The following is a 56,442-nucleotide window of genomic DNA, read 5'->3' on the forward strand; positions in this document are numbered from 1 at the left end:
ATTCGTTCATAAGCACTTCGAACTCGAACGCCTCATTCTCTAAGTTAACACCGCCCCCCAACACGGACTTAGAATTTAAGTAAAACCATATGAACGTATGAGGTGTGGGGGTCGTTCGGAACATCCAAATCAAGCTCGACGTTCCAGAGGACGCCCACACCGTCCTCGATGAGACGTTTGAGCAGTTCCGCTACGCTGCCCAATACGTATCGGATTACGGATGGGCCGGCGACCCAACCGAAATCGTCACTAACCAAGGCGACCTCAACAGTGCCACCTACGACGACGTGCGTTCGAACACCGATCTTCACTCGAACCATGTCCAATCCGCTCGAAGTCTCGCCGCTGAAGCACTCGACAACTGTCAAGGCCGTATTTTCGACGGCAAGAAGGCAAGCAAGCCCACGTTCCGTGGTACGGTCGTCGTGTATGGTACCCGCACGATCACGTATAACGACGACCACTGCACGCTCGCTGCCGTCGATGGGCGCGTTCGAGCCGAATACGTCACCCCTGAAGACGACGAGGGCACGCCATCCGAGGAGTATTGGGATAGTGACGAGTGGGAGCGCAAAGAGGCAACCCTGCATAAGCGTGACGACGACTACTACCTCCACGTGGCCGTAGAGAAAGATCCGGACACGGATGCGTCAACAGTCGAGAACGGAGCGGTTCTCGGCGTTGACTTGAACGTAGATGGCTACCTCGCCGTCACCAGCACGGGAGCGTTCCTCGGTAACGCTGACTACCTCAACCACAAGCGTAACGAGTACGAACGCCGTCGTGGGAGCCTGCAACAGACAGGTACTCGGTCGGCACACCTCACCATCCAGAGCATCGGTGACACGTTCGCTCGGTGGAGCGACGACTACCTACACCGTGTCTCGAAAGCTATCGTGCAGGAAGCCCGTCGTAACGACTGTTCTGCTATCGCGTTTGAGGACTTGGAGAACATCCGTGAGCGTATCTCGAACGCCTCGAAGTTCCAGCAGTGGGCGTTCCGCACGATACAGGAGTACACCGAGTACAAAGCCGAAGAATACGGGATTCTCGTGGCCGATGTTGCCCCGAAGTACACGAGTCAGCGATGTAGTCACGGCGAGTGCGGATTCACGCACGAGGATAATCGGGCTGGTGACAAGTTCGAGTGTCTGAACTGCGGGACGGAACTCCACGCTGATTACAACGCTGCTCGGAATATCGGGTGGCGGCTCGTCCAGCACTGGCTCACGTCTGGTGCTGGACGGGCGAACTGTCAGGTCGCCCTGAAGTCAGGGATGCTGAATGCGAACGGCGAGTATTCGCCTGCCGAGAGTATCGGCCAGAGCGGGAGTCCACTGGCAAGCCCACCCCTTTAGGGGTGGGTGCCTGACACCGTCGCTTCGGTGGACCGCAGGATAAGGCCGATGGCCCGGTCCACGCTCCCGACGGGCTTAACCCGGAGCCGACGAACGGGGGAACCGATGCCCGGAACGCGGCTGGCCGCGCTGGCCGTCTGCGGCCTGCTCCTCGTGAGCGCCGTCGGGTCCGTCGGCGCCGTCCACGACACCGGACGCACGTTCACCGTGGCCCTCGACGCGGACGGCTCGGCGACGGTCACCGACGAGCGATCGTACAACCTCTCGGTGCCGGCCGAGCGCGACCGCTACGAGCGACTCGCGAACGACAGCGCCGCCCTGGAGGAGCGCCGTGCGGCCTTCGGCGACCGGCTCCGTGCCGCGGCCGCCAACGGTTCCGACCGGACCGCGCGCGACATGCGCATCGAGAACGTCACCGTCACGACCCGGGAGACCAACGGGACGGGAGTCATCGCGTACCGCGCGCGCTGGGTCGCGCTCGCGGGCGTCTACGGCGCGCAGGTCGTCGTCAACGAGCCGTTCTCGTCCGGCTTCGACCCTAACGGGACGCTCGTGGTGCGCGGGCCGGAGGGGTACGTCCGTGACGACACGGCCCCGCGGCCGGACCGGGCGCTCCGGAACAGCGCCTCCTGGGGTGACGGGACCGACCTCGACGGCTTCTCCTTCCGGGTCGTCGACCCGAACGCGACCACCTCGGCGGACGACACCGACGGCGGCGGGCCGGCGCCGGCGCCGTCGGAGCCGACGGGCGTGGGCCGGCTGGTCGGTGCCGCCGGCCTCGCGCTGGTGCCCGCGCTACTCGTCTTCCTGGGGGCCAAACGGCGGGAACTGCGGCTCGAGGGCACCGCGGACGCCGACGACGGGGCTCCCCAGGAGGGGGGCGGCGATGCGGGCGCCGACGGTGACGGCGCCGATGTCGGCCCCGATACGGGTCCCGACGGGGGTTGACCGCCGGACCGACGCGGCCATACCGTATTTATGGGGCCGGCGAGATAACATCACAAGAGATACAATATGGCCGATACCGGGACGTTTCAGCCGTTGCTGGCGGCATTGGTCGTCTGTTCGGCGGTCGGTGCCGGTGTGGCGCCGGCGGTGGCACAGTCGGACGGGCCGACGCCGACGTTCGAGGTCGCCCTGGCGGCGGACGGCTCGGCGGAGCTGACACTGACGCTCGTCTACGACCTCACGACCGGCTCCGAGCGGCAGGCGTTCGACGAACTGCGGAACAACGAGACCGCGCAGGCGGAGACCCGGGCCCGATTCCGGGACCGGATGCGGGCGGTCGCCGCGGACGCCGGGAACGAGACCGGCCGCGAGATGTCGGTCGAGGACGCCGCCATCTCGCTCGCCGAGACCGAGAGCGGGGACGTCGGCATCGTCACCCTCTCCGTGACGTACGTCGGCCTCGCCGCCGTCGCGGACGACACGTTGACTGTCACGGAGCCGTTCGCCTCCGGCTTCGAGCCGGATCGGCGGTTCGTGGTGACCGCGCCGGACGGCTACGCGGTCGCCGCGGCGACCCCGGCGGCCGACACGAGCGGCGACGCGCGGGTGGTCTACGACGCCGGGACGCACCTGAGCGGGTTCGAGTTGGTGCTCGAACCGACGGGGACGCCGTCGCCGACGGAGACGCCGGTCAAGACGATGGCGAACACCGACGAGCCGTCGGACGGCGGGACCGACACCGGCGGCCAGCCCGGCTTCGGCGCCGTCGCGGCCGCGCTCGCGCTGGTGGCGGCCGCGCTCGTCGCGGTTTGCCGACGGTAGACCAGTTCCGGCCCGCTCTCCGACCGCTTTTCCCCCCCGCCGACGCAGGAACCGTATGGCCAACTCGAACGCGAAGGGGGACCGCCGGGAGCGGGAACTGGTCAACCGGCTGGACGAGCGCGGCTTCGCGGTGATGCGGGCGCCCGCCTCCGGCAGCGCGACCGAGCGCGAACTCCCGGACGTGCTCGCGGGCGACGGCGAGGTCTTCTACGCCATCGAGGCGAAGTCCTCGGCCGGCGACCCCATCTACCTCGACGGCCAGGAGATCGAGAACCTGGTCTACTTCGCCCAGAACTTCGGTGCCGCCCCGAAGGTCGGCGTGCGCTTCGACCGCGAGGACTGGTACTTCTTCCACCCGGCCGACCTCCACGTCACGGACGGGGGGAACTACCGCGTGAAGCTGGAGACCGCGCTCGCCGACGGCGAGGACATGGCCGAGCTGACCGGCCACTCCGCCCGGACCGGACTGGACGACTACGCCGACGAGGAGGAGGAGGACGACGAGACGGGCGTCCGCGACGTGCTGCTGGCGTTCCAGCGGGGCGCCATCACGCTCGAGGACGCCGCCGCGATGCTGGAGTAGGCCCCGACTGCGGGACCGCGGCATCCATCCCGGGCCCGACGGCCGCCCCGGACGTGACCGACCCGTCGCAGCGTCGGGCTCGGCGACGCGGGGCGCTGCTGCTGCAGCCGGTCGTCGGGAACGGCCCCGGCCCGGACCCGCGTCCAGCGGGCCCCGGCCGGAGAACAGGCCGTCGGGGACACGGCGCAGTCGCCGGAGCCGGGCGCGCCCGACGTCGATGCACCCGGGCGGTCCCGCCGCCGGCGACCGCGGTCCCCACGCCCCGGCTCCGGAGTTCCTCCAGCCGGCGGCGTGCCCGCACCGGCGCCTCCGTCGTCGCGCCCGCCTCGTCGGGGGGCAGAGCGAGCAGCCGGGCGGTCGACAGCAGGCGAACCGAGGCTGCGAGCACCGACACCGTGCGCGCGACGCGGGAGGCCTCGAACGGCGACGAGACGGCCACGGCCGGCAAGTGGACCGGTCCGGACGGCCGACCGAGCCCGTCGCCCCCGGGTTCGCCGACCGTGTGATCACTCCGATAACGACTGCCGCAGTTACCGAACAGCGGGTGGAGTATCCGACCCGGTGACGACCTACGCCAGGTTCCGCCGCAGCTGGTCGCAGACGTGGTCCATCGCCTCGTGGGCCCGCTCTATGTCCACGGGCGGCGCCAGCATCGTGAAGAAGCCGTGGATGACGTCGTCGTAGTTGCGGTGTTCGACCGGGACCCCGGCGTCCTCCAGGGCCTCGGCGTAGGCGATGCCCTCGTCGCGCAGCGGGTCGAAGCCGGCCGTCACGACCGTCGCCGGCGGGAGGTCGTGGAGGTCGCCCGCCAGCGGGAACGCGTACGGGTTCCCTCGGTGGAGGTCGCTCCCGAGGTAGCAGTCGAAGAACCAGAGCATGTCCTCCTCGACGAGGTAGTAGCCCTCGCTGTTCTCCTCCCAGGAGGGGCGGTCCTGCCGGGCGTCGACCGCCGGGTAGACGAGCACCTGCCGGTCGATATCCGGCGTATGCATGGCGGGCTCGCGGCCGGTCTCGGCGGCCTCCTCGCGGCGGTCCCGGGCGATCTGCGTGACGGCCGCCGAGAGGTTGCCGCCGGCGCTGTCGCCCATCACGACCAGTTGGCCGTCGCCGGCGAACTCGTCGGGGGTCGCGCCGACGTGGCTGGCGACCGCGTAGGCGTCCTCGACGGCCGCGGGGAACGGCTCCTCCGGTGCGAGCCGGTAGTCGACGGAGACGACGTTGACCTCCGCCTGGTCGCAGACGTGTCGACAGACGACGTCGTGGCTGTCGATATCGCCGATGACGAAGCCGCCCCCGTGGTAGTAGATGACCGTCGGCGCGGTCTCGCCCGCCTCGCCGGGCCGGTAATGTCGGACCGGCACGGGGTCGCGCTGGTCGCCCTCCTGGGGCCGGTAGCCCGGGACGGTGGTGTCGTGGATCCGCCCGACCTCCGGCTCGTCGATGTCGGCGTTGAACTGCTCGAAGATGTCGCGGGCGCCCTGGGCTCCGTACTGGTTCAGCGGGACCGCCTCCAGCGCCGCGACCTGTTCGAGAACGAGTTGAACCTCGGGATGGGGTTGCTCGGCTCGCATACCACGGCCTCTCCCTCCGGCCGCATAAACACGATGCGACCCATCCGGGGGGCGTTTAATCCGGGCCGGACGGCGCCCACCACCGACGAGTCGCCCCGTCTCAGCCGGGCGCGTCCACGCCGTACACCTCGGTCCCGGGGTGGAACGAGGACCACGCGTGCCAGAACAGCGGTGCCAGGTCGTTCGCCCGGTCGAGTCGCTCGCCGGCGTACGGGCCGTCGGCCGCGCGGCCGTCCTCGCGGCGCCAGCGGCTCCCCCCGGCCCGGAGGTGCTCCCCGTCGGCGCCGTCGGCCGCGGCGAACCGGAGTGAGCTGTCGCCTACCCGTCGGTCGTAGGCCGCCAGCCCGCCACCGGGGGTCGTCGTCACGACCACGGGCCGCTCGCCCACGCGGTCGTTGACGGCGCCGCCGGCCTCACGGACCACGAAGTAGGGGTAGGCACGGGCCACCTCGCCCTCGCTGATGCCGACGACCAGCGTGGTGCTGCCGAGTCGCCCCGCGCCCCCGCCGGCGTCGTCGTAGCCGATCAACTGGCGCTGGGTGTCGTACGGGTATTTGCGGTCGTACTCGTACCGGGCGCTCCCGTCGATGGTGCCCGAGTGCGGCGGCGGCAGGAGGACCGCCGTGTCCGGGTGGCTCTCCCGCCAGGCGCCCCAGCTGGTCAGCCGCGTCGGGACGAGCGACAGCCGGTCGCCGGTCCGGGGCCCGCGGATGGCGGTCGCCAGCAGCTGGCTCCAGAGGCTCTCCGTCAGTTCGTCGTACAGCACGAGGTCCCGACGCCAGAGTATCCCGGAGACGCCGAACCGGGTCGACCGCCTGCCCACCCGCCGCTCGGCCGCGACCGCGCTCCCGCAGAGCGGGCAGTAGCTCACCAGCAGCGGCCCGCCGAACGCGTCGTTCACGACCTCGTGCCGGTCCAGCACGGCCAGCGGGTAGGCCCGTGTCTCGCCACCGCGCTCGACGCCGACGACCGCCGCGTCGTCGCCGAGACCGTCCCGACCGACCGCCCCCGGGTCGAGCCCGGACCAGTCGGCGGCGAAGGCGGGCTCCACGATGGCGGGGATGGCGTCCGGCGGCAGCGGCTGCTGGAGCTCCTCCCACGAGACGGGCAGGTCGACGGGCGCGGTGCCGGTCGGTGGCTGGACCGTCCCCGGAGCGCCGTCCCCACGATAGCCGGCGACACAACCCGCCAGCCCGGTCGCTACGGCCGCACCGAGCCCGCCGAGCAGTCGTCGCCGTCGCATGCCCGCCGGTACGCCGGGGAGCGACATGAGTGCCTGGCCCTGGGGCGCGACCGGCGCAAGGGCGGACCTCGCGGCGACGAGGTCGGGACCCCGGAGATCGACGGCGCCGTCGCGGGATGACGTACGGGTGATCGACCGTCGGTGCCGACAACGGCGTCGTCCACTGTTCGCGAATCAGGGTGGCCGCGCGCCCCTGGGAGAGGACTCGGCATCGAACTCGACCGCCTGCCCCCGGCGGGGTCCTCGCCGCCGACATCGTCCGTGTGGAGGCAGCCGTCCTCGCCGCCGTCGATCGGAACGAGGCCGCCGGCCTCGTCGAAGGGGGCCACGCTCGCGTCCACCGTTACATACGGACGAACACCGCTCGCGGGCGGACCCCCTCCACGGGTCCCGGTCCCACCACCCCCGACGGGGGGCAAGGCTTTCCGTGGCCGTCCCGTGGAGGAGTACGCATCGTCATGAAACCGTGCCAGAGCTGTCAGACGGTCATCGACGAGTACACCCTGGACAAACAACTCGAACCCCTGCGCGACCTGACTGTCGACGATTTCAACGTCTGCGCGGACTGCACGACGATCGTCGTCGACGCGTGCGTGGAGTGCAGCGGTGCGGTCTACGTCCCCCGGAACGTCGCTGTGACGCCCGACTACTGCCCGGCGTGTCGTGCCGACCGGATCGACCGCACGGGCACCGACCCCGGCTGGCACTGCGATACGGTCTCGAACTGAACGGTATCCGTGGCGACCCTTCTTTCGAACACGACCCGGGTAGCCGAAGCGACGGTCGGCGCGCGGCTACGGCCCGCGCCCGCGACGCCGTCTCCGGGAGCGTCGACACCGCTCGCGCCGGGATAAGTCGGTAATGATCACGGTAGCAGATGAATACTCCTCACGTAGCTAAAACGGACGCCTCTCTACGGGTATCGACCGGATTGATCAGTAGCTGTTCGTACATCGCGCGAGCGAAGCGAGCGCGGTTTCCACCGCTCCGAGCACCCGCAGGACGCGAGGAGCGGCATCGTTCCGAACGGTTCGTGTGCCGAGCGGGTCGCCGGTGGAGCCGGTCAGCCGGCCCCCGCGGGCGGCCGGAGATAGCCGAGGACACCCGAGGCGTCAGGACGCTCGTTAGAGGGCCTTCACCCAGCCCGGCACCGACGCCATCCCGTCCTTCTCGGTCCAGCCGTGCTCGCGGAGGTAGGTCTCGAGGCCGGTGAACTCGAAGCCGAACGTCTCCTCTACGGCGTCGATGTCGGCGTCGTAGCCGACGTCGTTGAACCACTCGCACATGACGGTGAACTCCTCGCCGAAGTCCTCGTACGAGTCCTCGATGGGGACGTGGTACGGCTCGACGTCGACACCGGTCACGTCGCTCAGGACGGCGGCCGTCTCGGCCAGCGTGGCCTCGTCGCCCGCGAGGTCGAACCGCTCGCCGACGAACTCGCCGGGGTTCGCGAACGCGACGGCGGCGGCGTGGCCCACGTCGTCGACGTCGACCATCTGGAGGGGGACGCCCGCCGCGAGCGGGAGCGCGAGCGTCCCCTCGAGGACGTCCTCGGCGAACGCCTCCAGGTTCTGGAAGAAGAACACGGGCTGGAGCGTCGTCAGCGGGAGGCCGAGGTCCTGCGCGTGCTGCTCGATCTCCCAGGCGGAGTCGAAGTGTGGGATGCCGGTGTCCTGCTCGTGGCTGCCGACGCCGCTGAGGACGAACTGGTCGACCCCCTCCGCGGCGGCCACGTCCGCGAGGTTGGTGCCCTGCTCGACCTGGGCGTCGTAGCCCGCGGTCCAGAAGTTGGTGACGGCGAAGACGGCGTCGGCGTCGGCGACGTGTGCCCGGACGCTCTCGGGCTCCCCGAGGTCGCCCTCCTGCACCGTCACGCCGCGGTCGGCGAGGGCCCCCGCGGCGTCGCTCGTCGCGTCGCGGGTCAGCCCCCGCACGTCGAACTCGGCTTCGTGGGCCAGCAGATGGTTGACGACGGCGCCGCCCTGGTTGCCGGTCGCTCCGGTCACGAGAACGCGTGTTTCTGTCATCGAAGACGGATACGGCCCCGTGGCGTATGACCGTTCGGCGGCGTCGACCGCACCGGGTGACGCCCGTGTCCCCGGCGGCGGGCGGCGGTCGGCAGCAGCTTTGTGTGCCCCCCGGCTGTCCGGCGTGCATGGACATCGTCAGCACCCCCGAGTCCGCGTTCGCCGACGTCCCGGACTACGACCACGAGCCCCGCTACCTGACGGTCGACGCGCCCGGCGACCCGGAGCTGGCCTACGTCGACACGGACCCGGACGGCGCCGAGGAGACGTTCCTCTGCCTCCACGGCGAGCCGACGTGGGGGTTCCTCTACCGGAAGATGGTCCCCACGCTCGCAGAGCACGGTCGCGTCGTCGTCCCCGACTTCCTCGGCTTCGGCCGCTCGGACAAGTACACCGACCCCGAGGACTACACGTTCGACCTGCACTACGACACCCTCGTCGAGTTCGTCGAGTCGCTCGACCTCACCGGGGTGACGCTGGTCTGCCAGGACTGGGGGAGCATCCTCGGGCTGCCGTACGCCGTCTCCGACGCGCCGGCGCGGTTCGACCGCATCGTGGCGATGAACGCGCTGCTGACCGACGGCGAGGTCGACCTCGTGGACACCTGGTACGCGTTCCGCGACATGGTCGTCGAGGCCGACGCCCTCGACGTGAGCCGCGTCATCGACGGCGCCTGCGTGTCCGACCTCTCCGACGCGGCGCGGGCCGGCTACGACGCGCCGTTCCCGGACGAGGCCTCGAAGGCCGGCGCATACGCCTGGCCGCCGATGGTCCCGCAGGACCCCTCGATGCCCGGGGCCGACCGCCACGCGCGGCTCCGCGAGGACCTGGCCGAGTGGGAGAAGCCGTTCCTCGCGCTGTTCTCCGACAGCGACCCCATCACCGAGCAGTACCGGGCGCTGTTCCGCGATCTCGTGCCGACCGCAGCCGACGAACCCGACGTCCGGGTCGAGGGGGCCGGCCACTTCCTCCAGGAGGACGCCGGTGGGGCCTGTGCCGAGCAGATCGTCGCGTTCGTCGACCGGAACTGAGGCCGGGGTGGTGCCACCGGGCGGTCAGTACGACGCGACCCCCTCGGCGATGCGGTCCAGGCCGGTCCGGAGTCGCTCCTCGGCGGCGGCAAAGGAGAGCCGGAGCCGCCCCTCGCCGGCGGCCCCGAAGCCGCTGCCCGGCGCGAGTACCACGCCGTGCTCCCGGAGGAGGTACTTCGCGAACGCGAGCGCGTCGGCGTCGACGTCGGGGTCGAGGAAGGCGTAGAAGGCGCCCTCCGGCCGGGGGGCCGAGAGCCCGTCGATGTCGGCGATCAGGTCGACCACGAGGTCGCGCCGGCGCTCGAACGCGCCGTACATCGCCTCGAACGGTTCCTGTGGCCCGGTGAGCGCCTCGATGGCGGCCGCCTGGGCGATGCTGGACGGGCAGGCCGTCGTCGACTCCCGGACCTTCGTCACCTGGTCGATGACGGTCCGGTCGCCCGCCAGCCAGCCGAGCCGCCAGCCCGTCATCGCGTACGTCTTCGAGCAGGAGCCGACGGTGAGGACGTGCGACGGGTGGCCGGTCAGCGCCGCGACGCCGCGCGGGTCGCGGTCGTAGGTCAGGCCGGCGTACACCTCGTCTGCGATGACGTACGCATCGTGGTCGGCGGCGGCCTCGACCACCGCCCGGACCGCGTCCGGGTCGAACACCCGGCCGGTCGGGTTCGACGGCGTCGTCAGGACGACCGCCGCCGTCCCGGGACCCATCCGCTCGACCAGCCGGCCCGGGTCGAGGTCGAACCCCTCGGCGGCGGGCATCGGCACCTCCACGGGCGTCCCCTCGGCCAGGAACGCCTGCGTCCCGTAGTTCGGCCACGCCGGCCCCGGATACAGGAGCTCCTCGCCGGGCCCGACGACGGCCATCGTCGCGAGATGGAGCGCCTCCATCCCGCCGACGGTGACGACGATCTCGTCGAGTGCGTGCTCGACGCCGTAGTCGGCGGCCATCGCGTCCCGGATGGCCCGGCGGCACTCGGGGGTGCCCGCGTTCGGCGTGTAATGCGTCTCGCCGTCCCGGGCCGCCGCCGCGGCCGCCGCGACCACGTGCTCGGGCGTGTCGAAGTCCGGCTCCCCCACCTCCAGCCGGACGAGGTCGTGGTCGGCGGCCTCCGCGAGGTCGTACATCACGCGGATCTGCGAGCGGTCCGCCCGCCGCACCCGCTCCGTCGGTTCGTGCACGGCCCCGCTACGTGCGGCCCCGGTAAAGTGGTTGATCCGCCCCCGTTGCCCGGCGGCGCCCGAAGTGGCGTCAGGCTACAGCCGCCGGTCGAGGAAGTCCGCGAGCACCCGGAAGGTCCGGAGCTTCTGGTCGCTGTCGGTCGAGGCGTGCCCCTCCTCCCCGAGTTCGACGTACTCGGCGTCGGCCCCGCCGCCGGCCTCCCCGCCGGGGGGGCGCTCCTCGACCTCGTAGCCCAGTTCACGGAGCCGGTCCCGGAACAGTCGTGCCTGCGAGACCGGTACCCGGCGGTCGTTGACGCCGTGGATCAGCAACAGCGGTGCGTCGACGTTCCCCGCGTGCTCGATCGGCGACCGGTCCCGATAGAGGTCGGGGTTCTCCCCGGGGGTCCCGATGTTCTTCTCCATCAGTTCCGTCCGGAAGTGGGGCATCGTCGTCTCGTACATCTCCCGGAGGTCGGTCAGCCCGATCCACGCGACGGTCGCGTCGTAGAGGTCGGGGTACTGGACGGCCTGCCAGTACGCGCTGTACCCGCCGTAGGAGCCGCCGAAGACGGCGACCCGGTCCTCGTCGAGCCAATCGCGGGTTGCCAGGACGTGCTCGACCCCGGTAGCGATGTCCCCCTGCTCGGCGCCGCCCCAGTCGTCGTACAGCTCCCGGACGAACTCCCGGCCCCGGCCCGCCGAGCCCCGGTAGTTCACCTCCAGAACGGCGTACCCCTGCGAGGCGAGGAACTGCGTGTAGACGTTGAAGTTCCGGTAGTCGGCGTAGCGTGGCCCGCCGTGGATCTTCACCGCCAGCGGCGCGGGTCGCTCGCCGGTGTCGTACAGCTGGGCCTCGATCTCCAGGCTGTCGTACGGGCCGGTCTCGACGGCCCGAGCGGGCGTCTCCGGCACCCCGTCGGACTCGAAGCTGATGACCTCGCTGTCGACGAACGCGTCGGACTCGAACGCGCCGTAGTCGGCGGCCAGCAGCGTCTCGCTCGCCCCGGCCTCTACGTCGTACGTCAGCAGGTCCGAGCGACCGTCGGGGGTGCCGTGGGCGCAGACGACCTGCCCGTCGTCCACGACCGGGTTCCCCTGGCCGGCGGGGAACGCGCCGGTCACGTCGGTCACGCCGGTCGGCAGGTCGAACTCCCGGACCTCGCCCGTCTCCAGGTCCAGTGTCGCCGCGACGACGGCCATCTCCCGGCGCCGGTCGAGCAGCACCCGGTCCCCGTCGGGCAGGAACGCGTGGGGCTGCTCGACGACGTCACCGCCGTACCACGTCACCTCGCCGGCCGCCAGGTCGTACACCCCGACCCGGCCGCGGTCGTCGGCGTTGTCGGCCAGCAGCAGGCGGTCGCCGGACGGGGAGAACGCCACCGGCTGCGTCTCGGCCCCCGTCTCCGAGCAGCCCAGCCGCTCGACGTTCGACCCGTCCGCGTCCATCAGGTAGGTGTCGGCGTTCTCGAACACCGACGTCTCGTTGGTGCTGAACGCGATCCGGTCACCGTCGGGCGAGAAGTGCGCGGCGTTCACGGCCCGGTCGTACGTCGTCAGTTTCGTCGTCTCGCCGCTCGCCCGGTCGTGACGGTAGAGGTTCAGCTGCCCGTCGCGAGTGGAGCCGACAACCAACCGCCCGCCGCCGTCCGTGACGTCGTGGAGCACGACCTGTCCGTCCATCTCGACGACCGGTTCCGCCGCGCCCGACGCGTCCAGCGCGTGGATGTCGTTCTGCTCGTTCCCGTCCTCGTCGACGTGGAACAGCACCTCGTCGTTCCCCGCCCATTTCAGGTGCCACCGGGCGTCTCGCGGGACGTTCCCATCACTCCACTGCTCGCGCCCGCCCGTCTCCATCTCCTGTACGTGCAGCTCGTTCCGACCGCTCCCGTCGTAGTAGTACGCGACGCGGCGCCCGTCGGGGGAGACGGTCTGGTGATAGCACCCGGGGAGTTCCGCAAGCGACTCCAACAGGTCGACGTCGTCGGCTTCCTTCCGGAGCATGCCGACGACTCACGAACCGCGCATGAAAAGGCGTTTTCCCCCCCGTGCCGGCTGCCCCCGGTCGAGCGGGTACCGCCTCAGATGTCGGCGTACGGCCCGCCCGTCGCGTCGCGGAGGCGCTCGACCTGCGCCGCCGAGAGGTCGACGGCGGCGGCGCCGAGGTTCTCCTCCAGCTGCGCGACGGTCCGGGCGCCGACGATGGGCGCGGCGATACCGTCGTGGTGCAGGTGGTACGCGAGGGCCGTCTGTGCGACCGTGGCGTCGACCTCGTCGGCGACCGCCCGGAGCTCGTCCAGTACGTCGAAGGTCTCCTCGGTGAGGTAGGCGTCGCGGAACCGCGAGGACTCCGCGGCCCGGGACTCGCCAGTGAGCCCCTCCTCGCGGGTGTACTTCCCGGTGAGGAAGCCCTGGCCCAGCGGGCTCCAGGGGCAGACCCCGATACCGTACTGGTCGGCCATCTCCAGATAGCCCCCCTCGACCTCCCGGTCGACCAGGTTGTATCGCGGCTGTGCGACGGTGAACGGCTCCCAGCCCTCCTGTCGGGCGATCTCGTTCGCCCGCGCGACCTTCCACTCGTCGGGGACGAGCGTCGAGGCGCCCAGATAGTGGACCCTCCCGGCCTCGACCAGTCCGTTCAGCGTCTTCATCAGCTCCCGCGCCGGCGTCTCGTCGTCCCAGCGGTGGATGTAGAGCACGTCCACGTAGTCGGTCCCCAGCCGGTCGAGCAGCGCGTCGATGCGGTGGCGCACGTTCTTCCGGTTGGTGCCCCGGCTGTTGGGGTCGTCCTCGCGGGTCTGCCAGTAGATCTTCGAGGCGATGGTGTACCGCTCGCGGTCCCGGTCGGCGAGCCAGTCCCCGATCCACTCCTCGCACGCCCCGCCGCCGTAGACGTCGGCGGTGTCGATGTACCGCCCGCCGTGCGCGGCGTAGGCGTCAAGCAGGTCGTGGGCGCGCTCCTCGTCGATCTCGACGTTGCCCGCCTCGGTCTCCCGGCCGAACCGCCAGGTGCCGAACTGTATCTCGCTCGTCCGGAGGCCCGTGTCGTCGAGCGGGACGAAATCGAGGTCCATGTCCACGCGATGGCGTGTCGGCGCGAAAAGCGTGGGGCTCCTGGCAGTCGGGCCGTCCGCCCGGACCCGGTGACGCGAGGCGGGACCAGCGTGACGCGGCTCCACGTCGTCGGCTGCATAGCGCCCTCCGACCTCAAGCCCGGAGCGGAACGCCTCCGACGAGACGGTCCGGCAGTCGGACGTATCGGTCACAGGGCTCCCCGTCGCGACCAGTTCGGCCCGTGGAGGCTCTGCCCGACACGTCGACGCCGCCACGGATGCCGGGAATCGACCCGGGACTGCTGCCTGAGCCCGGCGTCAGTCAGGCTCTTTGCCATTCTCGTCGCCGAGCGCTTCGACCGTGTTCAGCGCGTTGATCCGACCGGCGCTGAGTTCACCGGATCACGGCACCCGCACCACCATCGTGGCGCGGTCGTGGCCTGAGAGATAGGGATGCGTCGCCTCAAGTGACCACGCGCCGCTGGAGGATTGGAGCGCCCGGAAGCATAGTCCTGGGAGGATTCGAACCTCCGTCGTAGCCCCCAGAAGGCTACATGATTGGCCACTACACCACAGGACTTCACGCAAATACTGATAGCGAGTGGGATTACTTATGACTGTCGTCACCGTCCGACGAGTCACCAGTCGGGTTCGACGAAGTGCTCGCGTCGGTGGCAGTTCGCACAGAGGATGGTACATCGGGCTACCTCTGCCCGGACGGCCTCGTACGGCCTCCCGTCCGCGAGCAGTTCGGCGACCGTCTCCTGCTTCTCCCCCTCGTGATGGCAGTCGAGCGCGACGGGGGCGTCCTCGTCACACCGAGCGCAGCCGCGAGTCGTCTTGTGCGTGTGGACCCAGCCGCGGAGCCCTTCGGTGGCTACGTCGTGGTGTTCCCGACGGTGACAGTTCGCACACAGGACCGCGCAGGCGGTCAGTTCCTCTCGAAGTCGGTCCCTGCCGTACCCGTGTGTAATGAGCTCTCCGACGGCCCGCTCCTTCTCGTCCGGCGCCTGATGATGGAGGTCGAGACAGGCCGGGTCGTCCTCGCCACAGTCCCGGCAGCCACGTTGGGCCTTCCGTTCGTTGACCCAGGCACGGAGCCGTGCGCGCCGGTCGAGTGTCCGCTGGAGGTTCCGCTCGGGATTCCGGTAGTGCCAGCGCTGATCAACCGACATCGACGTCCACTCCCGGTCGGTCACGTCAACATCGTCGGGCTTTGGGCCAACCCGCTCCCCTGTAGATGGGGCCGTTTCCAGCCCAGCCGCCCTCTTCGCGTCGTTCCAGCCCCCGATCTGCCTAATTATCGTCCCTGACGCTGGCTGCAATCCGAGACTCTCGTATTGTGCCTTTGTCGGCGATTCATCTAACCGTTCGGCCGCCTCCCACAGCGCGTCGATACATTCCTCCGGTGTCGTCGCCATACGGCTGGTTCCCTCGGTATTACAGATAAGTTCGGTTCAACCGCGGTGGAACTGAACCGCTACTCCGTCCGCGCGAACGCGAGCTGCCCGGAGATGTTCTCGATGTAGACATCGACTACGTCGCCCTCCTGGGTGCCGGGGACGAAGACGGTGTAGCCGCCGCGCTTGGCGACGCCGTCGCCCTTGCGGCCGGTGTCGGTGATCTCGACGGTGTAACGGCCGCCCTTCTCGACGGCGTCGGCCTGCTGCTGGTCCGTGGAGCGGCGCTTCGAGACGGGACGGAAGGCCCCGCACGCCTCACAGCGGAGCATCATCGTGCCGTCCTCGGTGGCCAGCCGGGTGTCGGGGAGGCCACACTCCGAGCAGCGGACGTACTCCTCGACGTAGTCGCTGACGGCGGCGTCGAAATCGTCGCCGTCGAAGCGACCGTTGTAGCGGCCGACGCCCTCGGTGAGCTGGCCGGCCGTCGCGAGTGCGCGCTGGACGAACGAGTGGACGTGGTCGGTCTCGCGGTTCAGGGCGTCGGCGACGGCGTCGAGGTTCGTGAAGCGGGTGAACGCGCCGTCGGCCTGCGCGTGGGGATCGGGGACGGAGAGGCGGGCGCCTTCGGTGCTCCGCTCCGGGAGCGCGTCGAGCGCGCGGGTGAGTGAGGTGTCGTAGTCCATGCGATGTGGAGCCGGCCGGAACGTATACGCGTTCCGTGTTCCGGCGGCGCTCGCGGCGGTTCCCGATGTCGGCGGGGGGGAGCGCGGCCGCCCCGGGCCGCCGCGATGGGCGCGGACAGAACGGTTTTGCTCGTCGCGCGCGACCATCGGACGATGGTTGACGACCAGCCGACTGACCGCGAGGTCGCGTGTTTCGAGGCGGGCGTGAAGTTCGGGACGCTCTACCACCAGTTCGCGGGGACGCCGCTGTCGCCCGACAGCGCCGACTCGCTGGCCCGGGCGATGGAGGAGAGCATCGAGAACCAGCCCCACTGCGAGGCGGTGGATGTCGACCCCCGCGACGAGGCGCTCGCCGCCGCGCTGGCCGACGGGTCGGCCGACTACACCGAGTGGACCGGCGAGTTCGCCAGGGTCCGGATGCGCATCGGGTACGAGGACGTCACCGTCCGGACGGGGATGGAGATGCACGACGGCTACCCGCTGATGGCCGTCGAGTCCGTCACCGAGGAGGAGTAGTCGCCGGATCGGTGTCGGAACTCCAGTGGGCGAATAGCGAGGATAACTCGATAGCAGTCCGGTTACCCGGCCGTCCGGGACGGTCACGCTCCCGGGTGTGCCCCGACGCCCCGTGCCGTGTCATGGCGTGCCGGACAGGTGTTGCCATCGCGGAAGAGTTTAATACCATCTCGCTCGGTGTATTGGGTATGATGACGGATGCGCCCGTATGCTCGGCCGTGCCGAGTGCTGGGTGCCGTCCCGCCGCCGTCCGACGACCGCGACGGGCCGTTTAGGCCCATTTCTCCTCTCCTCACCTGATGACCGCATCGCCCCACAGCACCGCTCGTGCCGCCCGGCCGCTCGGTGCCCGGGGAGACCGAACCACCCATCACACACCGCACACACCACACACCCATGACACACGACACGGTCGCGCTCGCGTTCTCCGGCGGGCTCGACACCACCGTCTGCGTTCCGCTGCTGCAGGAGGAGTACGGCTACGACGAGGTAATCGGCGTCACCGTCGACGTCGGGCAGCCCGAGGCGGAGTTCGCGGAGGCCCGCGAGACCGCCGAGGCGCTCGACCTCGAACACCACGTCGTCGACGCACAGGACGAGTTCGCGGCGCTCTGCATGCGCGCGGTCAAGGCCAACGCCACCTACCAGGGCTACCCGCTCGGCACGGCGCTCGCGCGCCCGGTCATCGCGTCGGCCATCCTCCAGGTGGCCGAGGACGCGGGCTGTACCGGCATCGCCCACGGCTGCACCGGGAAGGGCAACGACCAGCTCCGGTTCGAGGCGGTCTGGCGCGACTCGGATCTGGAGGTCATCGCGCCGGTCCGGGAGCTGGGGCTGACCCGCGAGTGGGAGCAGGAGTACGCCGCCGAGCGCGACCTTCCGGTCGAGGGGGGTGACGGCGGCGCCTACTCCATCGACACGAACCTCTGGAGCCGCTCCGTCGAGGGGAGCGAGCTGGAGGAACCGGGGTACGTCCCCGGCGAGGAGATCTACGAGTGGACGACGGCGCCGAGCGGCGAGACGCGGGAACTGGAGCTCACCTTCGAGGCGGGCGAGCCCGTCGCGCTCGACGGCGAGGAGCTGGACGCGGTGACGCTCATCGAGCGGCTCAACGACGTGGCCGGCGCCCACGGCGTCGGCCGGACGGACGTGATGGAGGACCGCATGCTCGGGCTGAAGGTGCGCGAGAACTACGAGCACCCGGCCGCGACGGTCCTGCTGAACGCCCACGAGGCCCTCGAATCGCTCGTCCTGACGACGGAGGAGCGCCAGTACAAGAACGGGATCGACCAGGAGTGGGCCGAGAAGGGGTACCAGGGCCTCGTCGACGCCCCGCTCGTCCGCGCGCTGGAGGGGTTCATCGACGAGACCCAGGCCCGCGTCACCGGTACCGTCACGGTCCGCCTGGAGGGCGGCCAGGCGCGCCCCGTCGGGCGGACGAGCCCGTACGCGGTCTACTCCGCGGAGGCCGCCTCGTTCAACACGGAGGACGTCACCGGCGGCATCGAGCAGGCCGACGCCACCGGGGTCGCCAAGTACCACGGCTTCCAGGAGCGGCTCTCGAACCGCGTGACAGAGGCCACCGACGCCTCCCGTCCCGACATCGGGGCCGACGACGACTGAGATGCCCGGACGCGAGCAGGGGACCGACGGGGACGAGCCGGCCGCCGACGGGAGCGGCGACGGTGAGGACGTCGTCCGCCGCGAGCGGTTCAGCGGCGGCCCCGCCCGCACGTTCCTCTCCTCGCTCGCGCAGGACGAGCGCATCTTCGAGGCCGACCTCGCGGTCGACCGCGCGCACACGGTGATGCTCGCCGAACAGGGGATCATCACCGACGACGAGGCGAGCGAGGTCCTCGGCGCGCTCGCCGACGTGGAGGCTGCCGGCCACGGTGCGCTCGACGGCGGCGAGGACGTCCACGCGGCCATCGAGACGGCCGTCATCGAGCGGGTCGGCCCGGTCGGCGGGAAGATGCACACCGCCCGCTCGCGCAACGACGAGGTGGCGACCTGCATCCGCTACCGGCTCCGCGCGGACCTGCTCGACGCCGTCGAGGCGACGCTCGCGGCCCGCGACGCGCTGCTGGCCGTCGCCGAGGCCGAGCGCGAGACGCTCGCGCCCGGCTACACACATCTCCAGCCCGCCCAGCCGACGACGGTGGGTCACTGGCTGGCCGCCTACGAGGGCGCGCTGGCCCGGGACACCGGGCGACTGCTGGACGCGTTCGACCGCGTCAACCGCTCGCCGCTGGGCGGGGCCGCCTTCGGCGGCACGCCGTTCGACGTCGACCGCGAGCGGACCGCCGCCCTGCTCGGTTTCGACGGGCTCGTCGAAAACAGCATGGACGCCGCGTCGGCGCGGGACTTCCTGCTGGAGGCGACGGGGGCGCTCGCGACGCTGGCGACGCACTGCTCCGGGCTGGCCGAGGACTTCGTCCTCTTCGCCAACCGCTCGCTCGTCGCGCTGGACGACGACTACGCCTCGACCTCCTCCATCATGCCCCAGAAGAAGAACCCGGACACGCTGGAGCTGGTCCGTGCGGTCGCGGGCGACGCCGCCGGGGACCTGCAGGCGATCCTGACGAGCTTGAAGGGGCTCCCCCGTGCGTACAACCGCGACCTCCAGCGGGTCCACCCGCACGCGTTCGATGCCGTCGACGCGGTGCTCCCCGCGGTGGAGGTGACGGCGGGGGCCGTGACCACGGCCGACTGGAACGAGGCCGCGCTCGCCGCGGCCGCCGGCGAGGGGTTCGCGACGGCGACCGGCGTCGCGGACCTGCTGGCGATGGGTGGCGTCCCGTTCCGGACCGCCCACGAGCTGGTCGCGGCGGCCGCCGAGCGCGCCGGCGACCCGGCGGCCGCCGACGAGCAGTACGCGGCGGTCGAGGCGGCCGCCGGGGAGGCACTCGATGCGCCGCTCGCCGACTACGTCGACCCGGACGAGCTACGCCGGGCGCTGGACCCGGCCGCGAGCGTGGCGATGCGTGACTCCCGTGGCGGCCCCGCCCCCGAGGCGATGGACGCGCACCTCGACCGCGCGGCCGGGGCCCTCGCCGCGGACCGCGAGGCGCTGGACGGCCGCCGCGCGCGACTCGACGACGCGGCCGACGACCTGGCCGAGGCGGTGATCGACCGTGTCTGAACCGTGCCAGACCGGGTCCCCGGTGTGGTCGCGCTGGAAGCAGCCGCGCTGGGCCCGGCGCCGCCGGCGCCTACGACGACCGCCATTCGTAACAGAATTCTGATACCGAGCCCGGAACCGGTTTCTCGAACGCGCTGCGGCCCATCAGCGGGTAGTGCGATTATATCAACTGTGTTACAGGTTCGACATGCTTAAGTGGCCGAGGCCGCGACGTAGAGGTACAATGGTAGACTGTCCCGAGTGCGGGGCCGGCGTGGACCTGCACGACGACCTCGAGGTCGGAGAGATCGTCGACTGTGCGACCTGTGGTGCCGAGCTCGAAGTGATCGGGGAGGGCCCGGTCGACCTGGACACGGCGCCCGAACTGGAGGAGGACTGGGGGGAGTAAGATGGCCGTGCCCGGCGCGGTCTCCGGGGTCGACACGCTCCCCCGGCGTGGGCGCGCCGGGCGGCCGACTCCGCGGCCCGCGAGCCCGAACGGAGGTGTCCGGCCGTGAACGTGGGGATGCTCTACTCGCGCATCCGGCGCGACGAGAAGCTCCTGCTCTCGGAGCTGCGCGACCGCGGCCACGAGACCGAGAAGATCGACGTCCGCAAGGAGCATTTCGACGTGCACGAGGCCCCCGACGCGTTCGAGGGGGTCGACCTCGTGCTGGACCGGTGTCTCGCGACCAGTCGGTCGCGCTACGCCACCGAGTTCGTCGCCCACTACGACGTCCCCGTGGTGAACCACCCCCGGACGGCGGCCATCTGCGCGGACAAGGCCCGGAACAGTCTCGTCCTCGCCGAGGCCGGCGTACCGACCCCGCGGACGACGGTCGCGTTCACGAAGGAGTCCGCGCTGGAGGCCATCGAGAACTTCGGCTACCCCTGCGTGCTCAAGCCCGTCGTCGGGAGCTGGGGCCGGCTGATGGCCAAGATCGACTCCCGGAACGCCGCCGAGGCCATCCTCGAGCACAAGGAGACGCTGGGCCACTACGAGCACAAGGTGTTCTACATCCAGGAGTTCGTCGAGAAGCCGGGCCGTGACATGCGCGTGCTCGCCACCGACGGCGAGCCGGTCGCGGCGATGGCCCGCTCCTCGGAGCACTGGCTCACGAACGCGGCCAAGGGCGCGACCACCGAGTCCATCGCGGTGACCGACGAGATGCGCGACCTCGTCGAGCGCGCCTCCGAGGCCGTCGGCGGCGGCCTCCTCGGGGTGGACCTGATGGAGACCGGTGATGAGTTCACGGTCCACGAGGTGAACCACACGGTCGAGTTCAAAGCGCTCGACGAGGTGACGGCGGTGGACGTGCCCGCGACGGTCGTCGACTGGCTGGAGGCGAAGGCGGCCGAGACGCCGGAGGCCCCGACGTGACGACCACCGCCAGCGTGGTCGGCGGGACGGGATTCACCGGCGGGGAGCTGCTCCGCCTGCTCGACGGCCACCCGGAGTTCGCGGTCGTGCAGGCCACCTCCCGCTCGGAGGCCAACAAGACCGTCGGCGGCGTCCACCCGAACCTGCGCCACATGAATCTGCGGTTCTCGGACCCCGAAGACCTCGACTCCGTGGACGTCCTGTTCGCCTGCACCCCACACGGCGTCTCCATGGAGCGGATCGACCGCTTCCGCGACGCCGCGGGCACCGTCGTCGACCTCTCGGCGGACTTCCGGCTCCCAGCCGCGGAGTACTACGACGACCACTACGACGGCCACGACCGACCCGAACTGCTGGCCGAGGCCGAGTACGCCCTGCCGGAACTCAACCGCGAGAACCTGCCCGGCGCCGACCTCGTCGCGGCGGGCGGCTGCAACGCCACCGCCACCATCGTCGGCCTGCTCCCGCTGTTCGGGCACGATATCCTGTCGGGCGGCGAGCGCATCGTCGTCGACGTGAAGGTCGGCTCCAGCGAGGGCGGTGCCGGCGGCGGCGCGGCCGCCTCACACGCCGAGCGCTCCGGCGTCGTCCGCCCGTACGCGCCCACGGGCCACCGCCACGAGGCCGAGATCGAGGCGTACCTCGGGACGAGCGTCTCCTTCACCGTCCACGCCGTCGACATGATCCGCGGCGCGAGCGCCACCTGCCACGTCTTCCCCGACGACCCCGTCTCGAAGGGTGATATGTGGGGGGCCTACCGCGGCCAGTACGAGGACGAGCCGTTCGTCCGCATGGCCTCCGGTGGGGGCGGTGTGTACCGGTATCCGGAGCCGAAGGCCGTCGCCGGGTCGAACGTCGCCGAGGTCGGCTTCGAGGTCGACCCACCGAACGAGCGGCTGGTCGTCTTCTCGGCCATCGACAACATGATGAAGGGCTCCGCGGGGCAGGCCGTGCACGCGGCCAACGTCGCGCTGGGGTTCGAGGAGACGACCGGGCTGGCAGCGACCGGGTTCCATCCCATCGGCTCGCCGTGACGTGATCTGATTACACGTTGAACTACTCGATAATGACGCAGATTACCGACGCAGGAACGAACCTTTCGATGTATCAACTGACCAGCAGCTGTAGGAAGCCCCGGCGCGCTGCGGTCGCGCGACTCGCTGCGGTCCTCAGGGTCCGGGCGTGCGGCGGGTTCGCTTCGCTCACCCGCCGTTCCGGGCGTTCCCTGCGATCCTTGCGTCGTCGTGCTTCCCGCAGTGCCCCGCCCCTTCCGTTCCCACCCGTAGTTGACCAGCGGCGCGGCGCCCGAGCGGCTGATTCACGGCGCGGCGCCCCCGCCAGCACGGTGTGTGTTCCCGGAGGTGGGGCGGCGTGAGCGTCGACGAGTACGATCGCGTCGTCGTGAAGATCGGCGGCGCGAAGGCCGTCGAGCCCGAGGGGGCGCTTGCGGACATCGCGTCGCTGGTCGACGGGTCGGCTCGGAGCGCCGACGAACGGTCGAGCGGGGAGCGCAGCGACCCGCGAGAGGAGGGCGTCGAGCTGGTCGTGGTCCACGGCGGCTCCACGGCCGTCGACGAGGCGCTCGAACGGATGGGGATGGAGCCCGAGTACGTCGAGACCCCGTCGGGCGTGGTCGGCCGGTTCACCGACGCCGAGACGATGGACGTGTTCAAGATGGCCATGGCCGGGCAGGTGAACACGGACCTCGTGACGGGGCTGCGGAACGCCGGCGCGGACGCCGTTGGCCTCTCGGGCGTCGATGGCGGCCTGCTGACGGGCGCCCGCAAGTCCGCCGTCCGGGTCGTCGAGGACGGAAAGCGGAAGATCCGGCGCGGCGACCACTCCGGGCGCATCGGGTCGGTGAACGCCGCCCTGCTGGAGACGCTGCTGGCCGACGGCTACACGCCGGTCGCGTCACCGCCGATGCTGGCCGACGGCGGCGTCGACGGGCAGAGCCCGTCTGCGGACGGGACGGAGTCCCGCTACGTCGCGGTCAACACGGACGCCGACCGCGCCAGCGCCGCGGTGGCGGGCGCGCTCGGCGCGACGCTCGTCTCGCTCACCGACGTCGAGGGCGTCTACGCGGACCCCGAGGACCCGAACACGCGCATCGAGCGCGTCACGACCCCCGGGGAATACGAGGCCCTCACCGACGCCGCGGAGGGGTTCATGAGCCGGAAGGTGATGGCCGCGACGGAGGCGCTCGAAGGGGGCGCCCCGGAGGTCGTCGTCGCCTCCGCGAACGCCGACGAGCCGGTACGGACCGCGCTGGAGGGTGAGGGCACGCACGTCCTCGCGAGCGCGCTTCCGGAGGCGGAATCATGATGATGTGCTCGCTGCCCCTCGCTGTGAGCACACACCGTGCTGGCACGGGCGCCGCCCCGCTGGGCAGGCTACCGGGTGGGACCGAAAGGGGCTGGCGGCTGCGGGAAGCACGGCGACGTAGGCAGCGGGGGAGCAGAGTTCCCCCGAGCGAACGGCAAAGCCGTGAGCACCGCAGGGAGAGAGCGAAGCGAGCGACCGAGGCGTGCAGCGAGCCGTGCGACCGCAGCCGCCAGGGGCTTTCTGCCAGTTCCCCCCGTTGCAATGGTCGTTTCGTAGTCACTCCCGGAACGAAGGCCCGGAACTTCGTCTCGCAGCACTCGTACGGACCGACAGGTTCGATAGTGCAGGACTACCAGGAAAGCCAATGACAGGGTTCGTCTTCTCAGAGAAGCCCATCCGCATCGAGCGCGGCGAGGGGGTCCACCTCTACGATTCCGCCGGGACGGAGTATCTCGACTTCGGCGCCAGCTACGCCTGCACTCCCGTCGGGCACTGCCACCCGGAGGTCGTCGACGCGGCCACCTCGCAGCTGGAGCGGCTCATGTACGTCCAGGCGTCGTATCCGAACGACGCCCGCGACGCGCTGTACGAGACGCTCGCGGACTGTGGCCCCGGCGACGCCGACTACGTCTGGCTCTGCAACTCCGGGACGGAGGCCAACGAGGCCGCGCTGAAGTTCGCCCGCTCGGCGACGGGTCGACAGAAGATCGTCGCCACGACGCGCGGGTTCCACGGCCGGACGATGGGGGCCCTCGCCGCGACGTGGAAGGACAAGTACAAGAAGCCGTTCGAGCCGCTGGCGGGCGGCGTCGAGTTCGTCGAGTACGGCGACCCCGACGCGATGCGCGAGGCCGTCGACGAGGAGACGGCCGCGGTCATCATCGAGCCGCTGCAGGGCGAGGGCGGCATCAACCCCGTCGACACGGGCTACCTGCAGGCCGTCCGGGTCGCGACGGCTACCAGCGGGGCCGCGATGGTCATGGACGAGATTCAGACCGGTCTCGGCCGGACGGGTCACATGTGGGCCAGCGACCGGCACGACGTCGTTCCCGACATCCTGACGACGGCGAAGGGGCTGGGCAGCGGCCTCCCCATCGGCGCCACGCTCTGCCGGGAGTGGATCGCCGAGGAGTCGGGCGACCACGGGTCGACGTTCTCCGGCGGGCCCGTCGTCTCGGCGGCCGCCGGCACCACGCTGGAGGTGCTCCAGCGCGAGGGGATCCCGGCCCACGCCGCCGAGATGGGGGACTACCTGATGGGTAAGGTGGAGTCCCGCCTCGGCGACGAGGTGCGCGACATCCGCGGGCACGGGTTGATGATCGGTATCGAGGTGAAGCGGGGGGCCAACCGGGTGCTTCGCGACCTCGCCATCGAGCACGACATCCTGGCGCTGCCGGCCGGGCGGACCGTGCTGCGGCTGCTGCCGCCGCTGGTCATCGAGCGCGAGCACGCCGACCGCGTCGTCGACGCGCTGGAGGCGATCATGAGATGAGCGATGCCGCCGAGCCGGCCGTCGATCCGACGCCGTCGGTCGGGCGGGACGAGACGGCGCGTGACCTGCTCGAACGGGTCGTCGCCACGCCCTCGCCGAGCGGCGAGGAGGAAGCGGCGGCGGCCGAGCTGGTCGACTTCTTCGAGGCCCACGGCCGCGAGGCCTGGCTCGACGGAATCGGTAACGTCCGCGCGCCCGCGGACGACTCGTTACTGCTCACCTCCCACATCGACACCGTCCCGGGCGACATCCCGGTTCGTGTCGAGTCCGGCGACGACGGCGACGTGCTATGGGGCCGCGGGAGCGTCGACGCGAAGGGGCCGTTGTGTGCGATGGCCGTCGCCGCCGTCCGGGCCGGTGTCTCCTTCGTCGGCGTCGTCGGCGAGGAGGTCGACTCCCGGGGGGCCCACCACCTCGTCGAGCACCGCGACGCGCCGGGAGCGGTCATCAACGGCGAGCCGTCGGGCTGGGACGGTATCACGCTCGGCTACCGCGGGCTGACCGCAGGCCGGTACGTCCACACCTCCGAGTCCGGCCACTCCTCCCGCGAGGCGGCCAACGCTATCCAGTCGGCCATCCGCTGGTGGTCGCGGGTGGAGGACCGCTACGAGACCGACGAGTACGAGCCGGTGTTCGAGCAGGTGACGACCAAGCCCGTCGCGGTCGACGGGGGTCTCACCGACGACGGGCTCTCCGTCGAGACGACGATGGCCGTCCAGCTCCGGGTGCCGCCATCGCTGACCGTCGACGACGTCCAGGAGCGGGTCGTCGCGGAGCTGGACGGCGGCGCGGTCAACTGGTACGACAGGGTGCCCCCGGTGATGGTCTCGCCCCGGACCGAGGTGGCGCGGGCGTTCCGCGTCGCCATCCGCGACGTGGGCGGGGACCCGCGGCTGCTGCGCAAGACCGGCACCAGCGACATGAACGTCCTCGCCGACGCCTGGGACTGCCCCATCGCGACCTACGGCCCCGGCGACTCGGACCTGGACCACGCGCCGAACGAACACCTCCCGCTGCGCGATCTCGACCGCGCCGTCGCGGTCCTCGAACGCGTCGCGGACGACCTCACCGAGACCGATGACTGATCCACGCCATTTCGTCGACATCGACGACCTGACGGCCGAGGAACTGCACACCGTCCTGACCCGCGCGACCGACCTGAAGGAGCGCGAGCGGCGCGGCAAACACCACCCGCTCCTCTCCGGACAGACGCTGGGGATGGTCTTCGAGAAGCCCTCCACCCGGACCCGGGTCTCCTTCGAGACGGGGATGACACAGCTCGGCGGGTACGCGGTGTTCCTCGGCCCGGACGACATCCATCTGGGGCACGGCGAGCCGGTCAAGGACACGGCCCGCGCGCTGTCGCGGTACGTGGACCTGCTGATGGCCCGCGTGTTCGACCACGCCGACGTCCAGGAGCTCGCCGAGTACGCCACCGTCCCCGTGGTCAACGGGCTGACCGACGACGCCCACCCCTGCCAGACGCTGGCGGACCTCCTCACCATCCGCGAGCAGTTCGGCGACTTCGAGACGCCGCGGGTCGTGTGGGTCGGCGACGGTAACAACGTCGCCCAGTCGCTCGTGCTCGGCGCGGCGATGGTCGACCTCGACCTGACCGTCGCGACCCCGCCGGAGTACGACATCGACGACGCCGTCCTCGACCGGGCCGCCGAGCTGGGGACGCCGCCCGAGACCACGACCGACCCCCGGGCCGCCACCGAGGGTGCCGACATCGTCTACACGGACGTCTGGGTCAGCATGGGGGAGGAGGACGAGCGGGCGGCGAAACTGGAGCGGTTCCAGCGTGGCGGCTTCCGGGTGGACGCGGACCTGCTCGGCCCGGATACCCGGGTGATGCACTGTCTCCCTGCCCACCGGGGGGAGGAGATCACCGACGAGGTGATGGAGTCCGACCGGGCGCTGGTCTGGGACCAGGCCGAGAACCGGCTCCACGCCCAGAAGGGGCTGCTGACCTGGCTGGACTGAGCCGGGGTCAGTCGTCGCTCGACGCCCCCGCGAGCGGCGGCCCCGCCTCGGGGTCGCCGCGGGCCGCGGCCTCCAGCCGCCGGAGCGGTCCGGGTCGGGCGACGGCGTACAGCGTGTCGCCGGCGGCGAGCGCCCGGTCGCGCGAGGGGATGGCCTCGACGGTGCCGCCGACGGGCCGGATGGCGGCGACCGCCGGGGCGATGGTGCCGACCGTCAGCCCGACCAGCGGGCTCCCCTCCGCGACGGTCGCGACGCCCATCGTCTCCTCGGCGGTCCGCAGGAGCGAGGCGAACTCGCGGTCGGCCCGCGGGCTCGTCGGGAGCGTGACGAGTCGGTAGCGCGTCGTGTCGTCCAGCCGGTCGGTCTCGGCCTCGTCGACGGCCAGCGTCACGACGTCGCCGGCGCTGCCCCGGAACTCCGCGGCGGTCACGCGCTCGGGGTCGTCGTCCTCGCCGCCGGGCCGATACAGCCGCACCACGTCGCCGGCCCGGGCGGCGTCGGCGGGGTCGGCACGGACCGACACCGCGGCGGTCCCGGGCGGGAGCGACGGGCCGATGCCGGCCTCACGGGCCCCGAGCGCGAGGTAGGAGACGGTCCCCGTCTCGTCGAGGTCGATGTCCACGTGGCCGACGCCGTGGTCCGTCTTGAGCCGCCCGACGAGCCGCTTGCGGAGCTCCTCGACGGTCAGTCGGCGCGGGAAGACCAGCGTCGCGCCCGCGATGTCGGCCTTCGTCTCCGGCGGGACCGGGTCGTACCCCTCCATGTCCGCGACCGACTCGGGGAGGTCGACCGTGACGACGCGGCCGACGGCCTGGACGACCCGCGAGACCTCGCCCTCGGCGCGGTCGGCGCCGGTCAGCGCGAACGCGCCGGTACCGGGGTAGTTTTGTCGACCGGGAGCGACCCGGGGCTATGAGCGGTGTCGACGACGAACCGGACGAGGCCCGCGAGCCGGGCCGCCGGGCCGGCCGGTCGCTGTTCCGGGTTCGCGCCGCGGTCGGCCTCGTCACCGTCGTCGCCCTCCTCTCGGTGATCACCGGCATCGTGAACATCGGCAGCCCGGCGACCGGCGGGCCACTATCGGCGTACGTCCCGGGGTCGGTCGAGCGGGCGTTCGGCTTCACCGGCGCGCTCACAGGGTTCGTCCTGCTGGCCACCTCCGCCGGACTCCGGCGGGGGGTCCGCGCGGCCTGGTCCCTCGCCGTCGTCCTGCTTCCGGTGACGGCGCTCCAGGGGCTGGTCGGCTCCACCGCCATCGCGGTCGCCGGGCGGACGCTGCCGGTGGCGGCACCGCTCGTCGCGCTGTCCGTGCTATCGCTGCTCGGACTGCTACTCAACTACCGCGCGTTCGACCGGGCGTTCGACGTCAGCACGTCCCAGCTGGCGGCGCTTTCGGCCATCGTCGGCTCGCTGGTCTACGGCACCGTCGGCACGTTCGCGCTGCGGGAGAGCTTCGAGGGCGTCGACTCCCTGACCGACGCCCTCTACTTCGCGCTGGTCACGGCATCGACCGTCGGCTACGGTGACGTGACGCCGGCCACGGAGACCGCCAGGCTGTTCGCCCTGAGCGCGCTCGTCATCGGGACCGCGTCGTTCGCGGTCGCGCTGGGGACGCTGCTGACGCCGGCCATCGAGGCCCGCCTCGCCGAGGCACTGGGAACTATGAGCGACTCACAACTGGAACTGCTGGACGACCACGTCATCGTGGTCGGATTCAGCGACATGACGGAACCGATCATCGAGGAACTGGGCGACGTGCCGTTCGTCGTCATCACCCGCGACGAGGAGAAGGCCCGGCGGCTCCGGGACCGGGACGCGGAGGTCATCGTGGCGGACCCGTCCGACGAGGAGCCGCTCCGGCGGGTCGGGATCGGCCGCGCCCGCGCACTGGTCGCTGCGACCGACGACGACGCACAGGACGCTCTCGCGGTGCTCACCGCCCGCGAACTCAACCCCGGCCTGAACATCGTCGCCGCCGTCACCGAGCGACAGAACGAGAGGAAGCTGAAGCGGGCCGGCGCCGACACCGTCCTCTCGCCGGCTGTCATCGGCGGTCACCTGCTCGTCCAGTCCGCGCTCGGCGAGGCCGGCATGGAGGAGTTCGCCGCGCACATCCTGGCGGCTCCCGACGAGGAGGCCCTGGCGCCGGACCACCCCGACGAGGCGGCGGCCTCGGACGGAGGCGAGTCGGACGCAGCCGACCGGGGTGGTCCCGAATCTGCTGACGAACGAGGCGATTGATTCCGCTATCGCCCGGTTTCGAACGCTATATCCGATACTGTCGGTGAACATGGCGGTTCGTCCGGAACCCGCGGTCGAAGCTCATCGCCCGATATCGAACTCGGCGAAGACCTCGTCGATGTCGTCGACGAACTCCCGGAGCATCGCGCGGTCGACGTGGGGCATCAGCACGACACGGGCCTCGTCGCGACCGGTGCGCGAGAGCCGCCAGCCCCGGTCCCGGAGCGTGTCCATGAGGCGGTCGGGCATGTCCGCCGCGACGATGGGGAGGACCGGCGGGACGACATCGAAGCCGCGGGCCCGGAGCTTCGCGGTGAGCCACTCGGCGTCGGCCTGGGACTCGTAGTACTGCTCCCGGTAGCCGTCCGGCCAGAGCGCCTCCATCGCGGCCACGGCGGAGGCGACGCCCGCACCGGAGCGGGTGCCGGTGAGCGTCACCTGCGAGGTGGACTCGAGATACGGCGTGTCGATGGCGAGCTCGTCCAGCAGTTCGGGCCCCCGCGCGAGCAGGCCGCCCGCGGGCACCGCGGCCTGGCCCAGCTTGTGCGGGTCGATGGTCATCGTGTCGATGTCGGCGGAGGCGAAGTTCCAGTCGAAGCTGGTGAACGGGAGGACGAAGCCGCCCCAGGCGGCGTCGACGTGGCAGAGCGCCCCCACGTCATCGGCGAGATCGGCCAGCGCCGGGATGTCGTCGACGCGGCCGTACTCCGTCGAGCCGGCGACCCCGACGACGGCGACGGTGTCCTCGTCGATCTGCTCCTTGACCGCCTCCAGGTTGGCGGTGTAGTCCGACAGCGGCGCGGTCCGGAGTTCGACGCCCAGCACGTCGGCGGCCTTCCAGAACGAGAAGTGCGCGTGCTGGGGGACGACGACGTTCGGCGTGCGGGTGTCGGTCTCGAAGCGGTTGCGGGCGATGCGGACGGCCTGGATGTTGGCCTCGGTGCCGCCGGAGGCGACGTAGCCCGCGACGTCGGGGAGCCCGACGACCCCGCCGAGCAGGTCGACGGCCCGTCGCTCCAGCGACGCGACGGTCTCGTAGGTCCCCGGGTCGCCCGGGTTCGTCGCGAGGAACCGCTCGGCCGCATCCCTGGCCGCGGGGTGTGGCCGGGTACACATCGACGAGAGAACGCGCCCGAAGTCCTGTGGGTTCCGTTCGACCCGCTGCATCTACCCCGGAACGAGTGGAGGCGTTGGCTTAGGTATTGCGCCACGGACTGACGGGAGTTATCGGCGGCCGTCGATGGTGGCCCGCGACCCCGGGCCGTGAGCGTCCGACCGTCGCGTCAGCCGTTCCGGTTGCGGAGCGCCTCGCCGGTCCAGTCGGGCTGGGAGACGCTCGGGGCGTCCAGCCGCTGGGTCTCGTAGCCGATGCGGAACGTCCGGACCTCCCCGCGAAGCTCGTAGGAGCCCTCCGCCACGAAGGTGTGGATGCGGCCCTGCGAGTCCACCACGAACCGGGCCTCGTACGCCTCGACCTGGCTCCGGTTCACCGGCAGCGCGTTGGCGTCAGCCGGGGGCGTCGTCGTCTCGAAGACGGTCAGGGTCCGGCCGTCCTCCTCCCGGGTCTCGGCGGCGGTCGCCGCCGAGCCGTTGAGGTAGGTACCGAGCAGCGCGGCGCCGGAGAGGCTCCGCATCGGCGCCGCCTGGTCCCGGACCTGGTAGCGGGTCGTGTTCCCGACCTGGCCGCGGGTCACCCAGACCGACCGGTTGCCCCAGTGGTCGAACCGGACGAAGCCGCTGCCGCCCCCGTTGACCGTCCGGTACTGGTACTCGCCGCCACCGGCCTCGACGACGGTCTGCTGACTGCGCTGGACGTCGGTGACCCGGTCCTGCTGGACGACGGTGGCGTTGACCCGAACACGGTTCTCGAAGCCGGCATCGACGAGCCCCTGCTGGTGGGCGGCCAGGAGCGCCGTGGTGTTCGTCACTTCGCCGTCCTCGACGCCGGGGAGGGCACTGCCCGTGGCGCCGTCGCCGCCGTCGCTGCCGTCGCCGCCATCACCGCCGTCTCCGAGCGCGAGCCCGTTGCAGCCGGCGGTCACGAGCAACAGGGCGAGCGCCAGCGCCGCGAGCGAGGACCGTTGCATGGCTCCCGGTCGGCGATGACGGGGTAAAAGCCTCGTGGGTCGTGGTCGCGACGCGGCTCAGCGGACGGAGTCCAGCAGCAGCTGCTGCTCGATGCGCTTGACCTCGTGCTGGACGTCGCGAACGGCGTCGATGTTGGCCGAGATGGAGGAGACGCCCTCGTTGACGAGGAAGCGGGCCATCTCCGGCTTGGAGCCGGCCTGCCCGCAGATGGATGTCGCCACGTCGTGCTCGCGGCAGGTCCCGATGACCCCCGCGATGAGCTCCAGCACGGCCGGGTGGAGCTCGTCGAACTGGTCGGCGACGTTGCCGTTGTTCCGGTCGACCGCCAGCGTGTACTGGGTGAGGTCGTTCGTCCCAAAGGAGGCGAAGTCGATGCCCTGCTCGATCATCGACTCGACGGTGAGCGCGGCGGCGGGCGTCTCGACCATCACGCCCCAGTCGCGCTTCTCCGTGTCGATGCCGGCCTCCTCCATCAGCGTCCGCGCCCGGCGGACGTCCTCGCCGTCGTTGACCAGCGGGAGCATCAGTTCGACGTTGTCGTAGCCCATGTCCCAGAGCCGGCGGAACGCTTCCAGCTCGTGGGCGAACACGTCCGGCCGGTCGAGCGAGCGCCGGATGCCCCGGTAGCCCAGCATCGGGTTGTGCTCGTGCGGTTCGTCCTCGCCGCCCTCCAGCTGGCGGAACTCGTCGGTCGGGGCGTCCAGGGTGCGGACCCGCACCGGACGGGGGTAGAACTCGTCGGCCACGCCCCGGACGCCGCGGATGATCTCGTCGACGTAGGCGTCCTCGCCGTGGTTCTCGATGTAGTGTTCGGGCGTCTCGTTCGTCGAGAGGATCATATGCTCCATCCGGAGCAGCCCGACGCCGTCGGCGCCGGTCTGGGCGGCGCGCTCGGCCGCCTCCGGGATGGAGACGTTCACCTTGATCTCCGTCGCCGTCATCGGTTTCACCGGGTTCTGCGGGCGGACCTCGTCCAGACGGTCCTCCTTGGTGGTCTCCTCGTCGGCGGTGCCCTCGGAGATGGTCCCCCTGTCACCGTCGATGGTGACGAGCTGGCCGTCGCCGAGGACCTTGCTCCCGGTGCCCGTCCCGACGACGGCGGGGACGCCGAGTTCCCGGGAGACGATGGCCGCGTGGCTCGTCATCCCGCCCTCGTCGGTCACGATGCCGGCGGCCCGTTTCATCGCGGGGACCATGTCCGGCGTGGTCATCTCCGTGACGATGATGTCGCCCTCGCCGACCTTGTCGAGGCCGTCGAGCTTGCGGACGATACGGGCCGCCCCGCTCACGATGCCGGGTGAGGCGCCGACCCCCTTCAGCAGGACGTCGTCGCTGTCGCCGCTCCCGTCGCTCACGGCCGCGTCGGCGCCGGCCCCGGCTCCGGCGTCGCTGATGGTCGTGATGGGCCGGGACTGGAGCATGTAGACGTCCCCGCCCGTGATCGCCCACTCGATGTCCTGGGGGTCACCGTAGTGGTCCTCGGCGCGCTTGCCGAGGTTGATGAGGGCCTCGACCTCCGGCTCGTCGAGCACCTGGGCCTCGCGCAACTCCTCGTCGACCTCGCGCTCTATCGTCTTCCCCGTCTCGGGGTCCTTCTCCATCATCGTCTTCTTGTCCGCGATGGTGGCGTCGAGTATCTCGCCGGTCTCGCGGTCGATGACGTAGTTGTCGGGGGAGACGGAGCCGGAGACGACGGCCTCGCCCAGCCCCCACGCGGCCTCGATGATGATCTTCGGCTCGCCGGTCGAGGGGTGGCTGGTGAACATGACGCCGGACTTCTCGGCGTCGACCATCCGCTGGACGACCACCGCGATGTCGACGATGTCGTGGGCGAACCCCTGCTCCTGTCGGTAGTAGATCGCCCGCTGGGTGAACAGCGAGGCCCAGCACCGCTTCACGCGGTCGACCAGGTCCTCGCCGGTGATGTTGAGGAACGTCTCCTGCTGTCCGGCGAACGAGGCGTCCGGGAGGTCCTCCGCGGTAGCCGAGGAGCGGACGGCGACGAACGCCTCGCCGTCGTCGAGGTCGGCGTAGGTGTCGACGATTCCCTGCCGGATGTGCTCGGGCATCTCCGTCTCCAGGATGAGCTCCTTGGCGTGGGCCTCGGCCTCCGCGAGGGCCGTGGAGTCCTCGGTGTCCACGTCGACGGCCGCGAACAGCTCCTCGTCGATACCGGTCGACTCGATGAACTCGCGGTAGGTGCCCGCGGTCACGACGAACCCCGGCGGCACCGGGAGGCCGGCGGCGGTCATCTCCCCGAGGGAGGCGCCCTTGCCGCCGACGGAGTCGAGGTCCTCAGCCCCGATCTCGTCGAGCCAGAGTACTGCCATTACCGGACGAACCGCTACGCCGACAAAGAAGGTTCCGAACCACGCCGCGAGGGGCAATTCTTACCATGCCAGTGACCAGTGCCGTCCCGCACCGAGGCCGGTCCTCGCCCGCGTTCCCCTCAGAACGGTACCAGCCGCGGGACAGCGATGCCGGCCGCGGCCAGCCCGACGAACGACAGCAGCAGGTACAGCAGGAGGACGAGGACGTTGCGCTTGTGCGTTCCGGGGGCCATCCCGGGGATCAGGGACGTGACGGGTGGTCTGGGCATGCTTCCCTCCATCGTCCCACCGGTCAGCCGCTACCTCCTTCGGTTTCCGGCGTGGATGCCACCGTGGGCATCGCCGTCTCGGTGGACATCACGGCCGTATCGGAATCGCCGACGAACTGGCTTTGCGCCTCTTTGTCGCCTGTCTTCCTCTTGAACCATGGTTTCCCCTGACCCCGCCCCTATTACAAACTATATTAACATCTGATATAAAGTCTCGGAATAATCAATATACAAACAGGTTTTCCCGCTGTACGCTCTCTCAGCCGGTCCTCAGGGTACCGAAGGAGTGTACAACCTGGGGCTGTGTCCCGTTCCGGTGCCGAGCGACCCCGGCGTAACCCCCGCGACTTATCCGTGTCTGTCCCGACCATCGAACGTATGGGCTTTGGCAGCTACGACGAGTCCGAGCAGGAGAACCAGCAGCAATCCACCGACGACGAGGACGTGGAGGCGGTCGACGTCCACGAGCACGAGCACGATGGCGAGGTCAGCTTCGAGAACAACGCCGGAACGGACGAGCTCATAGACCGGCTCCAGGACATGAAGGACGACGACGAGGAGGAGTAACCTCGCGGCGACCCCTGCTCGGCCCGCCCGATTCGCCCCGGCTCACTACGCACGTCTCCTGCTGCAGTCACCCCTGAGAGCCCGTCCCCGGCAGCGACGCGGCCCACTGGCAGTCCCCGGCCCTACGCCTCGATGATGTCGTCCTCCTCGACGGAGGGGACCGCGATCTCCCCGTCGAGCGCCACGACGGCCTCGCCGCCGACGCGGACGCGGCCCGCCGTGGTCGCATCGCTCGCGTCCACCCGGACCAGGCCGTCCCGGTCGACGAAGTGGCCCTGCTCGAACAGCATCGTCTCCGGGGTGGGGTCGAGCGCGCCGAACCGGTCGAGGTAGGCCCCGCAGGCGCCCGACGCCGTGCCGGTGACGGGGTCCTCGGGTACGCCCGCGCCGGGCGCGAACATCCGGGCGTGAAGCGTCGACTCGGCGTCCAGCGTGTCGAAGGTGAACGCGTAGACGCCGGCGCAGTCGTGTTCATCGGTCAGCGCCTCGATGGCGGCCATGTCCGGCTCCATCCCGCTCAGATCAGCCAGGTACTCCACCGGAATCATCAGGAACGGGAGCCCGGTCGTTGCCCGCGCCAGCGGCAGATCCTCGGAGAGCCCCCGGAGCCCCTCGACCCGGGTCCCGAGCGCGTCGGCGACGGCCTCGTAGCCGAGGGCGTCGAGTTCGCGGATCTCCGGCGGGTTCTGGGTCATCCACACCGTCCCGCCGTCCACCTCGATGTCGAGGACGCCGACGTTCGTCTCCAGGCTGTGGCTCCCGTCCCCGATGTGGCCGTCCGCCGCGAGCAGCGCGTGCGAGGCGACCGTCGCGTGCCCGCAGAGGTCCACCTCCTGAGTGGGCGTGAAGTAGCGGACCCGGCGGTCGGCTTCGTCGCTGTGGAGGAGGAAGGCCGTCTCGCTGGCCCCCAACTCGGCCGCGATGGCCTGTAACTGCTCGTCGGCGAGGCCGCTCGCGTCCGGGAGCACCCCGGCCGCGTTACCCGTCAGCGGCTCGTCGGTGAACGCGTCGACCAGCAGGGCGCGTCTGGTGTCGTGGTCGGTCATACCCACCGGGACGGGCCGGCCCCGGAAAACTCCGGGTGGTCGCCAGCGGGTGCGTGGCACGGGCCGGGGAGACTGCCGTGGGCGACCTGTCGGGCAGCCGTGAGGGTGCCGATCAGGGCGACCACGGTACTCCCGCTCCGTACGGATGGGCGTTCGACCGCTCCATCCGGATGCTGGACTGCACAGCCGCCGAGTGCGGCATCAGCGTTGAGCGGGTGGACGCACGCGACACGTCCGAACCGTGCGCCTCGTCCGGGAGCACCGACGACAGTCAGCGCGTCGAGCGGGGCTGTCCGTCTGTGAGGGGTGTGGACTGGTCGCCGACGTTGGCGTGAACGGAGCCGCGAACGTTCGACGGACGGTACTCCCGGATCTCGCCTGTGACCGGGGGGTGGATAAGGGTCGGATGGCACAGCCAGGGTGTGCCCCCTCGACGAAGCCACGGGGCACGTCGCCCCACAGGAGCAGGCTCACCACGAACCGTCGTATCCCGACGCTCGGGAACCCGCGCCGTTCACGACGCGGCGGACGTCATCCGGCGTCCTACCGGCGACAATCATATACTGCCGGCATCGAAAGCCAGGGTATGAGCCAGGGTTCGACGGCCACGGGGGGACGGTGGTCATGGCAGTGGTCGGCGACGTTCGCCGTGATGTTCGGGTATTTCGCCGGTGCGATGCTCTGGGTCGGCGGATTCCGAATCCCTGCTGCACTGGTGGGAATCCCCGCGACAGTTCTCGGGATGTACGTCCTCTCATCGGGACGACCGTAGCCCCGTTCAGAACGAGACAGCGTGTGCGCGGGGTCTCCGTCGTCCCGTTCCACGATAGACGGACGCTCCGTATCGTTCAGTACAGTGCCCGTGTTGGGGACGTGAGCGAGCGGACGAGGGGTATGACAACCGTTCCATGACACCCCGTGTCCGGATACGGCCACTCGGGTAGGAAACGAATACGTTCTACAGCGGCATCGGGTCGCCGGACCCCTCGTCCCCGCCGGCACCGCGGGCGGAGGCGAGCATCTCGGAGACGGGTTGCTGGTAGTCGTAGCCCGGGACGACGCCCTCCATGTAGGTGCCCTCGACGAACTCGGCGAACGCCTTGGCGATGGCAGCGGCGCGGTCGGGGTCGCCCCATTCGAAGCTGTAGGTGACGACGGCGTCGTCGGCCTCCTCGGTCACGTCGAGGTCGGTGTCGACGGAGTCACGCACCGCGCCGGGGGCGTCCTCCAGCCGGAGCGCGAAGGTGTCGAACCAGCCCTCCTCGACGGCCGGGCCGACGGCGTCGGCGGTGACCGCCGAGAGCATCGGAGCCCGGACCTCGAGTTCGTATGTGAGGGCCCATTCCGTCTCGGAGTCGTCGCGGGCGGTGGTGGTGGCGTCGAAGCGGGTCGTGGTCAGGACGAAGGCGGGGCCACCCGCCGCCCGCTCGTAGGCATCGTGGGCGTCGAACGCGCGGGCCGCCGCGGCCGGGAGCTCGTCGGGCATCAACGAACAGTTGGGCACCGAGGATAAAGAGCGCGTCGGGAGGCGCTGGCGGCCCTGACACGGGCTCTACAGCTACCTCGGTCCGACGCCCTGACTCAGCGGCCCCTCGGCGCCCCCGCGTCCAGCAGGAGCGCGGCCCCGAGCACGACCGCGAGTAGCTCCAGAGCCGCCGCGTCCCCGTCGTCGATCGGAACCCCCGACCGACGCCGACCCTCGTAGACCAGGAAGTATCGCCGGTCGCCGCCGTCGGTCGGGACGGCGACGATGCGGCCCTCGTCCAGCGGCGTCCCGGACGTCCCGGTTCCGGTCTCGACGGTCCCTCGGACCGGCTCCCGTGCGTCCGCCACGTCGACGGCCACGTCCTCGAGTACCTTCCGTGGCGGCACTCGCTCCAGTCCGAGGACGTAGCTGCCGCCCCGCTCCCCGGCGTACGCGCTCGTCCGCTCGTAGACGTGGCTCTCCGCCCCGAAGGCGACGTACCGCTCGACGCCGAGCTGGGGGTTGCCGCTCCCCGCGCGGAGCGGTGGATAGTCGACCGTCCGGGAGCCGTTCAGCAGGCTCGCCTCGTGGACGCAGGGTCGGTCCGGACGGTTGGTTGCGAAGCAGTCGATCCCATCGACCCCGTCGGATGGGAGCCGGGAGCCGTTCGCGAAGCCGAGCGTGCCGCTCTCAGTGGTCAACAGGGTGGCACGATACTCGTAGGTCGGGGCGGACAGCGCGAGGGCGGGCCCCCAGACCGGAGCCGCCAGGAGTGCGAGGGCCAGAGCTATCCGGCCGACGTACCGGGGGGAGGGCATACCGGTGCGACGGACCCCCGTCGGTATCAAACCAGTGGACCCGGCCTTCCGGACGAGGGTTCCGTGGCGAATCCTTATGCCTCGGGTCGCCCAATCGATAGTATGTCCCTCCCCGTCCTCCCGGCACAGACCGGGGGCGTCGTCGGTGGCATCGTCACGTTGGTCATCCTGGCCATCGCCATCGTCGCCGTCTACAAGTCCGTCGTCATCGTGCAGGCCTACGAGCGGAAGGTGTGGACACTGTTCGGACAGTACCGGGGGATCAAGGAGCCCGGCATCTCGTTCATCCCGCCGTTCGTCTCGGCGACCTACGCGTTCGATATGCGAACACAGACCCTCGACGTGCCCCGACAGGAGGCGATCACGCGGGACAACTCGCCGGTGACGGCCGACGCCGTCGTCTACATCAAGGTGATGGACGCGAAGAAGGCGTTCCTGGAGGTCGATGACTACAAGCGGGCGGTTTCGAACCTCGCACAGACCACGCTCCGGGCGGTGCTTGGCGACATGGAGCTGGACGATACGCTGAACAAGCGCGGCGAGATCAACGCCCGCATCCGGAAGGAACTCGACGAGCCCACCGACGAGTGGGGCGTCCGGGTCGAGTCCGTCGAGGTCCGCGAGGTCAATCCCTCGCAGGACGTCCAGCAGGCGATGGAGCAGCAGACCTCCGCCGAGCGCCGCCGTCGTGCCATGATCCTCGAGGCGCAGGGTGAGCGACGCTCCGCGGTCGAGAAGGCCGAGGGTGACAAGCAGTCCGACATCATCCGGGCCCAGGGGGAGAAGCAGAGCCAGATCCTCGAGGCGCAGGGTGACTCCATCTCGACGGTGCTCCGTGCGAAGTCCGCCGAGTCGATGGGCGAGCGCGCGGTCATCGAGCGCGGGATGGAGACGCTCGAGTCCATCGGCCAGGGCGAGTCCTCCACGTTCGTCCTGCCCCAGGAGCTCACCTCGCTGGTCGGCCGCTACGGCAAGCATCTGACCGGCAGCGACGTGCAGGCCGACGGCGAGGAGCTTGATGCACTGGAGTTCGACGCCGAGACCCGCGAGCTGCTCGGGCTGGACGACATCGAGGAGATCCTCGGCCAGATCGAGCAGGAGACGGAGATGGACGTCGAGCAGATGGAGGCCCAGGCCCAGGCCATCAAGGAGGGGGAGGACCCCACCGACATCCGTGACCCGGACGAGGTCATCCAGGAGATGGACGCCGAGGAGCCCGACATCGACGTGGGCGCGGGCGACAACACGGGCGCGGCGACCTCGTCCCGGGACGGCGAGGGCGACACCGACGCCGAGCGCGGGCGGGAGGCGGAGACGGAGTGAACGCGCGGTTCGACGGCCACGTATAGGGGGCCGTAGACTGACGCCGACGGTCTTTTATCCCAGGTCGCGTACTCTCGAGTATGGGAGAGGAGTCGGTCGACGAGGAGAAGCGGGCCACCCTCCGCCGGTTCGCCGCGGTCGGCGCCGGCGGGCCGTTGGCCCGTCTCGCCGGCTCCGACGCGGACACCCCGGACGACACGTCGAGCGACGTCCCCGCGGCCATCCGTGGCTACCTCGCGACGACGCCGGGCGCGCACTTCTCGAAGCTCCGCGACGACCTCCGGCTGGGGACCGGGGAGGCGCAGTACCACCTCCGCGAGCTGGCCGAGCGTGACGCCGTCGAGTCCTGGAAGGACGGGGACTACCGGCGCTACGTCCCGGCCGGCCGGTTCTCGGACTTCGAGCGCCGGGCGCTCGGCTACCTCCGCCGGGACACCGCCCGCGGGCTGGTGGTGGGGTTGCTCAAGAACCCGGACGCGACCGGGACGGAGCTGGCCGCCCGGCTGGACGTCTCCGCGCCGACAGTAAGCAAGCACGCCGCCGCGCTGGCCGACGCCGGCCTGCTGGACCGGTCGGACGGTTACGCGCTGACCCGGCCGGAGACGACGCTCCTGTTGCTGGTCCGGTTCGCCGACTCGTTCGGGGCCGACGCGGTCGCGCTCGCGGCCGAGGCCGACGACCTCGTGGCGTACCGCGACTGACCCGACTCAGATAGTGACCTTCCAGGTCGTGCCGGAGGAGTAGCCCCACTTCTCGATCTCGAATGGTGCGGCCTCGCGGACGGCCCGCATGTTCGCCCCGACCTCCTTGGCGCTCATGTCGAGCGCCTCGCCGATGCCGCGTGATTTGAAGTAGTCCGTCCCGTCGGCCTCGCGTTCGAGGTGGTCGACGATGCGGCGCTGTTTCTCGTTCAGTCCGGACGCCTCCGCGGTCTCGCCCGTCGACGCTGCCGTCGCGCTCATACCACCACGGAGTGGCGACACCGGCATAGGGGGTTTGGTACGGTGGGCTAATCAGGCAGTAACGGGCCACTTAGCCGAACGAACCGGGAGTACTCGAACACGACTGGCCCCCCGAGCGTTCGTCACGGCGCGTCGGTTGGTACGGCCGGGAAACCGGCAGCGGCTCAGTAGATGAGCTCGTCGTCGTTCTCGATCATGTACAGCGCCCGGGCGGCGATGTTGACGGCGTGGTCGCCGACGCGTTCGAGGTCGCGGATGGTGAGCAGCAGCCGGGAGACGTCGTCCATCAGGGCGTTCACGTCCGTGTCGACGGGGCCGTCAAGCTCCGTCTCGATGAGGTTCCGGACGACCCCGTCGGAGGCGTGTTCACAGGAGGCGTCGACCTCGTCGTCGAGGCGGGCGACCGCGCGACAGCGGTCGACGTCCTCGTCGGCGTAGGCCCGCATCGCGTCCTCGACCATCCCCAGCACGGCGTCGCCGATACCCTGGACGTCGACGTCGGGGTAGCGCTCCTCGCCGGCCTCCAGGGTGTAGTCGCCGATGTTGGTGGCGAGGTCGGCGATGCGCTCGAGGTCGGTGATGATCTTGAACGAGGCGGCGATGAAGCGGAGGTCGCTGGCGACCGGCTGCTGCAGCGCGAGCAGGTCAATGCAGTCCTGTTCGAGGTCGAGGTAGAGCTCGTTGATCTCGCCGTCGCCCTCGATGACGTCCCAGGCGGTGTCCTCGTCGCGCTGCTCCAGCGCCGACAGCGCCGTCCGGAACCGCTCGGTGACGACCTCGCTCATGTAGAGGACGTCCTCGCGGAGCTGCTCCAACTGCGCCCGGTAGCTCTCCCTGGTCATGGTGACACGCACCCGATGCAGCGGAATAGGTATTGCGACCGGTCGGTCGCCCGTCAGACGCCGATGAGCCCCCGGAGCGGGCCGAGTAGCCCCAGGAACCAGAGCGCGGCCACGACGACGGCGGCGATGATGGTGACGCGGATGGCCATTCTGAGGACGAACCGGACCACCACGACCGCCAGCAGGACCAGTATCAGTGCACCGATAATTCCGACGGGGGAGGCGATGACACCGAGCTGGAGCGGTGCGAGCACGGGGAGCATGCCAGAGGGCAACGATGGCGCCACGTGTAAGCGTACCGACCGTCCGAGCCACTGGGCCCGACCCCCCGTTACTTCTAGTCGAAACACCGGTATCGTCTGGCGGTTCTCGGGGTCGGAGTTCCACTTTCACTTCGGTCTGGACACGGTTATAACGCCAGGCCGACTCTTGACAGGTCGTGCCGCGTGACCATTCGCGGGTGGTCATCGTCCGCGGTTCGGGTAGTGTCGATGGAAAAGCGTCAGACGGACGACAGACACACGCCAGCAACGCCCACGCTACCGAGGGTTATCCGGTAGGGAACGACAAGATACCAGTATGACAATGCAGTTCGATCTCACTCTCGCACGAGACGGAGGGCGGAACAGATGAGCGCCGAGACACCCGAGACGGAGGCCGACGAGGTCGTCCTCCCGGTCAAGCGCACGGAGGGGGAGACGATGGAGGAGCGGCTGACGGGCAACGCCTACCACAACATCCTGCCGGCCCGCTACCTCAAGAAGGACGCCGACGGGAACTTCGTCGAGGAGCAGGAGGACCTGTTCCGGCGGGTCGCGAACAACATCGCGCTCGCGGAGGCCGTCTTCGAGGCCGAGCGCCTGGGCATCGAGGTGACGGTGACGCCGGACCTGCTGAAGCCGGACCACCCGCGCCGCGACGAACTGGCCGCGGAGGTGTTCGGGGCGGGCACGACCGCCGAGGACGACAGAGAGGCGTCGGAGACGCCTCATTCAGACGGCGAAGCCGTCGACGCAGAGACCACCCTCGACGTCCACAACGTCAACAAGTTCGCGTACGAGACGCTCGTCCCGGAGCTCCCCGACGAGGTCCGCGAGCACGTCGAGACGAAGGCCGACGAGTTCCAGGACCTGATGGAGGGGCTCTCCTTCATCCCGAACTCGCCGACCCTGATGAACGCGGGCGACGAGCTCCAGCAGCTCTCGGCCTGCTTCGTCGACTCGCCGAGCGACGACCTGACCGACATCCACCAGACCGCCAAGGAGGCCGCCGAGGTGTTCCAGTGTCTCACAGCCGACGCTACGGTTCGGGTCACGGGCAAGGGGACCGTCTCCATCGCGGACGTGGAGCCAGGTGACGAGATCGTCCAGCGCGACGGTGAGAGCTACCGGACCAAGCAGGTTGAGGAAGTCCACGCCTACGATGATGCACCGACCCGGCGGCTTGAAACGGAGAGCGGAATCGAGATCACCGGGACCCACAACCACCGGCTGCTTGTGAACGGCGAGTGGACGGAACTCAACGACGTATCCGAAGGCGACACCGTCTCGGTTCGACTGGGATGGCTGGCCGAGGATAATCGGACGGTATCGCTGGAGACGGTACCGAGCGGTGCCGGGTGGGCCGACGCCCGGACCGTCTCGAACGAAGCCATCGCGAGTCTCCATGCGGACGGGCTCTCGGATTACGAGATCGCCGAGCGGTTGGACGTCTCCTCGTCGACTGTTCAGCGTCGCCGTGCGGACGAACTCGGACTCTCAGCCAACGGACAGGGCGGTCGCGCGAAGGGGCGTAGCTTCGACGAGGATGAGTTCGAGTCACTCTACGACGCGGGCCACACCGACAGCGAGATCGCCGAGGAACTCGGCATGACCGCCACGACGGTCGGTAGCTTCCGCCGTGCCCGTGACTTGGAGACGAACGGTCGCCCGGTTAAGACCGTAACCCAGCCCGCGACGCTGAGTGAGGACCTGGCCGAACTGGTCGGCCTCTGGGTTGGTGACGGTTCAGTTCACGAGGACGGCATCCGCTTCCACGTCTCGCGGGAGTCCGTCCTCGAGACGCTCGACCGCCGCACCCGTGACTTGTTCGACACCAGCCTCGACTGGACGTGGGCAGACGGCTGCTACGAGGCAGTCATCCACAGCCACGAGATCAAGCGCTGGTGGCTCGCGAACTTCGGCGATGCGAAGCCTTCGTCCGCGGAGGCCCGGGTTCCGGATCCAGTTCAGCGAGGTGACCGCTCGATCGCCGTCGGGTTCCTCCGGGGCCTGTTCACCGCCGACGGGACCCTGACGAAGGGCAAGTATCCGCGGCTCTACAGCGCCTCCGACAAACTGGTCGGCGATACCGTCCAGCTCCTGCTCGGTGCGGGTATCCCCGCGAACCGGTGGGACTGGGCGAACGAAGACCGGGACTACTCCTCGGTCGCTCCTGTCGGCCGTGAGGGGCTGGCACCGTTCGCCGAGCGTGTCGGCTTCCTTGACGACCGGACGCAGACACTTCAAACCGCGGTCTCGAAGAGCGAGACCCGTCCCACCGGCGTCGGCTCCGTCGACGGCTCGACGTGGGAGCAGTCGGTCGTCACCATCGAGGACGCTGGCGAGGACACCGTATACGACGTGACGGTCGCCGACGACCCGGAGTACGTTGCTAACGGCCTCGTCTCACACAACAGCGGCGGCGGGATGGGCTACGCCTTCTGGCAGCTCCGCCCGTACGGCGACCCGGTCGGCTCGACCGGCGGCATCGCCAGCGGCCCCATGACGTTCATGGAGACGTTCGACCAGATGTGCGAGACCATCGCCCAGGGCGGCGCCCGCCGGGGCGCTCAGATGGGCGTGATGCGCGTCTCGCACCCGGACGTCATCGAGTTCCTGCACGCAAAGAACAAGGACGTCTCGCTGGCGCACACGCTGCGGCTCAACGACCCCGACGACTACACGCACACCGACTTCTCGGACGCGCTGGCCGAGGCCCGCGAGCTCATCGACGACGAGGGCCGGGTCCCCGAGCACCTGCGCAACGCTGTCGAGGGCCACCTCTCGAACTTCAACATCTCCGTGGGCATCACGGACGAGTTCATGGAGGCCCTGGAGAACGGCGAGGAGTTCACCTTCACCAACCCCCGGACCGGCGAGCCCCACGTCGCTACGGCGGAGACGGAGGAGATGTACGGCCGCTACGGGCTCGGCGATCAGGTCGAACCCGGCGAGGAGCTCTCCATCGATTCGCAGCTCATCTGGGACCGCATCGTCGATGGGGCCCACCAGAACGGTGAGCCCGGCGTCATCTATCTGGAGCGGGTGAACAAGCAGCACTCGTTCGACGTCGAGGAGCATCCGGACCACCGTATCCTCGCGACCAATCCGTGTGTCACCGGAGACACGCTCATCAGCACGGAGAACGGGCTTGTCACGGCCGAGGAACTGTACGAGCAGGGTGTCGCGCAGGATATCGTCGTGGACGGTCGGCTCGACGACGACCGTGTCAAAGAGGCCAGCAGCGTCTACAAAACGGGAGAAAAAGACGTGTACGAGCTGACGACGGAGGAAGGGTACAGCCTCCGTCTCACTGCTGATCATCGCGTCATGACCGACGATGGCTGGGTCGAGGCCCAAGACCTCGATACCGGTGACACTGTCCATATCCAGAATCGGAAGGGCAGATTCGGCCAGCACGGCTCCGCTGCCGAGGGCCGCGTTCTCGGTTGGACCGTCGGCGACGGCCACCTCAAGGACGGTGAGGAGCGGGCCGTCCTCAACTTCTACGACGAGGACACGGCGATTTCCCAGTCGTTCGCCAACGACGTGAACGAGGTCGTTCGTGAGCCCGTCGGGAATGCCGGCTACGAGGTCGCCGTCAGTGAGATATCTCGCGACGACGACTATCGCGGTGCCCAGGCCATCGAACAGCGGGTTCGCTCGGAACGGCTCTACGAGTATGCGGCCGAAGCTGGCCTGGTCGAGGAGAAACATCAGATCCCCGATGCGGTGATGCGCGGGAGCGAGGAGATGGCCCGTGGATTCCTGCAGGCGCTGTTCACCGCCGATGGGAGCGTGCAGGGTAGCATCGAGAAAGGCACCTCCGTTCGCCTCTCCAGCTCTCACGCGGACCTGCTGTACGAGGCCCAGCAACTGCTGCTCAACTTCGGTATCGCCAGCACGGTGTACGAGAACCGCCGCGAGGCCGGAGCGCGGGAGCTCCCCGACGGGAACGGCGGTACGGAGAAGTACGAGACGCGAGCCCAGCACGACCTCGTCATCGCGAAGGACAATCTCGCCCGGTTTAGCGAGGAGATCGGGTTCCTGCTCGACTCCAAGAGCGAGGCGCTCGACGAGCGGCTCGATTCATACGACTGCGGTCCATACAGTGAACGGTTCGAGGCGACCGTCGAGGCCGTTGAGGCCGACGGTCACGAGGAGGTCTACGACCTGACCGAACCCGACACGCATTCCTTCGTCGCTGACGGCCTCGTTGTCCACAACTGCGGGGAACAGCCGTTGGAAGAATATGAGGCCTGCAACCTCGGCCACATCAACCTCTCGACGCTGGCCGCCCACGACTCGCCGGACTGGCGAGTCTTCAAAGACGATCGGCCGGATAACGAATCTCTGGAGGCGTCCGTCGAGGCCTTCCTGGAGAACGCGCTCGACATCGGCGAGTTCGAGCGCCGCATCGAGCTGGGCACCCGCTTCCTGGAGAACGTCGTCACGATGAGCGACTTCCCCGTCCCGGAGATCGAGGCGAAGGTCCGGGAGATGCGGAAGATCGGCCTGGGGATCATGGGCCTGGCGCAGCTCTACATCCAGCTCGGGGTCCGCTACGGCAGCGAGGAGGGCAACGAGATCGCCCGCCAGGTGATGCGGAAGATCAACCACGGCTCGAAGTGGGCCAGCCACGAACTCGCCGAGGAGCGCGGCACCTTCGCGGAGTGGGACAACTCCAAGTACGCGAACCCGACCGAGTACCGCGACTGGTTCGAGCACCACACCGGCCTCGACGCCGACGAGTGGGCCGACGGGTTCCACATCCGGAATCACAACACCACGACCATCGCGCCGACCGGCACCACCTCGATGGTCGGGAACACGACCGGCGGCTGCGAGCCCATCTACAACGTCGCCTACTACAAGAACGTCTCCGACGACGTCCAGGGCGACGAGATGCTCGTCGAGTTCGACGACTACTTCCTCCGGACCCTGGAGGCCAACGACATCGACGTCGACGCGGTGCAGGCGGAGGCCAAGGAGCAGATGGCCGCCAACGAGTTCGACGGCGTCGAGGGGCTGGAAACGGTCCCGACGGCCATCGGCGAGCTGTTCGTCGTCACCTCCGACCTCTCCGGGAAGGACCACGCCGGCGTGCAGTGTGCCTGCCAGGCCGGCGTCGACTCCGCCATCTCGAAGACCTGTAACTTCCCCAACTCCGCCAGCAAGGAGGACATGGACGAGGTCTACCGCTACATCTACGAGAACGGCGGGAAGGGCGTCACCGTCTACCGCGACGGCACCCGCTCGAAGCAGGTTCTCACGACGCGTGCGGACAACACCGAGTTCTCGGAGATGGACGAGTCCGAGGCCGCGGCGGCCATCCTCGAGCAGGTCGACGAGGCGTTCGGCGGCCTGGAGGCCTTCCTCGACAACGACGAGGTCCGGGCCCAGGTCGAGGCCGACGTCGCGAGCCTGCTGGAGGAGGCCGGCAACGCGACGGGCGAGCTCCAGCCCCGGCCGGACACGCTACACGGCGTCAGCCAGCGCGTGAAGACCGGTTACGGGAAGCTGTACGTCACCATCAACGAGGACCCGGAGACGGGCCGGCCGTTCGAGGTCTTCGCCAACATCGGTCACTCCGGCGGCTACACCAACTCCTTCACCGAGGCGCTGGGGAAGGTCATCTCCACCGCGCTCCGGGCCGGCGTCGCCCCCGAGGAGATCGTCGACGAACTCCGGGGGACGCGCAGCCCGAAGGTCGCCTGGGACAAGGGCGAGCAGATCAACTCCATCCCGGACGCCATCGGGACGGCGCTGAACCGCTACATCCAGGACGAGATCGACAAGCCGTACCCCAAGCAGACCTCGCTGGACGAGGCCGTCGAAGCCGACGGCCCGTCGGGCGCGACCGCCGACACCACGGCGACGCCCGAGCCGCCGACGCCGGAACCCGAGACGGACGGCGGCGCCGGCGCCCGCCGAGCAGACCAGGGCGACACCCAGTCGCTCATCGAGGCCGGCGAGAGCCCCGAGTGCCCCGACTGTGGCGGCATGAACCTCTACTTCTCCGAGGGCTGCAAGACCTGCGAGTCCTGCGGCTGGTCGGAGTGCTGAGGTAGGCCGCCGTTTTCCGCTCTGTACCCGTTTTCGCTTCGGATCGGCGGGTTAGGGCCGACCCACGATCCTACCCGGGTTGTTCGACACGTTCTCAGGTAGAACGGCGAGTCTCCCCGCCGCAGTCGCCGGATTGAGGTGCCACGCCACGCAAGCGGTAGTATGAGCGGGCCGCCGACCTGTCCGACCTGCGAGGCCGACCTCTACAAGCGCCACTGCAAGTACGTCTGCCCGCAGCACGGCCCGATCATCGACTGCAGCGACCCGTTCAGGTAGGCCCGTGTGCGTCGTGTGGACAAGCCGGGCGTGGGCGTTTAGGCCCGGCGCCCCAGCCGTGTGGTATGCCCCCCGACGACGCGACCGACGGCGGTAGCGACGCCGACCGACTCGCCCCGGACGAGGCGTTCGCGGTGCTGGGGGACGAGACCCGGATGGGGATCCTCCGGGCGCTGGGCGACCTCGACACGCCGGTCCCGTTCTCCGAGCTGTACGCGCGAAGCGACGCCGACGACTCCGGCGGGTTCAACTACCACCTCGACCGGATGGTCGGCCACTTCGTCGAACGGGTCGACGGCGGCTACCGGCTGGCACCGGCCGGCCGCCGGGTCGCCGAGGCGGTGCGCTCCGGGGCGGTGACCGAGCAGCCGGAACTTCCCATGACCGAGGTCGAGGAGCCGTGCCCGTACTGCGGGGCCGCCACGAGGGTCCGGTGGCGCGACGGGTCGGTGGAGCAGTTCTGCACCGGGTGTGCCGGCCGGTACGGCCGGCGGTATCGGGAGAGCGGGATGCCCATCGAGGAGGTCGAGGGATACCTCGGCCGGAACCCGCTGCCGCCGGCCGGCGTGCGTGGCCGTTCCCCGACCGAGACCCTCCGGGCGGCCTGGACGTGGGGGGAGTTGGAGATCCTCTCGCTGTCCGCCGGCGTCTGCCCACGGTGTTCCGGCGCCGTCGAGTGGGAGCCGGTGGTCTGCGAGGACCACGAGTCCGACGGGGGACCGTGCCCGACCTGTGGCGGCCGGTACACGGTCGGGGTCCGGGTGGCCTGCACGAACTGCATCCTCGTCGCCGGCGGGGAGCCCGTGGTGGCACTGGCGGCGCGGACGGACCTGTTGGCGCTGCTCGCCGCGAACGGCCACAACCCGATCGCCCCGGACGACGTCCATGCCGTCGAGCAGGTCCACGGCGCGTACGAGGAGACGGTCCACGCGGCGGACCCGCTCCGCGCGACGTACACGTTCGACCTGGGTGGGGAGTCGGTCGCGCTGACGGTGGACGAGAGCCTCGACGTCGTCGAGACGGCGTGGGACGAGGGGGCTGCTCAGTAGCCCGTCGACTCCCCACGCCGCTCGCGCCACCGCCGGTAGAGCGGCCCGCCGAGCACGAGGACGGCCAGCGCCGCCAGTGCGACGACGAGCGGGAGCCCGGCGCCGACGCCGTCGACGGTGAGCGTCTCCAGCGACGCCCCCAGCAGGACCCCCGTCACGACCCACGGGCACTCGCCGAGGGCGGTGCCGAGGACGAACCGGCCGGGCGAGAGCCCGGAGAGGCCGGCGCCGTAGGAGACGGGGTCCGGCGGCAGGGGCATGAGCCGGAGGCCGGTCAGGCCCCGCACGTCGCCGGTGGCCGCGAAGAAGCCGCGGCCGGCGTCGCCGGCACGGCCGAACAGCCCCGCCTCGCCGGTCCGGCGCGCGAGCAGGTAGGCGGGCGTGCACGTGAGGACGGCGCCGGCGAGCGCGACCGGAACCGCGACGGGGCCGTAGAGGAAGCCCAGCAGGACGGAGAGGACGCTGATGGGCCAGGCGACCAGCGGCCGGAGCAGGTAGCCCGCCAGCAGCGCGGGCGCGAACAGCGCCGGCCGGGCCGCGAGGGCGTGGAGCCGCGTGATGGCGGCGTCCGGGGACGTCAGCAGTGCCCCCGCGAGGACGACCCCCCCGAACAGGGCCGCGCCGAACAGCTGTCGCCGGGTCGCGCGCTGCACGTCCGGGGTGTGCGGGAGGGTCGGTATACGTTTTCCGCCCGCGTTCGTGCGGAGCGTGTGGGGTAGGGTGTTCGAGTGGTTCCGGGTGTTAGTCCACGATTTGCGACTCCCCGTCCGAACGCGATTCATATGTGTTCGAATCATCCCTTGATGTATTCCCCGACTCGTTCTATACAGAGTCCTGTCGAGAGCCCCCGTCCGCTCGACCATCCGGGCCTCGCCGTCTCCGAAGATCGGGGATCTTCAGGAGTGAGCGGAGCGAAGCTCCGCGAGCTACGAGGGAACCTCGTTCCCTCGGTATGACGAGAGGGCGAAGCTCTCTCGAACCACCGCGGGAACCCGTGGAGGGGCAGGCGCGCCGCGAGCCCCGACAGATCATGCTCCCGGCGGAATCGAAGGGCGAGGGCTTCGGAGATGTCTCCGCCGTCACGGTAGTCGTGGGAGAGTGCAAGAGCGCCGGAAACAACACCCGAAGCCTACTGCATCGTCACGTAGGTCAGGAACCCCACCGCGAGGAGCTCCAGCGTCCGCAGGACCACGACCGTCTTTTGCGCGACGGGGTCGCCGGAGTAGAGCATCCGCGTGGAGAGGTAGAAGTAGACGGCGACGAGGTTCTCGGCGAGCAGGAGGGCGCCGAAGGCGGCGAGCCCGGCGGTCATCGGCGTGCCGAAGGTCCGGTAGTTCCGGACCCAGACCGTCGTCAGCGTCCCCAGCATCACGGCGTTCAGGATGGAGACGCCGGTCGCCGCGAGCAGCCACAGCTCCATGGAGGCCATCGCCATCGGCGGGATCACTCGGCGCCCTCCGGCGTGCCACCCCCGCTCCCGCCGGTGTGCGAGTACTCGACGGTCTCGACGACGCGCTCGTAGATCTCGCGGTTCGCCTCGAACCGGTCGGAGAGCCGGTAGACGGCGCCGTAGCCGTCACCGCTCCGGACCACGACCTCGTGCTCCCGGAGGGTGTCGAGGTGGTGCCGGACGGTGTTGTAGTCGAGGTCGATGGCCTCGGAGAGGCGGTTGGCGTTGCGTGGCTGCTCGTCGAGCGTCCGGACGATGCGGGCCCGGTTCTCGCTGCCCCGCGTCCCGGCGAGCAGATACCAGAGCGACTCCTCCAACTCAGGACACCTCCTGGGAGACCCAGCCGCTCGCGCCGCTGGGGTAGGGGCCCGAGTCCGCCTCGGGCTGGAGGGTGCCCTCGCCGTCGATGGCCCGGACGACGACCTCGTGGCTCCCGCCCGGTGGCTCGTACGCGTACTTCCACTGGCGCCAGACCGCCCGCCCCGGGAGCGGCTCGCTCAACTCGGCCTCGTTCCAGGTGTCGCCGCCGTCGGCCGACACCTCGACCGCCGAGATACCCCGGGTGCCGGCGTACGCGTGCCCGGCGAGCCGCTTGCGGCCGTCGTCCATGTCCTCCGTCACGTACAGCTTCGCAATAGTGTTCACGGGGCCGGTGCCGTGCCAGCCCTTCTCCTCCCAGTAGCCCTCCGCGGGCTCGTCGAGGATCTCCAGCTCGTTCACCCACTTGACGTGGATCTCGCCCCAGTGCCCGGGCACGACGAGCCGGGCGGGCGCGCCGTGGTCGCGGGGGAGCGGCTTCCCGTTCATCCGGTAGACCAGCAGCGCCTCCCGGAGCGCGTCGACGGGGAACTCCTCGTAGAACCCGTCCTCGGCCCGGGCCATTACGCAGCACCGGTCGGGGACGTCGGCCGCCTCCAGGAGGTCGCCGACGCGGACGCCGGTCCAGAGCGCGGTGTCGGTCTTCTTGCCGTTGAGTCTCTCGCCGACACAGCGCAGCGTCGAGAACTCCCGGACGGCCTCCCGCTCGGTGATGTCGTCGAAGTCGAAACGCGCCGCCGAGTCGACGGCGCCAGTGATCGACAGCGACCAGTCGTCTGGCGCGGTCTGAGGGTGGACGGAGCTGGTGTCGACGACGTAGAACCGCTCGCTGACGAGCGGCTCCAGCCCGTCGATGTCGAAGCTCTTCTCGTCGGCCTCGGCGAGCGCCTGCATGGTGGCCTCGTTCACGTCACCGTCCCCGTCACCGGTCGCGGCGTTGGGGGCGTCCTCCGACGCCGACCCCGTCGCCCCGCCACGGCTTCCAAGCAGCCAGCCGACGGCGCCGAGCCCGGTCAGGCTCGCGACGCCGCCCACCACGCGCCGTCGGTCGGCGGCGGCGACGTCGTCCGTTCCGACGCGCCCCGCGAGGCTCGCGATACCGACGACGAACAGCGCGCCGACCCCCGCGCCGAGCGCGAGCACCGGCCGACCGGTTAGGGCGGCCACCGCACCCCAGACCGGAACCCCGGCGAGCGGGCCGGCGAGCGGCTGGACGCCGGCCTCCTCGGCGATGGCCCGTCCGAGGCCCGCCAGGGTGCCGAGCAGGCCCATCGACAGGACGGTCGCGCTCAGGAGGCTCAGTTTCGCGCCGAGGTCGCCCAGCACTAGGATGGCGAAGGTGATGAACACCCCCGGGATGTACTGCGCGATGGCCCCGTCGACGGGGGCGACCACGTAGGCGGGCGTGAACCCGGCGGCGGCGTACGATCCGGCGACAGCGGCGCCACCGGCCGCCAGGGCGACGACGACGCCCGGCAGCCGTGACCGGACCGCCGCGGGGATATCGTCCCGTTGCATGGCTACATACGCGAGCAGGACATGTATACCCGTTTTTCAGGTTCCGGTCGTCCTCCGGGCGAGGTTCTACTAGGATTCATCTAGAGTCCGTCCCCGAATCCGCCGTCGGCGCGGCGGTCGGGCTCGGCTCCGGCGGCGTCGACCCCGCGGCGCCGCGTCGGTGCGGGTCGCCCGTGGCGATAGCTTTTCCTCCGCGCCGGCCGTGCCCTTGGGTATGGCCTCGGATCGGCGGCCCGGTGACGCGGGCGAGGCCGACCGCCCCGACCCGGTGGAGCTGGGGGTCCAGCTGCTGGAGCGGCTGGAGCACGCGGAGCTGTCGCTGGCGGAACTGATGGACCGCATCGAGACGGTTTCGACGCAGCCCGCGACGACGCGGGCCATCATCGAGGAGGCCGAGAAGCGCGGCATCATCGAGCGCGACGGCGACGCGGTGAAACCCTCCAGCGGCCGCTTTCTCACCTTCGAGAGCGAGGTCGTCGAGCGCCCCGGTGACTACGAGTGCGAACGCTGCGGTAAACCCCTCTCGGTCGGCCATTTCATCCGGCTGGAGGCGGGTGAGCTGGGCCCCTTCGGCTCCTCGTGTATCGAGACGGTCACGGGTCGGCGGGACTGAGGACGGCTACCGACCGCGGCGGAGTTCGTCGACGAGCTGCTCGATGGTCTCCTGCTGGCGCTCGATGAGTTCCGTCTGCGCCTCGACCCTCGCCTCCAGCTCGTCCAGCCGCGCGAGGACCTCCTCGTCGCTGGCGGTGACGAGGCCATCCTCGACACCCGGGCTGTCGGCCACCACGTCGCCTCCGTCGGCCCCCTCGTGGTCGGCCGGCTCGGTCGACGGTTCCGTCTCGAAGCTGTCGCCAGCGGCGGCCCCACTGCCGCCCGAGCCGTCGTCGATGAGGGAGTCGATGCCGCTGTCGGCGTAGTCGGGCTCGGCGGCCTCCTCGGGCTCCTCCTCGGGGGCGAGCGTCTCGTTGAGCGCGTCCACGGAGTCGGCCCCGTGGAAGTCGAGGACGACCGCCTCGACCGTGCGGCGGACCTCCGCGGCGCGGTCGTTGGGCACCTTGATGCGCTCGGGGGCCCCCTCGATCGCGACGATGACCTGCATCGCGTGGCCACCCTCCTCGAAGGCCAGGCGCGTGAGGTCGGTGTACGGGTGGGCGTCGTAGTCGGCCGACCAGACCGCGCCGCCGACGTGCTTGAGGAGGCGTTCGGTCCCGACGACGAGCGTGAGTTCGTTGAAGCGGAAGACGCCGCGGACCCGTTCGTCCGTGGCCAGCGCGTCGGTCGCGCGGAGATGCGCCGCCAGCACCGTCCGGAACACCTCCTGCGTGTGGTTCGACCCGACCGCGAACGACTCCTCGCGGTCGTAGTAGTGGAGGGTGAAGCTGCTCCGCCGACGTCCGTCCGAGAGCTCCAGCCGGTCGAAGCCGTGGTCGTAGGTCTCGACGGACTCGTCGCTGAGGAGGCCGTCACCCCGGTAGACGAGCGTCCGCCCGGGGGTGACGAAGACGCCGTCGTCGCCGCCGATACCGACCGACGCCAGCACCGACTGCCCGTCCAGCGCGTCGGTCACGAGGTCCGGAACGTCCATGTGCCGGCCTCCCGCGGATTCGGTATAAATCCGGGGGTAACCCCCGGGAGTCGCCCGTTGTCCCGGGCCCGACCGACGGCCGGGGGACGGCGAACAAGAACGTTCAAGAGGCCGACCCGGCTACTTCAAACCGCGCCCGGGTGGCTTAGTTGGACATAGCGCCGCACTCATAGGGTAACACCACGGCGTCGCCCCGCGTGTCGGGGGCCAGCCAGCCCCCACCTGAGACATGCGGAGATCGCGGGTTCGGAGCCCGCCCCGGGCACTCATCAGATTATTTACATGCATATCTAAAAAGTGTAGCCCCGTGCCCGGAAATAGGGGTGTCAGGGCGTGAATCGGGCGGTTACCTGTTCCGTGTGTGGCTCTGAGTCCGAGCAGGCCTACCGTTGCTCGAAGTGCGGGAAGAATCTCGTCCGCGACGAGACCACTACCGATGCGGGTGGTCGTCGATCACCTACCAGCCTCGCCGGGAGTGCTGTCGGTGTGGCCGGGTCGCTCCCGAGACCGCCGACGGCTGCCCGCACTGCCGGACCGACCGCTTCGTCACGGGGGTTGATCGTCGATGATCGACTGCGAGTGTGGCGTCAGCATCGCGCCGACACTCATCATCCGCGACGACGTGGGCGACCGGCATCGGTGCCCCGAGTGTGAGCGGTTCTGGGAGCCGTGTCCGGGCTGTGGCGGCTGGTCCCTTCCGTTCGCCCACTGGAACCACCGATCGGGCTGCCCTCACTGCGGGCTCTCGCGGGACGCGAAGACGGCGCTCCGGCTCCCGAACGATGACCCGCGCGGCCGCACGCTCCGCGAGCTGCGACACGACGCGGCCGTGCCGCAGTTCAAGCCGCTGGACGGGAGTGAGGCGACACCCAGCGTCGCGTGCACTGAGAACGGCGAGGTGAGCGTCTGATTTGCGATTGCTGCGAGGAGTTGGAAGAGCGCGTCGCCGAGCTCGAAGCCGTCGTCCAGCACTTCGATGTCCGACCGGCCAACGAGGACGAGCCACCGGGGCTCGAGGATTTCTACTTCACCGGTCAGCCGATCGGGACGATTCTCTAGACAGCCGTCGAGCGGTCGAAGACGAACGAGCGACGCCTCGATGCTGACGGACCGACCGAGAGTGGCATCACGCCGGAGGTCAGGGACGCGCTCCTCGAGATCCACGCCGACTGGATCGACATCCGCGAAGGGCACACTGAACAGTTCCCGACCGAGGCCAACCGTCGCCGGGCCGCGAAGCTCTTCGCTCGGTTCATCGATAAGACCCGGCCCAACAGCGCCGAGACGGGCGTGGCCGCCGACCAGGGCGTCCTGAAACTGTCGAGCGACCGTGCCCGGGAGATCATCGCGGCCGAGGACTCGTTGCCACAGAGCGGCCGCAGTATCACGGTGCGCCGCGTCTTCGGCCGGATGGTCCGTGGCGCGAACCGCCACGATTGTGCGTGCGAGGACTGGGCAGAGTGCGCCCACGGCCTGTTCCGGTTCCGGAACGAGGACGGCTACGTCCTCGCCGTCGACGAGGCCGACTGGCGCGAGTATCTCAGCACCGTCGTCGAGACCATCGAGGCGATCGAGGCCGTCGCCACCGATGACGAGCCGGACGGCTCCGAGGACCTTGCCGACGCCAGCTCGGAGATGGACGATCTGCTCGCCGCGGAGGTAGCCGATGACTGACCCATCTGTTTACGACGTTGTAAGCAGGGATGTGTGGGGGAGTGTAAGCGCCACGACCACGACGGGAGATGGTCGAACACGATGGGAAAGTTACGCTCCTAAATCTCTATAAATAACTTCTTTTCTCTCTCGATTAGCCGCGGGTAACCTTCCGCGAGTCTTCCTTCCGGGTACCGAGACCCGCAAAGCAAGTGATTCAGCACCACCGACTGCTTACATCGTCCGGTGGTCCCTGCTTACAACGATGTAAGCAGTCGTGGCCACACGGTTCGGGGCCGGCCACCCCCACTGCTGTGAAAGGTTGGGGGCCTACGGGGCCGGAGTCGGTGACGCGCCGGTACCGATTACAGCCCGGAAACTGGAGGCGTTGGTCCGCTTCGTGGAGGCGAGCGCGCGTCCGACTGTCCGATGAGGTGACTGTTGAGGATGCCCAAACAGCCATCGAACTGCCGCATCAGACCCTACGAGATGTCGGAACCCGGAGACGGGCGAATTCGACGCCGACCGGGTAGAGATCGAGACGAACTCCTCACAGCGACAGGATTTCCGACTGGTGACGGCTATCGTTCGTGAGATTCATCACGAATACGAGCTCGGCGCACCGCACAATGAGATCATCTCGCTGGCGAAAGAACGGGGGCTCGACGGCGATACAGCGGATCACATCATCGGAAAGCTGTGCGAGGACGGGGAGAGCATCTATCAGACCACCGAGCGCGAGCAGCCCCACCACCGACCGCTGTAGCCTCAGTCACGACCGCCACAGCAGCGCAAAGGTGGGTCTGGACCTCCGTCCTCGATCGCGTTGAGGCAACGGTCGATGCTTCAGCCCCTCGAAGGTGCATCTGGAACCGCCACCGCGGGCGTGCGCCAACGCTTTTCTCGGAGCTTCAACCCCTCAAAGGTGCATCTGGAACGTGTCAACTTCAGCCAGCTACGCGACTCCGAAATTCCAGACGCACCTTCGACGGGTTGAAGTCTCCTCAATCCGCTTCGAAATGTCGTCGGAGATGGTTTCAGACGCATTTTTAATCGGAACTCTGCAGAGTGATCTCGTCGAGACGTCGACGTGGCTACAGTCCGTACAGTTCCGCGCGCGCCTCGGTCAAGCGACTGCTCCTACGTGGAGACGCGACCGTCGCCAGCGGCATCCTACATGTTCGCCCACGGGAGCACTCGAAATAAACAATCGATGACTCGCCCAGATGGGCAGCCAGTACAGTCCATGCCCACCAGCCCGGGGAAATCTACCCGACTGCAGCTGGCACCTCGATTCTATGAGCGCCATCTGGAAATCTCAGGCATCAAATCGTATTCAGGGGATCAGGAATCGCCAGTATGTAGCGAACGTATGAAAGAGCGCGCTGTCATGATTCTCGACGCGAGCCTGGGAACCGGAGGAGCTGCAGTATTTCCCGGGGACGAGCCCATCGGGCAGGCCGTTCAGACAGCTGCTGCAGCCGGGCTGATAGCGGCTCTGATTTTCTTTGGTGCCGCGTACCTGAGCGACGGTTTCGTTGGAGACTGATGCGGGGGGGTCGTCACCCCCAAAGCGCTGCGAGGCCCGCGAACCGGAGGACTGACACCGAGC

52 protein-coding genes, 2 tRNA genes and 5 pseudogenes are annotated in these 56,442 nt (G+C 69.8%); 33 read left to right on the forward strand and 26 right to left on the reverse strand.

The features are described from left to right. Positions 1-104: 104 nt before the first annotated feature. The 4 genes from DP107_RS16200 (at position 105) to hjc (ending at position 3,711) form a co-directional block, all read left to right on the forward strand. Complete coding sequence (locus DP107_RS16200; RefSeq protein WP_144263179.1) at positions 105-1,358, forward strand: RNA-guided endonuclease InsQ/TnpB family protein; 1,254 nt, start codon at positions 105-107, stop codon at positions 1,356-1,358. 105 nt (positions 1,359-1,463) lie between these two features. Beyond that, positions 1,464-2,306, forward strand: coding sequence for a DUF7345 domain-containing protein (locus tag DP107_RS16205; protein ID WP_144263180.1), 843 nt, complete (start codon positions 1,464-1,466; stop codon positions 2,304-2,306). Positions 2,307-2,372: 66 nt separating this feature from the next. Further along, on the forward strand, positions 2,373-3,128 hold the full coding sequence (locus DP107_RS16210; protein ID WP_144263181.1) for a DUF7345 domain-containing protein: 756 nt from the start codon (positions 2,373-2,375) through the stop codon (positions 3,126-3,128). A gap of 55 nt (positions 3,129-3,183) precedes the next feature. Beyond that, complete coding sequence (gene hjc, locus DP107_RS16215) at positions 3,184-3,711, forward strand: Holliday junction resolvase Hjc (protein WP_144263182.1); 528 nt, start codon at positions 3,184-3,186, stop codon at positions 3,709-3,711. A gap of 569 nt (positions 3,712-4,280) precedes the next feature. Here the strand turns inward: hjc and DP107_RS16220 are convergent. Together DP107_RS16220 and DP107_RS16225 are read right to left on the reverse strand one after the other, a co-directional pair. After that, positions 4,281-5,282, reverse strand: coding sequence for an alpha/beta hydrolase (locus DP107_RS16220; protein ID WP_144263183.1), 1,002 nt, complete (start codon positions 5,280-5,282; stop codon positions 4,281-4,283). Positions 5,283-5,382: 100 nt separating this feature from the next. Then, a complete protein-coding gene (locus tag DP107_RS16225; RefSeq protein WP_144263184.1) occupies positions 5,383-6,525 on the reverse strand; it encodes a DUF3179 domain-containing (seleno)protein in 1,143 nt (380 codons plus the stop codon). A 458-nt stretch (positions 6,526-6,983) separates the two neighbouring features. Here DP107_RS16225 and DP107_RS16230 point away from each other — a divergent pair, with 458 nt between their 5' ends. Further along, entirely contained in the window at positions 6,984-7,253 is a 270-nt protein-coding gene (locus tag DP107_RS16230; protein ID WP_144263185.1) for a DUF7571 family protein, read from the forward strand. A gap of 396 nt (positions 7,254-7,649) precedes the next feature. Here DP107_RS16230 and DP107_RS16235 read toward each other — a convergent pair whose 3' ends face one another. Beyond that, entirely contained in the window at positions 7,650-8,552 is a 903-nt protein-coding gene (locus tag DP107_RS16235; RefSeq protein ID WP_144263186.1) for an NmrA/HSCARG family protein, read from the reverse strand. Between the two features lie 128 nt (positions 8,553-8,680). On the opposite strand from DP107_RS16235, the gene DP107_RS16240 reads away from it, so the two are divergent. Continuing rightward, positions 8,681-9,583: a haloalkane dehalogenase gene (locus DP107_RS16240; RefSeq protein ID WP_144263187.1), complete on the forward strand. Its 903-nt coding sequence runs from the start codon at positions 8,681-8,683 to the stop codon at positions 9,581-9,583. A gap of 24 nt (positions 9,584-9,607) precedes the next feature. Here the strand turns inward: DP107_RS16240 and DP107_RS16245 are convergent, their stop codons facing one another. From DP107_RS16245 to DP107_RS16270, 7 genes and pseudogenes are all read right to left on the reverse strand, one after another. Then, positions 9,608-10,762 (reverse strand): pyridoxal phosphate-dependent aminotransferase, encoded by a 1,155-nt coding sequence (locus DP107_RS16245; RefSeq protein ID WP_144263188.1) that lies wholly within the window; start codon positions 10,760-10,762, stop codon positions 9,608-9,610. Positions 10,763-10,837: 75 nt separating this feature from the next. Further along, complete coding sequence (locus DP107_RS16250) at positions 10,838-12,745, reverse strand: S9 family peptidase (protein WP_144263189.1); 1,908 nt, start codon at positions 12,743-12,745, stop codon at positions 10,838-10,840. 77 nt (positions 12,746-12,822) lie between these two features. Continuing rightward, on the reverse strand, positions 12,823-13,815 hold the full coding sequence (locus tag DP107_RS16255; protein ID WP_144263190.1) for an aldo/keto reductase: 993 nt from the start codon (positions 13,813-13,815) through the stop codon (positions 12,823-12,825). A 486-nt stretch (positions 13,816-14,301) separates the two neighbouring features. Continuing rightward, positions 14,302-14,374 (reverse strand) — tRNA-Gln (locus DP107_RS16260). Positions 14,375-14,432: 58 nt separating this feature from the next. After that, the gene (locus tag DP107_RS16265) at positions 14,433-14,969 is read right to left on the reverse strand and encodes a hypothetical protein (protein ID WP_238330912.1); all 537 of its coding nucleotides are present in this window, start codon (positions 14,967-14,969) and stop codon (positions 14,433-14,435) included. A gap of 87 nt (positions 14,970-15,056) precedes the next feature. Continuing rightward, a pseudogene (locus DP107_RS20890) lies at positions 15,057-15,215 on the reverse strand (homing endonuclease associated repeat-containing protein); the annotation flags it as partial. A 59-nt stretch (positions 15,216-15,274) separates the two neighbouring features. Next, on the reverse strand, positions 15,275-15,880 hold the full coding sequence (locus tag DP107_RS16270; protein WP_144263192.1) for a translation initiation factor IF-2 subunit beta: 606 nt from the start codon (positions 15,878-15,880) through the stop codon (positions 15,275-15,277). Between the two features lie 153 nt (positions 15,881-16,033). Here DP107_RS16270 and DP107_RS16275 point away from each other — a divergent pair, with 153 nt between their 5' ends. From DP107_RS16275 to argF, 10 genes are all read left to right on the forward strand, one after another. After that, on the forward strand, positions 16,034-16,396 hold the full coding sequence (locus DP107_RS16275; protein ID WP_144263193.1) for a dihydroneopterin aldolase family protein: 363 nt from the start codon (positions 16,034-16,036) through the stop codon (positions 16,394-16,396). Between the two features lie 396 nt (positions 16,397-16,792). Further along, positions 16,793-18,019, forward strand: a complete 1,227-nt coding sequence (locus DP107_RS16280; protein WP_144263194.1) for an argininosuccinate synthase — start codon at positions 16,793-16,795, stop codon at positions 18,017-18,019. Position 18,020: 1 nt separating this feature from the next. After that, positions 18,021-19,538, forward strand: a complete 1,518-nt coding sequence (argH, locus tag DP107_RS16285; RefSeq protein ID WP_144263195.1) for an argininosuccinate lyase — start codon at positions 18,021-18,023, stop codon at positions 19,536-19,538. Between the two features lie 223 nt (positions 19,539-19,761). Continuing rightward, positions 19,762-19,926: a lysine biosynthesis protein LysW gene (lysW, locus tag DP107_RS16290; RefSeq protein ID WP_144263196.1), complete on the forward strand. Its 165-nt coding sequence runs from the start codon at positions 19,762-19,764 to the stop codon at positions 19,924-19,926. A gap of 105 nt (positions 19,927-20,031) precedes the next feature. Next, a complete protein-coding gene (gene lysX, locus DP107_RS16295; RefSeq protein ID WP_144263197.1) occupies positions 20,032-20,898 on the forward strand; it encodes a lysine biosynthesis protein LysX in 867 nt (288 codons plus the stop codon). Beyond that, complete coding sequence (gene argC / locus DP107_RS16300; protein ID WP_144263198.1) at positions 20,895-21,932, forward strand: N-acetyl-gamma-glutamyl-phosphate reductase; 1,038 nt, start codon at positions 20,895-20,897, stop codon at positions 21,930-21,932. Before lysX ends, argC begins: the two co-directional genes overlap by 4 nt. A 337-nt stretch (positions 21,933-22,269) precedes the next feature. Beyond that, positions 22,270-23,223: an acetylglutamate/acetylaminoadipate kinase gene (locus tag DP107_RS16305; RefSeq protein WP_144263199.1), complete on the forward strand. Its 954-nt coding sequence runs from the start codon at positions 22,270-22,272 to the stop codon at positions 23,221-23,223. 364 nt (positions 23,224-23,587) lie between these two features. Then, complete coding sequence (locus DP107_RS16310; protein WP_144263200.1) at positions 23,588-24,715, forward strand: aspartate aminotransferase family protein; 1,128 nt, start codon at positions 23,588-23,590, stop codon at positions 24,713-24,715. Continuing rightward, positions 24,712-25,800 carry a [LysW]-lysine hydrolase gene (locus tag DP107_RS16315; protein ID WP_144263201.1) on the forward strand — a complete coding sequence of 363 codons (1,089 nt, stop codon included), beginning with the start codon at positions 24,712-24,714 and terminating at the stop codon, positions 25,798-25,800. The genes DP107_RS16310 and DP107_RS16315 overlap by 4 nt, the downstream gene beginning before the upstream one ends. Further along, positions 25,793-26,701 (forward strand): ornithine carbamoyltransferase, encoded by a 909-nt coding sequence (gene argF, locus DP107_RS16320; RefSeq protein WP_144263202.1) that lies wholly within the window; start codon positions 25,793-25,795, stop codon positions 26,699-26,701. The genes DP107_RS16315 and argF overlap by 8 nt, the downstream gene beginning before the upstream one ends. 7 nt (positions 26,702-26,708) lie before the next feature. Here the strand turns inward: argF and DP107_RS16325 are convergent, their stop codons facing one another. Continuing rightward, positions 26,709-27,464 carry a TrkA C-terminal domain-containing protein gene (locus DP107_RS16325; RefSeq protein ID WP_144263203.1) on the reverse strand — a complete coding sequence of 252 codons (756 nt, stop codon included), beginning with the start codon at positions 27,462-27,464 and terminating at the stop codon, positions 26,709-26,711. A gap of 149 nt (positions 27,465-27,613) precedes the next feature. Between DP107_RS16325 and DP107_RS16330 the strand changes: the two genes are divergently transcribed. Next, entirely contained in the window at positions 27,614-28,942 is a 1,329-nt protein-coding gene (locus DP107_RS16330; RefSeq protein ID WP_144263204.1) for an NAD-binding protein, read from the forward strand. 81 nt (positions 28,943-29,023) lie between these two features. On the opposite strand, the gene mfnA is transcribed toward DP107_RS16330, so the two are convergent. The 4 genes from mfnA to DP107_RS20255 all read right to left on the reverse strand — a co-directional run bounded on the left by mfnA (position 29,024) and on the right by DP107_RS20255 (position 33,629). Then, positions 29,024-30,109 (reverse strand): tyrosine decarboxylase MfnA, encoded by a 1,086-nt coding sequence (gene mfnA, locus DP107_RS16335; RefSeq protein ID WP_144263205.1) that lies wholly within the window; start codon positions 30,107-30,109, stop codon positions 29,024-29,026. A gap of 116 nt (positions 30,110-30,225) precedes the next feature. Further along, entirely contained in the window at positions 30,226-31,029 is an 804-nt protein-coding gene (locus tag DP107_RS16340) for a DUF7537 family lipoprotein (RefSeq protein ID WP_144263206.1), read from the reverse strand. A 57-nt stretch (positions 31,030-31,086) separates the two neighbouring features. Next, entirely contained in the window at positions 31,087-33,360 is a 2,274-nt protein-coding gene (ppsA, locus tag DP107_RS16345) for a phosphoenolpyruvate synthase (RefSeq protein ID WP_144263207.1), read from the reverse strand. Between the two features lie 119 nt (positions 33,361-33,479). Further along, on the reverse strand, positions 33,480-33,629 hold the full coding sequence (locus DP107_RS20255) for a hypothetical protein (RefSeq protein WP_185977357.1): 150 nt from the start codon (positions 33,627-33,629) through the stop codon (positions 33,480-33,482). 378 nt (positions 33,630-34,007) lie between these two features. Between DP107_RS20255 and DP107_RS16350 the strand changes: the two genes are divergently transcribed. Further along, a complete protein-coding gene (locus DP107_RS16350) occupies positions 34,008-34,196 on the forward strand; it encodes a DUF5786 family protein (RefSeq protein ID WP_144263208.1) in 189 nt (62 codons plus the stop codon). 122 nt (positions 34,197-34,318) lie between these two features. Here the strand turns inward: DP107_RS16350 and DP107_RS16355 are convergent, their stop codons facing one another. Continuing rightward, on the reverse strand, positions 34,319-35,242 hold the full coding sequence (locus DP107_RS16355) for a PhzF family phenazine biosynthesis protein (protein ID WP_144263209.1): 924 nt from the start codon (positions 35,240-35,242) through the stop codon (positions 34,319-34,321). A gap of 77 nt (positions 35,243-35,319) precedes the next feature. Between DP107_RS16355 and DP107_RS20260 the strand changes: the two genes are divergently transcribed. After that, entirely contained in the window at positions 35,320-35,577 is a 258-nt protein-coding gene (locus DP107_RS20260; protein ID WP_185977358.1) for a hypothetical protein, read from the forward strand. Positions 35,578-36,200: 623 nt separating this feature from the next. Here the strand turns inward: DP107_RS20260 and DP107_RS16370 are convergent. Then, positions 36,201-36,728, reverse strand: a complete 528-nt coding sequence (locus DP107_RS16370; protein ID WP_144263211.1) for a DUF5813 family protein — start codon at positions 36,726-36,728, stop codon at positions 36,201-36,203. Positions 36,729-36,823: 95 nt separating this feature from the next. Next, positions 36,824-37,525, reverse strand: coding sequence for a hypothetical protein (locus DP107_RS16375; protein WP_144263212.1), 702 nt, complete (start codon positions 37,523-37,525; stop codon positions 36,824-36,826). Between the two features lie 102 nt (positions 37,526-37,627). Here DP107_RS16375 and DP107_RS16380 point away from each other — a divergent pair, with 102 nt between their 5' ends. Together DP107_RS16380 and DP107_RS16385 are read left to right on the forward strand one after the other, a co-directional pair. Continuing rightward, on the forward strand, positions 37,628-38,848 hold the full coding sequence (locus tag DP107_RS16380) for an SPFH domain-containing protein (protein WP_144263213.1): 1,221 nt from the start codon (positions 37,628-37,630) through the stop codon (positions 38,846-38,848). 80 nt (positions 38,849-38,928) lie between these two features. After that, complete coding sequence (locus tag DP107_RS16385) at positions 38,929-39,549, forward strand: winged helix-turn-helix transcriptional regulator (protein WP_144263214.1); 621 nt, start codon at positions 38,929-38,931, stop codon at positions 39,547-39,549. Between the two features lie 6 nt (positions 39,550-39,555). Here DP107_RS16385 and DP107_RS16390 read toward each other — a convergent pair whose 3' ends face one another. The 3 genes from DP107_RS16390 to DP107_RS16400 form a co-directional block, all read right to left on the reverse strand. Beyond that, positions 39,556-39,810, reverse strand: a complete 255-nt coding sequence (locus tag DP107_RS16390) for a DUF7123 family protein (protein WP_144263215.1) — start codon at positions 39,808-39,810, stop codon at positions 39,556-39,558. A gap of 164 nt (positions 39,811-39,974) precedes the next feature. Further along, positions 39,975-40,652: a phosphate signaling complex protein PhoU gene (gene phoU / locus DP107_RS16395; RefSeq protein WP_144263216.1), complete on the reverse strand. Its 678-nt coding sequence runs from the start codon at positions 40,650-40,652 to the stop codon at positions 39,975-39,977. Between the two features lie 53 nt (positions 40,653-40,705). Further along, complete coding sequence (locus DP107_RS16400; RefSeq protein WP_144263217.1) at positions 40,706-40,915, reverse strand: hypothetical protein; 210 nt, start codon at positions 40,913-40,915, stop codon at positions 40,706-40,708. Positions 40,916-41,281: 366 nt separating this feature from the next. Here DP107_RS16400 and DP107_RS21500 point away from each other — a divergent pair. From DP107_RS21500 to DP107_RS16410, 6 genes and pseudogenes are all read left to right on the forward strand, one after another. Further along, positions 41,282-41,935, forward strand: a pseudogene (locus DP107_RS21500) (ribonucleotide reductase N-terminal alpha domain-containing protein); the annotation flags it as partial. Beyond that, a pseudogene (locus tag DP107_RS21505) lies at positions 41,927-43,300 on the forward strand (LAGLIDADG family homing endonuclease); the annotation flags it as partial. The pseudogenes DP107_RS21500 and DP107_RS21505, both read left to right, overlap by 9 nt. A 24-nt stretch (positions 43,301-43,324) precedes the next feature. Continuing rightward, positions 43,325-46,292: pseudogene (locus DP107_RS21510) on the forward strand (LAGLIDADG family homing endonuclease); the annotation flags it as partial. A 173-nt stretch (positions 46,293-46,465) separates the two neighbouring features. Beyond that, positions 46,466-46,978 (forward strand): annotated as a pseudogene (locus DP107_RS21700) (TSCPD domain-containing protein); the annotation flags it as partial. A 132-nt stretch (positions 46,979-47,110) separates the two neighbouring features. Then, positions 47,111-47,254 carry an HVO_2523 family zinc finger protein gene (locus DP107_RS21290; RefSeq protein WP_394348552.1) on the forward strand — a complete coding sequence of 48 codons (144 nt, stop codon included), beginning with the start codon at positions 47,111-47,113 and terminating at the stop codon, positions 47,252-47,254. A 65-nt stretch (positions 47,255-47,319) separates the two neighbouring features. Continuing rightward, positions 47,320-48,303: a winged helix-turn-helix domain-containing protein gene (locus DP107_RS16410; RefSeq protein WP_144263219.1), complete on the forward strand. Its 984-nt coding sequence runs from the start codon at positions 47,320-47,322 to the stop codon at positions 48,301-48,303. On the opposite strand, the gene DP107_RS16415 is transcribed toward DP107_RS16410, so the two are convergent. The 4 genes from DP107_RS16415 to DP107_RS16430 form a co-directional block, all read right to left on the reverse strand. Then, positions 48,297-48,956 carry a TVP38/TMEM64 family protein gene (locus DP107_RS16415; RefSeq protein WP_238330910.1) on the reverse strand — a complete coding sequence of 220 codons (660 nt, stop codon included), beginning with the start codon at positions 48,954-48,956 and terminating at the stop codon, positions 48,297-48,299. The genes DP107_RS16410 and DP107_RS16415 overlap by 7 nt on opposite strands. A 476-nt stretch (positions 48,957-49,432) precedes the next feature. Then, entirely contained in the window at positions 49,433-49,738 is a 306-nt protein-coding gene (locus DP107_RS16420; RefSeq protein WP_202877432.1) for a hypothetical protein, read from the reverse strand. 8 nt (positions 49,739-49,746) lie between these two features. After that, on the reverse strand, positions 49,747-50,070 hold the full coding sequence (locus DP107_RS16425; RefSeq protein WP_144263221.1) for a winged helix-turn-helix domain-containing protein: 324 nt from the start codon (positions 50,068-50,070) through the stop codon (positions 49,747-49,749). A 1-nt stretch (position 50,071) separates the two neighbouring features. Beyond that, positions 50,072-51,589, reverse strand: a complete 1,518-nt coding sequence (locus DP107_RS16430) for a molybdopterin-dependent oxidoreductase (RefSeq protein ID WP_144263222.1) — start codon at positions 51,587-51,589, stop codon at positions 50,072-50,074. 214 nt (positions 51,590-51,803) lie between these two features. Between DP107_RS16430 and DP107_RS16435 the strand changes: the two genes are divergently transcribed. After that, positions 51,804-52,202, forward strand: a complete 399-nt coding sequence (locus tag DP107_RS16435; protein ID WP_144263223.1) for a DUF5830 family protein — start codon at positions 51,804-51,806, stop codon at positions 52,200-52,202. A gap of 6 nt (positions 52,203-52,208) precedes the next feature. Here the strand turns inward: DP107_RS16435 and DP107_RS16440 are convergent, their stop codons facing one another. Next, positions 52,209-53,177 (reverse strand): DUF7115 domain-containing protein, encoded by a 969-nt coding sequence (locus DP107_RS16440; protein ID WP_144263224.1) that lies wholly within the window; start codon positions 53,175-53,177, stop codon positions 52,209-52,211. A gap of 134 nt (positions 53,178-53,311) precedes the next feature. Here DP107_RS16440 and DP107_RS16445 point away from each other — a divergent pair. The 5 genes from DP107_RS16445 (at position 53,312) to DP107_RS16460 (ending at position 55,596) form a co-directional block, all read left to right on the forward strand. Then, positions 53,312-53,442: transfer RNA gene (locus DP107_RS16445), tRNA-Met, on the forward strand. 300 nt (positions 53,443-53,742) lie between these two features. Next, positions 53,743-54,087, forward strand: a complete 345-nt coding sequence (locus DP107_RS16450) for a hypothetical protein (protein ID WP_144263225.1) — start codon at positions 53,743-53,745, stop codon at positions 54,085-54,087. Positions 54,088-54,107: 20 nt separating this feature from the next. Continuing rightward, positions 54,108-54,236, forward strand: coding sequence for a hypothetical protein (locus tag DP107_RS21175; protein WP_272949855.1), 129 nt, complete (start codon positions 54,108-54,110; stop codon positions 54,234-54,236). A gap of 231 nt (positions 54,237-54,467) precedes the next feature. Beyond that, on the forward strand, positions 54,468-54,851 hold the full coding sequence (locus DP107_RS16455; protein ID WP_144263226.1) for a hypothetical protein: 384 nt from the start codon (positions 54,468-54,470) through the stop codon (positions 54,849-54,851). Positions 54,852-55,404: 553 nt separating this feature from the next. Then, positions 55,405-55,596, forward strand: coding sequence for a hypothetical protein (locus tag DP107_RS16460; RefSeq protein ID WP_144263227.1), 192 nt, complete (start codon positions 55,405-55,407; stop codon positions 55,594-55,596). Positions 55,597-56,442 lie beyond the last annotated feature (846 nt).

This window comes from Haloglomus irregulare (genome assembly GCF_007421925.1).
In the GTDB taxonomy this organism is placed as follows: domain Archaea; phylum Halobacteriota; class Halobacteria; order Halobacteriales; family Haloarculaceae; genus Haloglomus; species Haloglomus irregulare.

Bases quoted from the DNA above. Each gene is read 5' to 3' on its own strand.
- DP107_RS16205 (WP_144263180.1), top strand. From the start codon at position 1,464: ATGCCCGGAACGCGGCTGGCCGCGCTGGCCGTCTGCGGCCTGCTCCTC.
- DP107_RS16210 (WP_144263181.1), top strand. From the start codon at position 2,373: ATGGCCGATACCGGGACGTTTCAGCCGTTGCTGGCGGCATTGGTCGTC.
- hjc (WP_144263182.1), top strand. From the start codon at position 3,184: ATGGCCAACTCGAACGCGAAGGGGGACCGCCGGGAGCGGGAACTGGTC.
- DP107_RS16220 (WP_144263183.1), bottom strand. From the start codon at position 5,282: ATGCGAGCCGAGCAACCCCATCCCGAGGTTCAACTCGTTCTCGAACAG.
- DP107_RS16225 (WP_144263184.1), bottom strand. From the start codon at position 6,525: ATGCGACGGCGACGACTGCTCGGCGGGCTCGGTGCGGCCGTAGCGACC.
- DP107_RS16230 (WP_144263185.1), top strand. From the start codon at position 6,984: ATGAAACCGTGCCAGAGCTGTCAGACGGTCATCGACGAGTACACCCTG.
- DP107_RS16235 (WP_144263186.1), bottom strand. From the start codon at position 8,552: ATGACAGAAACACGCGTTCTCGTGACCGGAGCGACCGGCAACCAGGGC.
- DP107_RS16240 (WP_144263187.1), top strand. From the start codon at position 8,681: ATGGACATCGTCAGCACCCCCGAGTCCGCGTTCGCCGACGTCCCGGAC.
- DP107_RS16250 (WP_144263189.1), bottom strand. From the start codon at position 12,745: ATGCTCCGGAAGGAAGCCGACGACGTCGACCTGTTGGAGTCGCTTGCG.
- DP107_RS16255 (WP_144263190.1), bottom strand. From the start codon at position 13,815: ATGGACCTCGATTTCGTCCCGCTCGACGACACGGGCCTCCGGACGAGC.
- DP107_RS16265 (WP_238330912.1), bottom strand. From the start codon at position 14,969: ATGTCGGTTGATCAGCGCTGGCACTACCGGAATCCCGAGCGGAACCTC.
- DP107_RS16270 (WP_144263192.1), bottom strand. From the start codon at position 15,880: ATGGACTACGACACCTCACTCACCCGCGCGCTCGACGCGCTCCCGGAG.
- DP107_RS16275 (WP_144263193.1), top strand. From the start codon at position 16,034: ATGGTTGACGACCAGCCGACTGACCGCGAGGTCGCGTGTTTCGAGGCG.
- DP107_RS16280 (WP_144263194.1), top strand. From the start codon at position 16,793: ATGACACACGACACGGTCGCGCTCGCGTTCTCCGGCGGGCTCGACACC.
- argH (WP_144263195.1), top strand. From the start codon at position 18,021: ATGCCCGGACGCGAGCAGGGGACCGACGGGGACGAGCCGGCCGCCGAC.
- lysW (WP_144263196.1), top strand. From the start codon at position 19,762: ATGGTAGACTGTCCCGAGTGCGGGGCCGGCGTGGACCTGCACGACGAC.
- DP107_RS16310 (WP_144263200.1), top strand. From the start codon at position 23,588: ATGACAGGGTTCGTCTTCTCAGAGAAGCCCATCCGCATCGAGCGCGGC.
- DP107_RS16315 (WP_144263201.1), top strand. From the start codon at position 24,712: ATGAGCGATGCCGCCGAGCCGGCCGTCGATCCGACGCCGTCGGTCGGG.
- argF (WP_144263202.1), top strand. From the start codon at position 25,793: ATGACTGATCCACGCCATTTCGTCGACATCGACGACCTGACGGCCGAG.
- DP107_RS16325 (WP_144263203.1), bottom strand. From the start codon at position 27,464: ATGGAGGGGTACGACCCGGTCCCGCCGGAGACGAAGGCCGACATCGCG.
- DP107_RS16330 (WP_144263204.1), top strand. From the start codon at position 27,614: ATGAGCGGTGTCGACGACGAACCGGACGAGGCCCGCGAGCCGGGCCGC.
- mfnA (WP_144263205.1), bottom strand. From the start codon at position 30,109: ATGCAGCGGGTCGAACGGAACCCACAGGACTTCGGGCGCGTTCTCTCG.
- DP107_RS16340 (WP_144263206.1), bottom strand. From the start codon at position 31,029: ATGCAACGGTCCTCGCTCGCGGCGCTGGCGCTCGCCCTGTTGCTCGTG.
- ppsA (WP_144263207.1), bottom strand. From the start codon at position 33,360: ATGGCAGTACTCTGGCTCGACGAGATCGGGGCTGAGGACCTCGACTCC.
- DP107_RS20255 (WP_185977357.1), bottom strand. From the start codon at position 33,629: ATGCCCAGACCACCCGTCACGTCCCTGATCCCCGGGATGGCCCCCGGA.
- DP107_RS16350 (WP_144263208.1), top strand. From the start codon at position 34,008: ATGGGCTTTGGCAGCTACGACGAGTCCGAGCAGGAGAACCAGCAGCAA.
- DP107_RS16355 (WP_144263209.1), bottom strand. From the start codon at position 35,242: ATGACCGACCACGACACCAGACGCGCCCTGCTGGTCGACGCGTTCACC.
- DP107_RS16370 (WP_144263211.1), bottom strand. From the start codon at position 36,728: ATGCCCGACGAGCTCCCGGCCGCGGCGGCCCGCGCGTTCGACGCCCAC.
- DP107_RS16375 (WP_144263212.1), bottom strand. From the start codon at position 37,525: ATGCCCTCCCCCCGGTACGTCGGCCGGATAGCTCTGGCCCTCGCACTC.
- DP107_RS16380 (WP_144263213.1), top strand. From the start codon at position 37,628: ATGTCCCTCCCCGTCCTCCCGGCACAGACCGGGGGCGTCGTCGGTGGC.
- DP107_RS16385 (WP_144263214.1), top strand. From the start codon at position 38,929: ATGGGAGAGGAGTCGGTCGACGAGGAGAAGCGGGCCACCCTCCGCCGG.
- DP107_RS16390 (WP_144263215.1), bottom strand. From the start codon at position 39,810: ATGAGCGCGACGGCAGCGTCGACGGGCGAGACCGCGGAGGCGTCCGGA.
- phoU (WP_144263216.1), bottom strand. From the start codon at position 40,652: ATGACCAGGGAGAGCTACCGGGCGCAGTTGGAGCAGCTCCGCGAGGAC.
- DP107_RS16400 (WP_144263217.1), bottom strand. From the start codon at position 40,915: ATGCTCCCCGTGCTCGCACCGCTCCAGCTCGGTGTCATCGCCTCCCCC.
- DP107_RS16410 (WP_144263219.1), top strand. From the start codon at position 47,320: ATGCCCCCCGACGACGCGACCGACGGCGGTAGCGACGCCGACCGACTC.
- DP107_RS16420 (WP_202877432.1), bottom strand. From the start codon at position 49,738: ATGGCGATGGCCTCCATGGAGCTGTGGCTGCTCGCGGCGACCGGCGTC.
- DP107_RS16430 (WP_144263222.1), bottom strand. From the start codon at position 51,589: ATGCAACGGGACGATATCCCCGCGGCGGTCCGGTCACGGCTGCCGGGC.
- DP107_RS16435 (WP_144263223.1), top strand. From the start codon at position 51,804: ATGGCCTCGGATCGGCGGCCCGGTGACGCGGGCGAGGCCGACCGCCCC.
- DP107_RS16440 (WP_144263224.1), bottom strand. From the start codon at position 53,177: ATGGACGTTCCGGACCTCGTGACCGACGCGCTGGACGGGCAGTCGGTG.
- DP107_RS16450 (WP_144263225.1), top strand. From the start codon at position 53,743: ATGATCGACTGCGAGTGTGGCGTCAGCATCGCGCCGACACTCATCATC.